Source organism: Agrobacterium tumefaciens str. B6 (assembly GCF_001541315.1).
Classification (GTDB): Bacteria; Pseudomonadota; Alphaproteobacteria; order Rhizobiales; family Rhizobiaceae; genus Agrobacterium; species Agrobacterium radiobacter.
Genome location: NZ_LMVK01000012.1, coordinates 1 through 55,031, shown reverse-complemented (window position 1 = coordinate 55,031; position 55,031 = coordinate 1). Strand labels below are relative to the sequence as shown.

The 55,031-nt window shown below is 60.6% G+C and carries 57 protein-coding genes and 1 tRNA gene (1 of these 58 running past the window's edge); 24 read left to right on the top strand and 34 right to left on the bottom strand.

Annotated features, from left to right (window positions below; genetic code table 11):
• Window positions 1-97 carry the 5' end (the start) of a branched-chain amino acid aminotransferase gene (locus ASB65_RS10380; RefSeq protein ID WP_003509326.1) on the bottom strand. It extends 785 nt beyond the left edge of the window, so only the first 97 of its 882 coding nucleotides appear in the window; it begins with the start codon at window positions 95-97; its stop codon lies off the left edge, out of view.
• A gap of 337 nt (window positions 98-434) precedes the next feature.
• On the opposite strand from ASB65_RS10380, the gene tam reads away from it, so the two are divergent.
• Complete coding sequence (tam, locus tag ASB65_RS10375; protein WP_003509327.1) at window positions 435-1,205, top strand: trans-aconitate 2-methyltransferase; 771 nt, start codon at window positions 435-437, stop codon at window positions 1,203-1,205.
• Window positions 1,206-1,343: 138 nt separating this feature from the next.
• Here tam and ASB65_RS10370 read toward each other — a convergent pair whose 3' ends face one another.
• Complete coding sequence (locus ASB65_RS10370; protein ID WP_060723923.1) at window positions 1,344-1,712, bottom strand: VOC family protein; 369 nt, start codon at window positions 1,710-1,712, stop codon at window positions 1,344-1,346.
• Window positions 1,713-1,760: 48 nt separating this feature from the next.
• Window positions 1,761-2,468: a helix-turn-helix transcriptional regulator gene (locus ASB65_RS10365; RefSeq protein WP_003509329.1), complete on the bottom strand. Its 708-nt coding sequence runs from the start codon at window positions 2,466-2,468 to the stop codon at window positions 1,761-1,763.
• 187 nt (window positions 2,469-2,655) lie between these two features.
• Here ASB65_RS10365 and ASB65_RS10360 point away from each other — a divergent pair, with 187 nt between their 5' ends.
• Together ASB65_RS10360 and ASB65_RS10355 are read left to right on the top strand one after the other, a co-directional pair.
• Complete coding sequence (locus ASB65_RS10360; protein WP_003509330.1) at window positions 2,656-3,582, top strand: bestrophin family protein; 927 nt, start codon at window positions 2,656-2,658, stop codon at window positions 3,580-3,582.
• A 110-nt stretch (window positions 3,583-3,692) separates the two neighbouring features.
• Complete coding sequence (locus tag ASB65_RS10355; protein WP_060723922.1) at window positions 3,693-4,520, top strand: aldo/keto reductase; 828 nt, start codon at window positions 3,693-3,695, stop codon at window positions 4,518-4,520.
• A gap of 25 nt (window positions 4,521-4,545) precedes the next feature.
• On the opposite strand, the gene ASB65_RS10350 is transcribed toward ASB65_RS10355, so the two are convergent.
• The 3 genes from ASB65_RS10350 to ASB65_RS10340 form a co-directional block, all read right to left on the bottom strand.
• Entirely contained in the window at window positions 4,546-5,157 is a 612-nt protein-coding gene (locus tag ASB65_RS10350; protein WP_060723921.1) for a LysE family translocator, read from the bottom strand.
• 180 nt (window positions 5,158-5,337) lie between these two features.
• A complete protein-coding gene (locus ASB65_RS10345; RefSeq protein ID WP_060723920.1) occupies window positions 5,338-6,144 on the bottom strand; it encodes a helix-turn-helix transcriptional regulator in 807 nt (268 codons plus the stop codon).
• 70 nt (window positions 6,145-6,214) lie between these two features.
• Entirely contained in the window at window positions 6,215-6,973 is a 759-nt protein-coding gene (locus tag ASB65_RS10340) for an SDR family oxidoreductase (protein ID WP_060723919.1), read from the bottom strand.
• 103 nt (window positions 6,974-7,076) lie between these two features.
• On the opposite strand from ASB65_RS10340, the gene ASB65_RS10335 reads away from it, so the two are divergent.
• Window positions 7,077-7,508 (top strand): winged helix-turn-helix transcriptional regulator, encoded by a 432-nt coding sequence (locus ASB65_RS10335; protein ID WP_003509337.1) that lies wholly within the window; start codon window positions 7,077-7,079, stop codon window positions 7,506-7,508.
• Between the two features lie 7 nt (window positions 7,509-7,515).
• Here ASB65_RS10335 and ASB65_RS10330 read toward each other — a convergent pair whose 3' ends face one another.
• Window positions 7,516-7,911, bottom strand: coding sequence for a hypothetical protein (locus ASB65_RS10330; protein ID WP_003509338.1), 396 nt, complete (start codon window positions 7,909-7,911; stop codon window positions 7,516-7,518).
• 314 nt (window positions 7,912-8,225) lie between these two features.
• Between ASB65_RS10330 and ASB65_RS10325 the strand changes: the two genes are divergently transcribed.
• Window positions 8,226-9,797 carry a helicase HerA-like C-terminal domain-containing protein gene (locus ASB65_RS10325; protein WP_060723918.1) on the top strand — a complete coding sequence of 524 codons (1,572 nt, stop codon included), beginning with the start codon at window positions 8,226-8,228 and terminating at the stop codon, window positions 9,795-9,797.
• A 56-nt stretch (window positions 9,798-9,853) separates the two neighbouring features.
• On the opposite strand, the gene ASB65_RS10320 is transcribed toward ASB65_RS10325, so the two are convergent.
• From ASB65_RS10320 to ASB65_RS10310, 3 genes are read right to left on the bottom strand one after another with little or no spacing between them, the layout of a single operon-like run.
• Entirely contained in the window at window positions 9,854-10,204 is a 351-nt protein-coding gene (locus ASB65_RS10320) for an Atu4866 domain-containing protein (RefSeq protein WP_003509341.1), read from the bottom strand.
• Window positions 10,201-10,677, bottom strand: a complete 477-nt coding sequence (locus ASB65_RS10315) for a carboxymuconolactone decarboxylase family protein (RefSeq protein WP_003509356.1) — start codon at window positions 10,675-10,677, stop codon at window positions 10,201-10,203. Before ASB65_RS10315 ends, ASB65_RS10320 begins: the two co-directional genes overlap by 4 nt.
• Window positions 10,678-10,687: 10 nt before the next feature.
• Window positions 10,688-11,410, bottom strand: a complete 723-nt coding sequence (locus tag ASB65_RS10310) for an SDR family oxidoreductase (protein WP_003509357.1) — start codon at window positions 11,408-11,410, stop codon at window positions 10,688-10,690.
• A 122-nt stretch (window positions 11,411-11,532) separates the two neighbouring features.
• Between ASB65_RS10310 and ASB65_RS10305 the strand changes: the two genes are divergently transcribed.
• Entirely contained in the window at window positions 11,533-12,429 is an 897-nt protein-coding gene (locus ASB65_RS10305) for a LysR family transcriptional regulator (RefSeq protein ID WP_060723917.1), read from the top strand.
• 40 nt (window positions 12,430-12,469) lie between these two features.
• Here ASB65_RS10305 and ASB65_RS10300 read toward each other — a convergent pair whose 3' ends face one another.
• The 3 genes from ASB65_RS10300 to ASB65_RS10290 all read right to left on the bottom strand — a co-directional run bounded on the left by ASB65_RS10300 (window position 12,470) and on the right by ASB65_RS10290 (window position 14,596).
• Complete coding sequence (locus ASB65_RS10300) at window positions 12,470-13,249, bottom strand: VOC family protein (RefSeq protein WP_003509361.1); 780 nt, start codon at window positions 13,247-13,249, stop codon at window positions 12,470-12,472.
• 96 nt (window positions 13,250-13,345) lie between these two features.
• On the bottom strand, window positions 13,346-13,840 hold the full coding sequence (locus ASB65_RS10295) for a DUF1579 domain-containing protein (RefSeq protein ID WP_020813088.1): 495 nt from the start codon (window positions 13,838-13,840) through the stop codon (window positions 13,346-13,348).
• Between the two features lie 27 nt (window positions 13,841-13,867).
• Window positions 13,868-14,596, bottom strand: a complete 729-nt coding sequence (locus ASB65_RS10290) for a DUF899 domain-containing protein (RefSeq protein ID WP_060723916.1) — start codon at window positions 14,594-14,596, stop codon at window positions 13,868-13,870.
• A gap of 149 nt (window positions 14,597-14,745) precedes the next feature.
• Here ASB65_RS10290 and ASB65_RS10285 point away from each other — a divergent pair, with 149 nt between their 5' ends.
• The 3 genes from ASB65_RS10285 (at window position 14,746) to ASB65_RS10275 (ending at window position 17,614) form a co-directional block, all read left to right on the top strand.
• Window positions 14,746-15,192: a MarR family winged helix-turn-helix transcriptional regulator gene (locus tag ASB65_RS10285; protein ID WP_060723915.1), complete on the top strand. Its 447-nt coding sequence runs from the start codon at window positions 14,746-14,748 to the stop codon at window positions 15,190-15,192.
• 99 nt (window positions 15,193-15,291) lie between these two features.
• Window positions 15,292-15,714 (top strand): YciI family protein, encoded by a 423-nt coding sequence (locus ASB65_RS10280; RefSeq protein WP_060723914.1) that lies wholly within the window; start codon window positions 15,292-15,294, stop codon window positions 15,712-15,714.
• A gap of 385 nt (window positions 15,715-16,099) precedes the next feature.
• The gene (locus ASB65_RS10275; protein ID WP_060723913.1) at window positions 16,100-17,614 is read left to right on the top strand and encodes an ABC-F family ATP-binding cassette domain-containing protein; all 1,515 of its coding nucleotides are present in this window, start codon (window positions 16,100-16,102) and stop codon (window positions 17,612-17,614) included.
• Window positions 17,615-17,652: 38 nt separating this feature from the next.
• On the opposite strand, the gene ASB65_RS10270 is transcribed toward ASB65_RS10275, so the two are convergent.
• The 3 genes from ASB65_RS10270 to ASB65_RS10260 all read right to left on the bottom strand — a co-directional run bounded on the left by ASB65_RS10270 (window position 17,653) and on the right by ASB65_RS10260 (window position 19,289).
• Window positions 17,653-18,414: an RES family NAD+ phosphorylase gene (locus tag ASB65_RS10270; protein WP_060723912.1), complete on the bottom strand. Its 762-nt coding sequence runs from the start codon at window positions 18,412-18,414 to the stop codon at window positions 17,653-17,655.
• On the bottom strand, window positions 18,374-18,757 hold the full coding sequence (locus ASB65_RS10265; protein ID WP_003509376.1) for an MbcA/ParS/Xre antitoxin family protein: 384 nt from the start codon (window positions 18,755-18,757) through the stop codon (window positions 18,374-18,376). Before ASB65_RS10265 ends, ASB65_RS10270 begins: the two co-directional genes overlap by 41 nt.
• Window positions 18,758-18,866: 109 nt before the next feature.
• Complete coding sequence (locus ASB65_RS10260) at window positions 18,867-19,289, bottom strand: organic hydroperoxide resistance protein (protein ID WP_003509379.1); 423 nt, start codon at window positions 19,287-19,289, stop codon at window positions 18,867-18,869.
• Window positions 19,290-19,480: 191 nt separating this feature from the next.
• Here ASB65_RS10260 and ASB65_RS10255 point away from each other — a divergent pair, with 191 nt between their 5' ends.
• A complete protein-coding gene (locus ASB65_RS10255) occupies window positions 19,481-19,939 on the top strand; it encodes a MarR family winged helix-turn-helix transcriptional regulator (RefSeq protein WP_060723911.1) in 459 nt (152 codons plus the stop codon).
• A 55-nt stretch (window positions 19,940-19,994) separates the two neighbouring features.
• Here ASB65_RS10255 and ASB65_RS10250 read toward each other — a convergent pair whose 3' ends face one another.
• The gene (locus tag ASB65_RS10250; protein WP_003509381.1) at window positions 19,995-20,720 is read right to left on the bottom strand and encodes a L,D-transpeptidase; all 726 of its coding nucleotides are present in this window, start codon (window positions 20,718-20,720) and stop codon (window positions 19,995-19,997) included.
• A gap of 155 nt (window positions 20,721-20,875) precedes the next feature.
• Window positions 20,876-21,784 carry a L,D-transpeptidase gene (locus ASB65_RS10245; RefSeq protein ID WP_060723910.1) on the bottom strand — a complete coding sequence of 303 codons (909 nt, stop codon included), beginning with the start codon at window positions 21,782-21,784 and terminating at the stop codon, window positions 20,876-20,878.
• Window positions 21,785-21,950: 166 nt separating this feature from the next.
• Here ASB65_RS10245 and ASB65_RS10240 point away from each other — a divergent pair, with 166 nt between their 5' ends.
• Together ASB65_RS10240 and ASB65_RS10235 are read left to right on the top strand one after the other, a co-directional pair.
• Window positions 21,951-24,680, top strand: a complete 2,730-nt coding sequence (locus ASB65_RS10240) for a heavy metal translocating P-type ATPase (protein WP_060723909.1) — start codon at window positions 21,951-21,953, stop codon at window positions 24,678-24,680.
• Between the two features lie 154 nt (window positions 24,681-24,834).
• On the top strand, window positions 24,835-25,617 hold the full coding sequence (locus ASB65_RS10235; RefSeq protein WP_060723908.1) for a glycosyltransferase family 32 protein: 783 nt from the start codon (window positions 24,835-24,837) through the stop codon (window positions 25,615-25,617).
• A 38-nt stretch (window positions 25,618-25,655) separates the two neighbouring features.
• On the opposite strand, the gene ASB65_RS10230 is transcribed toward ASB65_RS10235, so the two are convergent.
• From ASB65_RS10230 to ASB65_RS10215, 4 genes are all read right to left on the bottom strand, one after another.
• Window positions 25,656-26,621: an alpha/beta hydrolase family protein gene (locus tag ASB65_RS10230; protein ID WP_060723907.1), complete on the bottom strand. Its 966-nt coding sequence runs from the start codon at window positions 26,619-26,621 to the stop codon at window positions 25,656-25,658.
• A gap of 174 nt (window positions 26,622-26,795) precedes the next feature.
• The gene (locus ASB65_RS10225) at window positions 26,796-28,421 is read right to left on the bottom strand and encodes a cisplatin damage response ATP-dependent DNA ligase (RefSeq protein ID WP_060723906.1); all 1,626 of its coding nucleotides are present in this window, start codon (window positions 28,419-28,421) and stop codon (window positions 26,796-26,798) included.
• Window position 28,422: 1 nt separating this feature from the next.
• The gene (locus ASB65_RS10220) at window positions 28,423-29,439 is read right to left on the bottom strand and encodes a ligase-associated DNA damage response exonuclease (RefSeq protein WP_060723905.1); all 1,017 of its coding nucleotides are present in this window, start codon (window positions 29,437-29,439) and stop codon (window positions 28,423-28,425) included.
• 257 nt (window positions 29,440-29,696) lie between these two features.
• Window positions 29,697-31,226 (bottom strand): MDR family MFS transporter, encoded by a 1,530-nt coding sequence (locus ASB65_RS10215; RefSeq protein ID WP_060723904.1) that lies wholly within the window; start codon window positions 31,224-31,226, stop codon window positions 29,697-29,699.
• Between the two features lie 141 nt (window positions 31,227-31,367).
• On the opposite strand from ASB65_RS10215, the gene ASB65_RS10210 reads away from it, so the two are divergent.
• Both ASB65_RS10210 and ASB65_RS10205 read left to right on the top strand, forming a co-directional pair.
• Window positions 31,368-31,883 carry a MarR family winged helix-turn-helix transcriptional regulator gene (locus ASB65_RS10210; protein WP_003508977.1) on the top strand — a complete coding sequence of 172 codons (516 nt, stop codon included), beginning with the start codon at window positions 31,368-31,370 and terminating at the stop codon, window positions 31,881-31,883.
• 82 nt (window positions 31,884-31,965) lie between these two features.
• Window positions 31,966-32,625, top strand: coding sequence for a glutathione S-transferase family protein (locus tag ASB65_RS10205; protein ID WP_003508979.1), 660 nt, complete (start codon window positions 31,966-31,968; stop codon window positions 32,623-32,625).
• Between the two features lie 93 nt (window positions 32,626-32,718).
• Here the strand turns inward: ASB65_RS10205 and ASB65_RS10200 are convergent, their stop codons facing one another.
• Together ASB65_RS10200 and ASB65_RS10195 are read right to left on the bottom strand one after the other, a co-directional pair.
• Window positions 32,719-33,339, bottom strand: a complete 621-nt coding sequence (locus tag ASB65_RS10200) for a glutathione S-transferase family protein (protein ID WP_060723903.1) — start codon at window positions 33,337-33,339, stop codon at window positions 32,719-32,721.
• A gap of 134 nt (window positions 33,340-33,473) precedes the next feature.
• Entirely contained in the window at window positions 33,474-34,472 is a 999-nt protein-coding gene (locus tag ASB65_RS10195) for an asparaginase (protein ID WP_060723902.1), read from the bottom strand.
• Window positions 34,473-34,545: 73 nt separating this feature from the next.
• On the opposite strand from ASB65_RS10195, the gene ASB65_RS10190 reads away from it, so the two are divergent.
• Complete coding sequence (locus tag ASB65_RS10190) at window positions 34,546-35,298, top strand: DUF3750 domain-containing protein (protein ID WP_060723901.1); 753 nt, start codon at window positions 34,546-34,548, stop codon at window positions 35,296-35,298.
• A gap of 4 nt (window positions 35,299-35,302) precedes the next feature.
• On the opposite strand, the gene ASB65_RS10185 is transcribed toward ASB65_RS10190, so the two are convergent.
• Complete coding sequence (locus ASB65_RS10185) at window positions 35,303-36,646, bottom strand: chloride channel protein (protein WP_060723900.1); 1,344 nt, start codon at window positions 36,644-36,646, stop codon at window positions 35,303-35,305.
• 151 nt (window positions 36,647-36,797) lie between these two features.
• On the opposite strand from ASB65_RS10185, the gene ASB65_RS10180 reads away from it, so the two are divergent.
• Window positions 36,798-37,070, top strand: coding sequence for a YlcI/YnfO family protein (locus ASB65_RS10180; protein ID WP_060723899.1), 273 nt, complete (start codon window positions 36,798-36,800; stop codon window positions 37,068-37,070).
• Complete coding sequence (locus tag ASB65_RS10175) at window positions 37,067-37,366, top strand: type II toxin-antitoxin system RelE/ParE family toxin (RefSeq protein ID WP_060723898.1); 300 nt, start codon at window positions 37,067-37,069, stop codon at window positions 37,364-37,366. The genes ASB65_RS10180 and ASB65_RS10175 overlap by 4 nt, the downstream gene beginning before the upstream one ends.
• A gap of 3 nt (window positions 37,367-37,369) precedes the next feature.
• Here the strand turns inward: ASB65_RS10175 and betA are convergent, their stop codons facing one another.
• The 3 genes from betA to betI form a co-directional block, all read right to left on the bottom strand.
• Window positions 37,370-39,019 (bottom strand): choline dehydrogenase, encoded by a 1,650-nt coding sequence (betA, locus tag ASB65_RS10170; RefSeq protein WP_020813208.1) that lies wholly within the window; start codon window positions 39,017-39,019, stop codon window positions 37,370-37,372.
• A 219-nt stretch (window positions 39,020-39,238) separates the two neighbouring features.
• Window positions 39,239-40,720 carry a betaine-aldehyde dehydrogenase gene (betB, locus tag ASB65_RS10165; protein WP_060723897.1) on the bottom strand — a complete coding sequence of 494 codons (1,482 nt, stop codon included), beginning with the start codon at window positions 40,718-40,720 and terminating at the stop codon, window positions 39,239-39,241.
• The gene (gene betI / locus ASB65_RS10160; RefSeq protein ID WP_003508993.1) at window positions 40,717-41,352 is read right to left on the bottom strand and encodes a transcriptional regulator BetI; all 636 of its coding nucleotides are present in this window, start codon (window positions 41,350-41,352) and stop codon (window positions 40,717-40,719) included. The genes betB and betI overlap by 4 nt, the downstream gene beginning before the upstream one ends.
• A gap of 369 nt (window positions 41,353-41,721) precedes the next feature.
• Here betI and ASB65_RS10155 point away from each other — a divergent pair, with 369 nt between their 5' ends.
• The 3 genes from ASB65_RS10155 (at window position 41,722) to ASB65_RS10145 (ending at window position 45,046) form a co-directional block, all read left to right on the top strand.
• Complete coding sequence (locus tag ASB65_RS10155) at window positions 41,722-41,958, top strand: ribbon-helix-helix domain-containing protein (RefSeq protein WP_060723896.1); 237 nt, start codon at window positions 41,722-41,724, stop codon at window positions 41,956-41,958.
• Between the two features lie 183 nt (window positions 41,959-42,141).
• Window positions 42,142-43,944, top strand: a complete 1,803-nt coding sequence (locus ASB65_RS10150) for a GGDEF domain-containing protein (RefSeq protein WP_060723895.1) — start codon at window positions 42,142-42,144, stop codon at window positions 43,942-43,944.
• A gap of 88 nt (window positions 43,945-44,032) precedes the next feature.
• Window positions 44,033-45,046, top strand: coding sequence for an NAD(P)H-quinone oxidoreductase (locus ASB65_RS10145; protein WP_060723894.1), 1,014 nt, complete (start codon window positions 44,033-44,035; stop codon window positions 45,044-45,046).
• Between the two features lie 517 nt (window positions 45,047-45,563).
• Here ASB65_RS10145 and ASB65_RS10140 read toward each other — a convergent pair.
• The 5 genes from ASB65_RS10140 to ASB65_RS10120 all read right to left on the bottom strand — a co-directional run bounded on the left by ASB65_RS10140 (window position 45,564) and on the right by ASB65_RS10120 (window position 50,500).
• Complete coding sequence (locus ASB65_RS10140) at window positions 45,564-46,604, bottom strand: sulfate/molybdate ABC transporter ATP-binding protein (RefSeq protein WP_003508997.1); 1,041 nt, start codon at window positions 46,602-46,604, stop codon at window positions 45,564-45,566.
• An 11-nt stretch (window positions 46,605-46,615) separates the two neighbouring features.
• Window positions 46,616-47,488 carry a sulfate ABC transporter permease subunit CysW gene (cysW, locus tag ASB65_RS10135; RefSeq protein ID WP_020811680.1) on the bottom strand — a complete coding sequence of 291 codons (873 nt, stop codon included), beginning with the start codon at window positions 47,486-47,488 and terminating at the stop codon, window positions 46,616-46,618.
• A complete protein-coding gene (gene cysT / locus ASB65_RS10130) occupies window positions 47,481-48,338 on the bottom strand; it encodes a sulfate ABC transporter permease subunit CysT (protein WP_003509001.1) in 858 nt (285 codons plus the stop codon). The genes cysW and cysT overlap by 8 nt, the downstream gene beginning before the upstream one ends.
• A gap of 198 nt (window positions 48,339-48,536) precedes the next feature.
• Complete coding sequence (locus ASB65_RS10125; RefSeq protein WP_003509002.1) at window positions 48,537-49,562, bottom strand: sulfate ABC transporter substrate-binding protein; 1,026 nt, start codon at window positions 49,560-49,562, stop codon at window positions 48,537-48,539.
• A gap of 497 nt (window positions 49,563-50,059) precedes the next feature.
• On the bottom strand, window positions 50,060-50,500 hold the full coding sequence (locus ASB65_RS10120) for an RrF2 family transcriptional regulator (protein WP_060723893.1): 441 nt from the start codon (window positions 50,498-50,500) through the stop codon (window positions 50,060-50,062).
• A gap of 204 nt (window positions 50,501-50,704) precedes the next feature.
• Between ASB65_RS10120 and ASB65_RS10115 the strand changes: the two genes are divergently transcribed.
• Genes ASB65_RS10115 through cysN form a run of 3 tightly spaced genes read left to right on the top strand, consistent with a single transcriptional unit; the run spans window position 50,705 to window position 53,953 of the window.
• Complete coding sequence (locus ASB65_RS10115; protein ID WP_162266773.1) at window positions 50,705-51,487, top strand: phosphoadenylyl-sulfate reductase; 783 nt, start codon at window positions 50,705-50,707, stop codon at window positions 51,485-51,487.
• 28 nt (window positions 51,488-51,515) lie between these two features.
• Window positions 51,516-52,469: a sulfate adenylyltransferase subunit CysD gene (gene cysD, locus ASB65_RS10110; RefSeq protein WP_020812870.1), complete on the top strand. Its 954-nt coding sequence runs from the start codon at window positions 51,516-51,518 to the stop codon at window positions 52,467-52,469.
• Entirely contained in the window at window positions 52,469-53,953 is a 1,485-nt protein-coding gene (gene cysN / locus ASB65_RS10105; protein ID WP_020812869.1) for a sulfate adenylyltransferase subunit CysN, read from the top strand. Before cysD ends, cysN begins: the two co-directional genes overlap by 1 nt.
• Window positions 53,954-54,774: 821 nt before the next feature.
• On the opposite strand, the gene ASB65_RS10095 is transcribed toward cysN, so the two are convergent.
• Window positions 54,775-54,851: transfer RNA gene (locus tag ASB65_RS10095), tRNA-Pro, on the bottom strand.
• Here ASB65_RS10095 and ASB65_RS28820 point away from each other — a divergent pair.
• A partial coding sequence (locus ASB65_RS28820) for a hypothetical protein (RefSeq protein ID WP_210179229.1) occupies window positions 54,851-55,031 on the top strand: 181 nt, incomplete at its 3' end. The two genes, ASB65_RS10095 and ASB65_RS28820, sit on opposite strands and share 1 nt — an antisense overlap.

Genomic DNA, 55,031 nt, shown 5'->3' with positions numbered 1-55,031 from the left:
CGTGCGAGGTCGGGCCGATGAGCGGCGGATTGCCGGGCAGCCATTGACCGTCAACATAGGTCCAGGTGGTTGATCGGGGTGCGGTATCGACGCTCATGATGGTCTCCTGTCTCAAGCGTTTCCGTCAACTGAAAACGCTCCGTCTTTTTGTTCTGATGCATTACCGGATGAGGAACGCTACGCGCGCTCAACCTGGGATGTGCTGGAAATCGGCCGGAGTGAATGCCTCTCCCCTGACGAGGTCAAGTTTTAATTGCCGCGATTTCTGATTTTGATGGAAAATAACAAAGCGACGGCCCGACAAAGATGTTTTATGAGGTGAAACAAAAGGTTGATGAATAGATTCATCACAATAATTCATCGATCCGATGATGGCGGGGCGATTTCACCCATGCGATGCTGACGATCTGACGGCAGTCCGCAGGAGGAAAACCATGGCATGGTCCGCCCACCAATATCTGAAATTCGAAGACGAACGGACACGCCCCGCCCGGGATCTCCTGGCCCATGTGCCGCTGGAGCGGGTGCTGAATGGCTATGACCTTGGCTGTGGCCCCGGCAATTCCACCGAGCTTCTGACTGACCGTTACGGCGTCAACGTCATTACCGGCATCGACAGCGACGACGACATGCTGGAAAAGGCGGCGGACCGGCTGCCGACCACCCGCTTCGGCAAGGCCGACCTTGCAAAATGGAAGCCGGCGCAGAAGGCAGACCTGCTTTACGCCAATGCCGTTTTTCAGTGGGTGCCGGATCATCTCGTCGTTCTTTCGCAACTGATGGACCAGCTGGAAAGCGGCGGCGTTCTGGCCGTGCAGATGCCTGACAATCTGCAGGAGCCGACGCATCGCGCCATGGAGGAGACCGGAGCGAACGGCGCCTGGAAGGACAGCTTTGCGGACGGCAGCCTGCGCCGCAAACCCCTGCCTCCCCCTTCGGACTATTTCGATGCGCTGACGCCGAAATCCGCGCGGGTGGATGTGTGGCACACCGTCTATAACCATCCGATGAAGGATGCGGAAAGCATCGTCGAATGGGTCAAGGGCACGGGCCTGCGCCCCTATCTCGCCGCCGCCGGCGAGGAAAACCGCGAAGCCTTCCTCGCCGACTACACGCGGCGCATCAAGGAGGCCTATCCGCCGATGGCGGACGGCCGGTTGCTGCTGCGTTTTCCCCGGCTTTTTGTGGTGGCGGTGAAGAAGTAAGGACGTGAGATTGTCGCAGGTGGACGCATCCCCCACCGCCCTCATTCCTGTGTTTGTCACAGGGATGAGGAGAGCGCGGAATGCAGAAAGCGTGGACGGCCGCAGGCTTATCTAGCCAACCGGCCTAAACGCCAATGTTTAACCTGCAAAGGCATAGACCCGGAGACGGTGGTTGTCGGGGTCGGCAGCGGTAAAGGTGTAGCCGAACTCCATTTTGGCGGGCTGCTGCAGCATGGCGAAGCCTCTTGCCTTCCAGCTGGCGAAAGTCTCATCCACCTCTGCGTCGTTTTCGACACGGAAGGCGAGCTCGCCGCCGCCGCCCGCGATCGATGCCTTCGGCTCCACGGTATGCTGCGACCACAGGCCGAGCTTCATGCCGTTGGCAAGGACAAAGAGGGAAAATGTCGGTGAGGATTCCACCGGCTCCGCACCCAGCAGAGCCTTGTAAAATTCGGTGCTGGCCGGCGGGTTGTCGACGTAGAGAATGGTGAAATCGGGGTGGATCATGGCTGTTCTCCTGTGTTGCGGATGAACGGTTTCTAGACCCCGCTACTGTCAGTTTTTGTCAGCATGATGCCGCCGCCGCTGTTTTTCCCTTTCGCGCCATTCTTTCAGCAGGGCCTGGCGGCGGCGCGGATAACGGCTGTCGAGAGGACGGAAATCTTCGATGCGGTCGGCCCGGAAACTGCGGTAGTCCTGCCGCGTCTCGCACCAGCCCAGCACCACCCGCACCAGATCGAAAAAAGCGAGTGCGAAGGGCCAGATCACCCGCTCCGTCACGTCTCCCTTTTCATCGCGATAGGTGATGACGACCTTGCTTTCCTTGCGGATCGTATCGCGAATGGCCGCCAGATCGACATGGATGGCGGCGAGGCCCTGCCCCGGCCCGACGAGCAGGGTGGAATTATCGAGTTCCTCGCGCAGGGCATCGGGAAGCACGGCGCCGATCTTGACGAGTGCGGCGCGGGCGGCCTCGGCCAGCCCGGCATCGGCGCGGCCCGCCACCCAGCGCGAGCCGAGCACCAGCGCCTCGATCTCCTGCTGCGAAAACATCAGCGGCGGCAACAGGAAACCGGGTCGCAGCACATAACCCACCCCCGCTTCGCCCTCGATGTCAGCACCCTGCGCCTGAAGCGTTGCTATATCGCGGTAAAGCGTGCGCAGGCTGACGCCGGTCTGCGCGGCAAGGGCCGTACCGCTGACCGGCATGCGGTGGGAGCGCAGGATCTGCAAGAGATCAAGAAGCCGTTGTGAGCGCGACACGCGACATTTCCTTCCACCCGCATAGTCGGATCGTACTGTTGACGATCCCGGCGATAGACGCGTAACGCCGCCAGCCGCCCGGTGCAACCACGCAAAAAAGGGTGGACAAGGCCGCGCCGCCATCATGTAGATATGGTCAGGGATATTCACGCCCCCTCACCCACCACAGGCATTTCGAGTTTCCGCCATGATCGTTCGTCCAAAACCGAACCTGCTGCAGCTTTTCCTCATCGTGCGCGGTTCCATCATCGTCCGCATCTTTCCGCAGGTGCTTGCGGTGTTCCTGCTGTCGACGCTGGTTGTCTGGGCGCACAAGGACCGGCCGGATCTGGTGCAGGCGTTGAACGGCGCGCCCTTTTCGCTGCTCGGCATCGCGCTTTCGGTGTTCCTCGGCTTTCGCGCCAATGCCTGTTACGACCGCTGGTGGGAAGCCCGCAAGCAATGGGGCGCGCTGATCACCGTCGCCCGCACGCTTTCGCGACAGACCGCCATGCTGGAAGGCCGGCAGGATGTAGCCGATCCCGTAACCCGCCGGCGGATCACCGATCTTGTAATCGCCTTCTGCCACGCGCTGGTCTCGCACCTGCGCCCCGGGGATGCGACCGCCACTGCCGCCAACCTCATTCCGGATGACCTTTCGGAGATCTATGCCCGCAGCCGCAACAAACCGGACATGCTGCTGCGCGAAATATCCGGCGCTGTCGTCTCCGCTCATGGCAAGGGGCAGATCAGCGATATCCAGCTGCAGATGCTGGACGCCACCGTGCAGCAGATGGGGGCCTCGCAGGCTTCGTGCGAGCGCATCCGCCAGACGCCGGTTCCCTTCGGTTATTCGCTGCTGCTTCACCGCACCGCGCATCTCTTCTGCCTGTTGCTGCCGTTCGGTTTCACGGATCTGCTCGGCTGGGCCACGCCTTTTACCAGCACGCTGATCGCCTATACGTTTTTCGGTCTCGACGCGTTGTCCGACGAGCTGGAAGACCCATTCGGCACCGGCCTCAATGCCCTGCCGATCAATGCGCTTGCCACCACCATCGAGATCAATCTGCGCGAGGCGATGGGCGAGACCGATCTGCCGGCCGACCCGCGCCCGGTGGATTATGTACTGATGTGATATCGTCCCGCCGGGTTGAAACCGATCGCGCGGACACCAGTTAATGAAAGACGGCTTCCCCGCCCGGCATCTGCCGCCGACCATGTTTTCAGCAAACAGGAGAGACATCCATGTATCACGTCAACGCCAATGGCGCGAATATTCCCGCCCTCGGTTTCGGCACCTTCCGCATTCCGGAAGACGATGTCAGGCGCATTCTGCCGGAGGCGCTGAAACTCGGTTTCCGCCATGTCGATACCGCGCAGATCTACAAGAACGAGGGTGCCGTCGGCGAGGTCCTCGCTCAGTCAGGCATTTCCCGCCACGATATATTTCTCACCACCAAGGTCTGGGTGGATCGCTTTCGTCACGACGATTTTCTCGCCTCCGTCGATGAAAGCCTTGCAAAACTGAAGACTGACTATGTTGATCTCCTGCTGCTGCACTGGCCGAAGAGCGATGTGCCGCTTGCCGAGCGCATGGGCGCGCTGAACGCGGTGCGCAAGGCCGGAAAGGTGCGCAATATCGGCATTTCCAACTTCAACGTGGCGCTGACCGAAGAAGCAGTGAAACTTTCCGACACGCCGCTTGCCACCAACCAGATCGAATATCACCCCTATCTCGACCAGACGAAGGTGATTTCGGCCGCGCGCAAACACGGGATGTCGGTGACGGCCTATTATCTGATGGCCGATGGCAGGGTGCCGAACGATCCCCTGCTGCAGGACATCGGCGCAAAGCATGGCAAGACCGCCGCGCAGGTGACCCTGCGCTGGGCCGTGCAGCAGCCGGATATCGTGGCGCTTTCCAAGACGGCGACTGAAAGCCGCCTCAAGGAGAATTTCGACATTTTCGATTTCGCGCTGACGGAAGAGGAAATGCAGGCCATCCACGCGCTGGCCAAACCGAACGGCCGCATCGTCAGCCCCGGCCACCTCGCACCCGATTGGGACGACTAAGCCGGCGGGGCAGTCCGGTTCGGTTTCATCGCTCGGTCAGGGCCAGCTTCGCACCCAGCACCACAAAGGCGGCGGCGAAGCTGCGCCGCAGCCAGGCGAGAACCGCCGGGCGTGACATCACCTGCCGCCGGACCGAGGCGGCAAAACAGCCGTAAAGCGCAAAGACCAGAAACGTCATGGCCATGAAGATCAGCCCGAGATCGATCATGCGCCATGTCGGCAAAGCCTCATCCGGCGCGATGAACTGCGGCAGGAAGGCGAAAAAGAAGATCGACAGTTTCGGGTTCAGGAGATTGATGAGGATCGCCTCGCCGATGACGCGGGCGGCCTTCTGCGGCTCCCCGGCATCATCGATCTTCAGCGCACCGTCTTCCCGCAGCGTATTCCACGCCATGTAGATGAGGTAGGCGACCCCCAGATATTTGACGATGCCGAAGGCCAGCGCGCTGGTGTGCAGAATGGCGGCAAGGCCGGTGATGGCGGCGAGCAGATGCGGCACGATGCCGAGCGTGCAGCCGAAGGCCGCAATCACGCTCGCCCTCGCCCCCTGCGAGAGACCGGCGGCCAGCGTGTAGACCACGCCGGTTCCCGGAGAAGCGGCGACGATGAAGGATGTGATGAGGAATTCGGGTGTCATGGTGCGGGTATGTCCTGTGGGTGGAGGACAGGAGCATGATGGCGCGTGGGGTGGGTGTCTTGGACGAAATTGCAGAGCTGATGCTCGGAGGCTCGCGCGGTAATAGCAGGCTGAGGGGCTGGGCCAACCCACTCTCCCTCATTCCTGTGCTTGTCACAGGAATGAGGGTGGAGAAAGCATCTACGAAAACGCCGCCCGATAAACCGCCGGCGTCACGCCGAATTGCCGCACGAAAAACCGGTTCAGATGGCTCTGGTCGGTAAAACCGGCGGCAAAGGCCGCCTCGGCAGGCCGCGTACCGCTGGCCAGCGCATGCCGGGCCAGATGCATGCGCCGCTGGAGAAGATAGCTGTGCGGCGTCAGCCCCGTCGCCTTGGCGAAAGCACGCAGGAAGCGGAACTGGCTCATGCCGGCCTCGCTCGCCAGATCGGCGAGGCGGAACGGCCGGGCGGGATCATCGTCGATGCTGCTTTTCGCCCGTCTTATGCTGTCGAGTGCGGTAGTTTCGCGCGGTTTGGCAGCCACCTCCATCGCACCCGCCAGAAGCATCAGCAGGGCCTCGTCGCCATGCAGGGTTTCGCCCGGCCGCTGCCTTGCGGTCATCGCAGAAAAGACAGCGCAGAACCGGGCTGCTAGCGGCCTTGCATCGACGGGATAGGCAAATTCGAAAGAACCTCGATCCTTCTCGCAGACATCGGCAATGGCGTCGCGGACGATATCGATGTCGAGATAAAGCATCCGCCAGGCGCGGCCGCCCGCCCCGAGCGGAATGCCGTCATGCACCTCGCCCGGATTGACGGTGATGACATGGCCGGCGCCGGCCTCCACCATGCCACGACCGGAAAGCGATTTCTGCGCGCCGCGTTCGATGAGGCCGATGCCAAACTGATCATGCATGTGGCGCGGGAAAGAACGATCGCTGTCCGCCACCACGGCGACGACGCCGGGCATGCTGGTTTTCGGCATCAGGAACTGGCCTTGGCCCATGAAAGCGCGCGCTCCGCAGAAAAGAGCGCGACGCTATCACAGGATGCCCCCATGCGACAGACGTTGCCGCTTACGGATGCATATGGTTGATCATGGCAAAGACCTGATCGAAATTGCCGTTCTGCGCGGCAAAACGCAGCGGCTTGCAGCGTTCCACCACCACTTCATTCTCATCCGGACGATTTTCAAGAATATCCATCACCTCGGAAATGAAGGCGTCGAGCGGCATCGCCCTTTCGTCGCTCGCCTGCCCCTCGCCCATCAGCGTCGTCTGCACATAGGGCGGTACGATTTCGATGACTTCCACCGGCGTCTCCTTCAGCTGCTCACGCAGCGCAACCGAATAGGCATGGATGGCGGATTTGGTGGCGCTGTAGGTGGGGGTCAGCACCATGGGCACGAAGGCGAGGCCCGACGAGACAGTCAGCACCGTGGCGGCGGGCTGCTTTAGGAAATGCGGCAGAAGCGCAGCCGTCAGGCGGATGGGCGCGAGGAGATTGGGGGCGATGGTTTCTTCGGCCGTATCGAGATAATCCGGTGCGGCGGCAATGTCTTCCGGCCGCATGATGCCGGCATTGTTGATGACGGCGTTGAGGGTCGGATGGGCCTTCACCAGCGCGTCGGCAAATGCGCGAATGCCCACGGCGTCCGCCGCATCCATCACCATCGAGGCCATGCCCGGGTTGGCGGCCGTCACCTCGTCGAGCACAGCCTGGCGGCGGCCGGAAATGATGACCCTGTTGCCTGCCTGATGAAACGCTTCCGCCAGCGCCCGGCCGATGCCCGAACCACCGCCGGTGATGAGAATGGTATTGCCCGTGATTTTCATTGGAACATCCTTTGCTTGTTGGCTGAAAGGAAGTTAGCTATGATACTCTCCAATCGAAAGTAGGCACCCAAAAGATTTATACTTACCCAATGGAGAGTGTAAGATGAAACGGCACGCGGCCGACCCGGCCATCGAGAACCGGCGCAAGGTTCCGCCGCCCACGGATACCGATCCGGCGATAGAGGCGCTGGTTCAGGACATCATTGCGAAAGTTGCCGACAAATGGACGATGCTCATTCTGGAAGTGCTGGAAGAGCACGGCACGCTGCGCTTCACGCAGATCGGCAGGCTGGTGGGCAATATCAGCCAGAAGATGTTGACGAAAACACTGCGGCAGATGGAAAGCGACGGGCTGGTGCGCCGCACCGTGCACCCCGTCATTCCGCCGCATGTGGATTACGCTCTGACGAACCTCGGCCGCACGCTGGGCAGCGCCTTTTGCGGCGTTTGGATATGGGCGGAAACGCACCATGCCGAAATAGAAGAGGCGCGCCGCCTGTTCAATGAACAGCCGCCGCGCCCCGCGATGGAGTAGCTTCGCCTCAGGCGAACTGGCTGAGACCCGGAACCGAGGCGATCACCTGATCGACAACCTCATCGCCCGCATGCTGGCGGGCAACGGAGATGGTTTCCTTGGCGAGCGTGGAAATCTCGCTCATGCCGAGGCCCTGGCTCATCAGCTGCTGACCGAGACCCATGATGCCGCCGCCGCCGATGGCGCTCATCAGGCCGCCGAGCAGACCGCCGCCGCCGCCGGCACCCTCGCCATTATACTGCGCCACCAGATCGCTGGCGCCGGGAATGGCTTCGATCATCCGCGCGATCGGGCCGTCTGCGGCCTCGCGCTGGAGAAAACCGAGAATCATGCCAACGGCCTTTTCAGCCAGTTCAGGGTCGATCCCCGCCTTTACGGCGATCTGATCCACGACTTCGTTCATTCTTGCCTCCTGTTGAAAAACGACGCCAACATCGAATAACTGACGTTAACGTCAACGTAAAACAATCTCATGCTGCATTCAAGCGGCCACGAACAGGTGCGGCAACTTTCATCAAGCGGTTTTTCCTCATCGGCATCAAGCAGTTGTTGCGCCTTGAAACTGTCCTTATAAGATCATCACAACCAAACTATGAAAAGGCCGCTTTCGCGAGGAACGGTCACCGCATGCCAGCTACGCTTTTAATTCGGACATGACTTTTACAAAATCCGGCGCGATTTAAAGGGTCATGCATCAGCCGCAGGAGAAAATGGTCGATGTTGCAGGACGGACAGCTCTATATCGGGACCAGCCGCAATCCGGACGACAGCCTGAACAAGGGCGAATATCTGGAACTGAAATTCGGCAACCGCCACGGCCTGATCACCGGCGCGACGGGAACGGGCAAGACCGTAACGTTGCAGGTTCTTGCCGAAGGTTTCTCCAAGGCCGGCGTGCCGGTTTTCTGCGCCGATATCAAGGGCGACCTTTCCGGCATCGCGGCGGAAGGCGAAGCCAAGGACTGGGTGCAGAAACGCGTCGAACAGATCGGCTTCACCGATTTTTCCTACGGTAAATCCTCCGTCATCTTCTGGGATCTCTACGGCGAAAAAGGCCATCGCGTGCGCGCCACCATCGCCGAAATGGGGCCGCTGCTGCTTGCCCGGCTGATGGATGCCTCGGAAGCGCAGGAAGGCGTGCTCAACATCGCCTTCAAGATCGCCGACCAGGGCGGGCTGCCGCTGCTCGATCTCAAAGACCTGCAATCGCTCCTGAACTATATGGGCGAAAACGCATCGGAGCTTTCCAATCAGTTCGGCCTGATTTCCAAGTCCTCGGTCGGTTCGCTGCAGCGCGGGCTGCTGGTTCTCGAACAGCAGGGCGCGGCCAATTTCTTTGGCGAACCGGCGCTGAAGATCGCCGACATCATGCGCGTGGGCACGGACGGGCGCGGCACCATTTCGGTTCTCGCCGCCGACCGGCTGATGATGAACCCGCGCCTTTACGCCACCTTCCTGCTCTGGATGCTCTCGGAACTCTTCGAAGAACTGCCTGAGGTGGGCGACCCGGAAAAGCCGCGCCTGGTGTTCTTCTTCGATGAGGCGCATCTGCTCTTCAACGATGCGCCACGGGTGCTGGTGGAACGCGTGGAACAGGTCGTGCGCCTTATCCGCTCCAAGGGCGTCGGCGTCTATTTCGTGACGCAGAACCCGCTCGACGTGCCGGAAACCGTTCTTGCCCAGCTCGGCAACCGCGTGCAGCATGCGCTTCGCGCCTATACGCCGCGCGAGCAGAAAGCGGTGCGCACGGCGGCCGACACCTTCCGCCAGAACCCGGCCTTCAACACCGCCGACACCATCACCACGCTCGGCACCGGTGAGGCGCTGATCTCGACCCTGCATGACAAGGGCGCGCCCTCCATCGTCGAGCGCACCCTCGTGCGCCCGCCTTCCGGCCGTGTCGGACCGCTGACGGATGCGGAGCGCAGGTCGCTGATCGATGTCAGCCCCGTCGCCGGCCAATATGACAAGGATATCGACCGGGAATCGGCCTTCGAAATTCTCGCTGCCCGTGCCCAGAAGGCAGCGGACGCGGAAGCCGCCAGGCGCGCGGAGGAGGAAAACGCCTCCAGCCAGTCCGAAAGCGCTTCCGGCCGCTGGCGTCTGCCCGGCTTCGGCGATGAAGAACCCGCACCGGCATCCACCGGCTCGCGCAATGGCGGCGCCCGCCGCACGGGTTACCAGCGCGAAACGGTAATCGAGGCGGCGATGAAAAGTGCCGCCCGTTCGGTCGCCACATCCGTCGGCCGCGCCATCGTGCGCGGGATTTTGGGTAGTTTGAAGCGATAGAAACAAGCACGCCGCCCGCTCCCGATGGGGCGGGCGGCGCTTGATTGGCACAGCGGTTACTTCTGGCGATAGAAGATCATGCCGCCGTGATAGAGAATGTCGTCGACGAATTCGCCGTCGGCCGTAAAACCGGTATCGTCCCAATAGTCGATATGGTTTCCCCTTACCTCATATCGCCCCTGATAGGCGCTTTTGCGGTTGCCGCGCGCCTCGTCATAACGACCATCGGGCAAAAGCTCCTGACGAACATGGCCATCACCGGTGACCCACATGCCGATATAAGGGTGGTTCTGGATTTGAGCCGTTTCGGTCATGTTCACGTCCATGGCGTTATTCGCTTTGCGGGAACCCGTATCGGCGGACGCCGTTGCGAGCAGAAGCGCAACCGATGTCGAAACAATGTTCATTGCCTTTGCCCTCCCGATGCGGCGTTATCGCGACGCTCCTCGAACAGCTCAGCCAGCGTCCGGGATGCGGCGATGGCTTTGGGAAAACCTGCGGGAACGGTGATCAGATAGATCATTTCCTTCAGTTCCTCGTCGGTTGCGCCCACATTGAGTGCATAACCGGCGTGGACCTTCATCAGATCCCGCTCGCCAAGGGCCGCCATGACCGCAACGGCGGCCAGCTGGCGGGTCCGGTTATCCAGTCCCGGCCGCGACCACACCTCCCCCAGGGCGTAACCTTCGGTCGCTTCAGCGAGGAAAGGAAACTCCTGCCGCAAACGTTCCAGATTGGCCTGGGGCCGACCATTGTTGAGGCTGCGGATGACGTCGTCACCACGCCGCAGCCTGTCATCCAGACGCTGCGGATTGGCGATGGCGGCGGCACTTCCCGCAAGCATGGTAATCGCAAGCACGGTTGGAAAAATCGCTTTCATGTCGGCCTCCTCAGGCAGCGATGGGTCGGATGACGATTTCATTGACGTCGACATCATCAGGCTGCTCGATGGCGTAGCGCACCGCGCGGCCGATGGCGTCGGGTTTCAAGGCGATGGCCCGATAGGTCTGCATCAGCTCCGCAGCAGCCGGATCGGTGATGGTGTGGGCAAGTTCGCTTTCCACCACGCCGGGGTGAATGCAGGTGACGCGCAGGTCGCGGTTTTCCTGCCGCAGCCCGTCCGAAATCGCCCGCACCGCAAATTTCGTCGCGCAATAAACGGCCGCCGTGGGTGAAACGGCGAGCGCACCGATGGAAGCGATGTTGATGATATGGCCGGATGCGCGGGCGGTCATCTCGGGCAGAACGGCGGCGACGCCATAAAGCACGCCCTTGATGTTGACGTCGATCATCCGGTCCCATTCATCGACCTTGAGCGACGACATCAGCGATAGCGGCATGATACCGGCATTGTTGACGATGACGTCGACCTGCCCGAAAGCCTTGCGTCCGGCCTCCGCAAAAGCCTCGACGCTCTGTCTGTCCGTAACATCAAGCGGATGGGCGACGACCTCGGCACCCTTCCCGCGCAATTCTTCGGCCAGCACCTGCAAGCGGTCCATGCGGCGCGCGCCCAGCACCAGCCTCGCCCCGGCGGCCGCCAGTTCCCTTGCGATACCCTCACCGATCCCGCTCGATGCACCTGTGATGAGAACGACTTTGTTCAATGTCATGGCTTTCTCCTTGGTGTTACGGCCCGCTTTTTCTGAAAGCGACCGTTGCGGACAAGATAAAGCTTGGGCATTGTCGTGATAACCGCCTCAATCATAACCTCAATGGATAGAATTTCTAACCAATGAACATCGATCTCAACGCGCTTTCCACATTCTGCATGGTTGCCGACGAGCGCAACTTCCGGGCTGTCGCGGACAGGCTCGGCATAACCCGGTCCGCCGTGAGCCAGACCATCCGCAAGCTTGAAGAGACAATGGGAATAGCGCTGGTACAGCGCACGACGCGCAGCGTCAGCCTGACGGAAGCGGGGCAGCAGCTTTATGCGGATGTGTCGCCATCCATCGGCAATCTCGTCCAGGCAGCCAATGCTGCGTCGTCCCTGAGCGGCGCCGTGCGCGGGCAGTTGCGCCTTGCCGTTTCCTCGATTGCCGAGCGTTTTTTATCCGGGCCATTGCTTGCAAGCTTTGCGGACATGCACCCCGAGGTGCAGCTTGATATCGTCGTGACGGACGAGGAATTCGATATCGTCGCCGAACATTACGATGCCGGCGTGCGTCTTGGAGAACTGATCGCGCAGGACATGATTGCCGTTCCGGTTTCCGCTCCGCAGCGGCAGCTCGCCGTCTGCTCCCCTGGCTATCGGGACCGCTTCGGCCTGCCAGTGCAGCCCCGCGAGTTGATCCAGCACAGGTGTATCGGCTGGCGCCCCCGTCCGGGTGTGGCGCCATACAGGTGGGAATTTGCCAAAAACGGCCGCGAATTTGCGGTGGCGGTGGAGCCTGATTTCACCACCAACGACATGCAGCTGATGATCAAGCTGGCCTGCGCCGGCGCGGGCATCACCTTCGGCATGGAAGAAACGTTCCGCCCCTATCTGGAGAGCGGGCAACTCGTTTCCATGCTGGAAGACCATTCCCCGACCTTTGCGGGATTTTATCTCTATTACCCCAGCCGCCGTAACCTTGCGCCGAAGCTGCGCGCCTTCATCGATCCCGCCCGCCTGTCGAGAGAGCGGTAATCTGCCGGAGAAAGCCCCGGCAGATCATCAGAAAACAGGACTATTTCTTCTGTGAAACCAGCGAGAAATAGGCACCCTGCGGATCGACGCAATTGACGATCCAGCTTCCGCCGGGAACCTCCATCGGGCCGTTGACGACCTTGCCGCCGCCGGTGCTGACGCGGGTGATGGCTTCATCGATGCCATCCACATTGAAGTAATAACCCCAATGACAGACAGGGACCTGCGGCATGCGTTTCATTATGCCGCCGACGGCTTTGCCCTTGTAGGCGAAGATGCGGTACGGGCCCATGTCGCCCATGTCGAAATCATGGTCCTTGGTCCAGCCGAACACGTCGCCGTAAAAGGCCATGGCCTCATCAACATTATCGGTGAAGAGTTCATGCCAGCCGACATGGCCCTGCTTTTCCTGCATATCCTCGGGAAAACCGCCGGTTTCCATCGGCAGCGGCGTCATGATACAGAGCACCGCACCAAAGGGATCGGCGACCACGGCAAAGCGGCCGATTTCGGGAATATCCTGCGGGGGGCGTCTGATCGCACCGCCCTTTTCGGCGAATTGTTTCGCCGTGGCGTCCACATCGTCAACATCGACATAAGCGGTCCAGTTCGGGGGAATGCCCTGGCCCTTGTGCTCGTCGGTCAGCTCCATGACGCCGCCCATGCCTTTGCCATCGGCCTCCAGCACCAGATAGGGCATTTCCGGCGAGCCGAAATCCTTGGTCTGCCAGCCGACGACATGACCATAAAAGCGGGCTGCCGCTTCCATGTCGGGCGTCATCAGCTCGACCCAGATGAATTTTCCATGTGTATCGGACATTGTCGTCTCCTATGGAGGTTTTGGCGGGTGAGTGTCGGCCATTGCCCACCGCAGGACGCGGCGGCGCTGGTGCTCAGGTGAAATTCCGGCGGGGCTTCAGGCCTTGCGGCGGAATTCCGATGTCATGAAGGTCTTGAATGTGCCGTCCGGCTGCTTGACGCTGCCGGAAAAGCTGCGGTGATTATCATCATGCAGCACCAGCACGTCATGATAGGTAGCGGTGCTGCCGGAGCCGTCGAAGGCGGGGCCTTCCGCTTCCAACGTCAGGGTCTTGCCGTCCTCTTCCAGCCAGCCCTTGTAGACCCAGAGATTGGTCATCATCGACCCCACCCAGGTGCCGACGAAATTGCCCTTGGCCGGATCGAAACCGACCGTGATCACGGCTGTCATATCCGTGCCGTCAGGCATCTTGCCGGTGCCGTTGCCGATGATCCACAAACCGCCGACGGAGCGGACGGTCTCGGTGAATTGCTGCGACGGGTCGTCGGCATTGTAGTCCTCATGACCGGAACTGGAGGTCATGACCCAGTCTCCGACGATCCTCTTCAGGAATTCATGTTCCTTCTGCGGCTTGGCGATTTCCATTTCCATTTTCGTTTCCTCCTCGTCCGTCAGTTTTCAGTGGCAGCAGGAAGCGGCCTTCGGTGCGTCCTCATACTGGTCGTGACGGCGCACCCAATCCATTACCTCCTCTTCATTACGGCCTTTTGGCACCAGATCGAGCAGCATCAGCGTACCGAGCGTCTGCTCCGCGCCGCGGGCGTAAGTGGAGTAGGTGTGGTAGATCTTGCCGTCATCGCCCTTGGCGAAAACGCTGATGCCGTGCAGGTCCTTCAGGTCGCCATAGGGCGCCATGTCACGGTAATTATAGGTGATTTCGCCTTTGGTCATATCCTCGTCGCGGAACGAGGCCTGATAATCATAGTTGAAATCGCTGCCTTCGGCTGAAACCCACGGGAATTTCCAGCCCATGCGGTTTCTGTAGCTTTCGATCTTTTCAAGCGGCGCGCGCGACACCGCGACGAAACCCGCATCGCCATGTTTGAGGTGGATCAGCGCGCCATCGACGTGATCGGCAAAGAAAGAGCAGCCGACACAGCCCTCCTCCCAGTCCGGCGCCAGCATGAAGTGGTAGACGATCAGCTGGCTGCAGGTGCCGAACAGTTCCTGTAGCGATTTGGGGCCGGAAGGCGCGTCGAAGATATAGTCCTTCGTCACCTCTTCCCAGGGCAGCGAGCGCCGGGCCTCGTTCAGCCTGTCACGGGCTCGGGTCAGTTCCTTTTCCTTCACCAGCAGATCGCGGCGGGCCGCAAGCCACTCCTCCTTCGAAACGACGGGATGAGACATGATCTTTCCTCCTTGGATCCGTCTTTCACCACGGCACCGCTCCGCTTTTACGGAGGGCACCGCCTATTTCTGTGCTGAAAGGCAATTAACAGTCTGCGGGGCATCAAGTTCCGCTTGACTAATTAGGTTGATATCAACATATTTATCCCATGTCAAACGCCAGCGTGATTCCTTTTTCGACAACTCTTTTCGTGCGGGACGCCTGTCTCTGCCTGCATGCGCAGCGTGCGGCGCGGGCTTTGGCGCGGCTTTTCGACAATGCGCTGAAGCCGGTCGGCATCACCAATGGGCAATTTTCGCTGCTGATGTCGCTCAACCGGCCGGAGCCGCCGCCGATGGGGCCGGTCGCCAATCTTCTGGCCATGGACCGCACGACGCTGACGGCGGCGCTGAAGCCTTTGGAACGGCGCGGGCTGGTCAGCATCGAACAGGACCCGAAGGACAAGCGCGGCAAGCGGCTGCGGCTGACGGCCGCAGGCATGGCCGGGCTCACCGCCGCCTTCCCCAGCTGGCAACAGACCCATGCCGAAATCGAGGCCCGCATCGGCAGCGGCGACCCCGACCGCCTGCGCCGCGATCTTATCGATCTCGGCTGACGGGAAGCCGGCATAGCGCCACTTTTGTCGACAAGAATGTCATCTGGCCGTCGTGCCGGGGAGCGAAACTACGGAAAACGCGATCAAGGAGGAAAGATCATGCGTGTTATCGTTTTTGTAAAAGCCACCAAGAGCAGCGAAGATGGCGTCATGCCCACGACTGAGCTGATGGAGGCAATGGGGAAATTCAACGAGGAACTGGTCAATGCCGGCATCATGCAATCCGGCGACGGCCTGCACCCCTCGTCCAAGGGCAAGAGAGTCATTTTTGACGGCGACAGCCGCACCGTCGTCAATGGCCCCTTCCCGCACACCAACGAGCTGGTCGCCGGTTTCTGGATCTGGAATGTGAAGGATATGGACGAAGCCGTGGAATGGGTGAAACGCTGCCCGAACCCGATGCTGGAGCGCAGCGAGATCGAAATCCGCCCGATGTTCGAAATGGAGGATTTCGGCGATGTGGTGACGCCTGAAATCGCCGCCCATGTCGAAGAGCTGCGCGCGCGTGTCGCGAAGCAATAAAAGCCGCTCAAGGTCGAGAGCTGATTGAAACGGGAGAGTGCGGGCCTGCCGCATTCTCCCGCACGGCGTCCTACTCCAAAAACCATTGCCTCGAACAACCACCGCTGTTAATGGTGGAGCGGTTCAACCCGTTTCAAGAAAGGAGGCTTCGCATGGATATTTCCTGCTTCTGGCGCAATCGTCAGCTCTGCCACCTTTTTGCCCTGCAGACGCGTTTGCAGGGCTGACCGGAACACCAAAACTCTGGTTTGCCCAAAAGGCCGCGCAGAATGCAGCTTGTCTGCCGTTGCGCATGTTTTCACGACGGATCATCCCGAACCGAAACCCCGTACTGCATTGCCGCAGACCACGGTTCGTCGCGGGTCCGTTTCGCCAGAGACAAATTATGACCATCATCACGCTTCGAAACCTCGGAATCATTCTGGGCAAGCCGCTTTTTTCCAATCTCAGCCTCACCGTGAATGCAGGGGATCGCATCGGCATCGTCGCCGCCAATGGCTGCGGCAAATCCACCCTGCTCAATTGCCTTGCCGGTGAGCTGGACGCCACCAGCGGCGATATCACCCGGCTGCGCGGGCTGACGCAGTCCATCGTCCACCAGCACCTGCCCTCCCGGCTTATGGAACAGACGATGCGGGATGCCGTGCTTTCCGCCCTGCCGGCGGATACGATCGACAGTGAAAGCTGGCGCGCCGACATTATTTTCGACGCGATGCTGGTGCCGGAGCCGTTCCGCGAGCGCCGCCTGAAAGAGCTGAGCGGCGGCTGGCAGAGGCTGGCCATGCTGGCGCGGGCATGGATCACCGAGCCTGACGTCCTCCTGCTCGATGAACCGACCAACCATCTCGACCTTGAAAAAATCAACGTGCTGGAAAACTGGCTCGCTGAATTGCCGCGCGATACCGCAGTTATCATCGTCAGCCATGATCGCGCCTTTCTCGACAATGTCACGAAGACCACGCTGTTCCTGCGGCCGGAAAATTCGGCGCTGTTCCGGTTGCCCTACGGCCATGCGCGGCTAGCACTGGAAGAGGAGGATGCCGCCGATGAGCGGCGTTTCCAGCGCGACATGAAAACCGCGCAGCAATTGCGCCGGCAGGCCGCCAAGCTCAACAACATCGGCATCAATTCCGGCAGCGATCTTCTGACCGTCAAGACCAAGCAATTGCGCCAGCGCGCCGAAAAGCTGGAGGAGAAGGCGCGGCCCGCCTATGCCGAGCGTTCCGCCGGCAAGATCCAGCTCGCCAATCGCGGCACCCATGCCAAGGTTCTGGTGACGCTGGAAGATGTCCCCGTTTCGACGCCGGACGGAACATTGCTGTTTCGCACCGGCCGGCAATTTGTCCGCCAGGGTGACCGCATCGTCATTCTCGGCCGCAACGGCGTCGGCAAGACGCGGCTGATGTCGCTTCTGCAGGCGGCGGTATCGGACGCGGGCCAGATACTGGAGGGCGTCAAGGCCACGCCCTCGCTGGTGGCCGGATATGTCGATCAGTCGCTTGCCGAAATCGACGACGACAGCACGCCGGCGGCGTTCATGACCCGCCGCTTCGATATTGGCGATCAGCGCATTCATGGCCTGCTTGCCGGCGCCGGCATCGACATGGAAATGCAGAAACGCCGTATCGCAACGCTTTCCGGCGGGCAGAAGGCGCGGCTTGCCATGCTGGCGCTGCGGCTGGCGGAGCCGAATTTCTACCTGCTGGACGAGCCCACCAACCATCTGGATATAGACGGGCAGGAAGCGCTGGAGGCGGAAATCATCAGCCGTGAGGCCAGCTGCGTGTTCGTCTCGCATGACAGGAGTTTCGTGCGGGCGGTCGGAACCCGTTTCTGGCTGATCGACAAGCGCAAACTTGTGGAAGTCGACGATCCCGAAGCGTTTTTCGCTTCGGCCTGATGGTCCTTAAGGGCCGAGGTAAAACAAGCAAACGCCCGTCAGCCCAAAAGGCTGGCGAGGCGTGGATCGCCAGCGAAATCCGAGACCGCAAACCCCGTTCTGCGCATCGGGAATTCACACAGTGCCTGCACGCCCGTCTTCGACAGGCGGATGCGCCAGCTCATGCGTTCCACCGGCGCTTTTTCGGCAAAGGCCTTTGGCGACAGGATCGCGATATTGAGGCCGCCAGCGGGATCGCGCACCGAGCGGTAAAGGATCGCCTCGATCTTGGCCACACGTGCCTGCTCGGCCAGCGCCTGGCATGGCTCGTAATTTTGCAGATCGGTCCACTGCGCTTCGTCGCGGTTCAGTTCCGGTTTCGTCAAATCCAGCGCCGCATCGGTAGCGATACGGGCGGCGAAGGCGGAATAATCGGCGGGATTGGCGGGCAGCGGCGTGCCGGGGGATTCCGCATAAAACAGCAGCCGGTAGAAGGCCATTTCGGCAAGCGCCGTTTCCACCTTCACGGCGGCGTAATAAACGCCTTCGGTAAAGCCCGCCCGGCGGAACCGCGAGCCGTGCGGATAGGCGGCGCCATAACGGAAGGGCGTCGCAAGAAGATAGTCGAAACCGGCACATTCCGGCGGAAACGGCCGTTTACTCGCCTCCAGAATATCTTCCAGCAGCGATTGCTCCTCCACCGTATCCACCAGTTTCATGGTGGATACCTGATGCTGCGCTTCCACCAGCCGCCAGTATTTTCCCGATGCGGCGCGTTTTTCAGACAGGAGCGCGTCGGGCATCCAGATAGGAGAGGACATCGATCAATCCGGTAATGGTGGTGAGCCTCTCGGCAGGCACGGCATCAAGCGCCGTATTGTGATTGCGCAGCCAGTTTTTAGCCACCGCCTCATCGCCGCCGGTAATCGCATCCAGCGAGCGGAAAACCCGGATCAGCAGCACCGCAAGCTCGAAGGACTTGGCGCCCGGCTCCAGCAGGAAATCCAGCCGTTTCATGCGCGACACCGTCGGCGCGGAAACACCGAGAATATCCGCGGTGCGGGCAGCATTCAGGCCCAGCCGCTCGGCAGCCGTCATAACGGCCTTGGTGACGACCCTGCCCTGCGAAGCAGGTTCCATGGCGGTCTTGGCGTGAATATTCATGGCGCACATCCTTTCCTTGGAAAGAATATAGCATATTTATTTCCACAAACAAGAAGGCCGGGATAAACCCGGCCTCATTGCTCACATGGAATTGCTCACGCGGATTGGATCAGGCCACCGAGACCGGCACTTCCGTGGAGGTGCGCATGGCGTGGCTGTAAGGGCAAACGATGTGAGCGGCAGCAACCAGCTTTTCGGCGACTTCGCGCTCGACGCCCGGAATATTTGCCTTCAGCGACACTTCGATGCCGAAACCGCCGCCATCTTCGCGCGGGCCGATACCGACGGTTGCCGTCACAGTGGTGTCTTCAGGAATCTTTACCTTTTCCTTGCCGGCGACAAATTTCAGCGCGCCCAGGAAGCAGGCGGAATAACCGGCTGCGAAAAGCTGTTCTGGATTGGTGCCACGGGCGCCATCGCCGCCCAGTTCCTTCGGAACGGTCAGCGTAACGTCGAGAACGCCGTCTTCCGACTTGGCGTTGCCGGCGCGGCCACCGGTGGCGGATGCTTTGGTCGTGTAGAGAATGGGCATGACATTTACTCCTTCGGGTTGGTGTTGAGTTCTTATATCGAACAATTGAATTGTGCGCAATATAATTTTGCACGTTGAATACGAAATCGTTTTTTGCGATAATTTTCACGAAATTTCGCCGCGCATCCATGCGGCAGGAACCGAAAGCGGGGGCTGATTGTTCCCTCCCCGGTTGATTTTGGAGCACGAAAATGGACGCAGAGGGCGACGAGAAGAAGATGGAAAGCCTGTTGAGGCTGGACCAGCAGATATGTTTTGCCCTTTATGGCGCGGCACACGCCTTCACACGCGCCTATAAGCCGCTGCTCGATCCTATCGGGCTGACCTATCCGCAATATCTGGTCATGATGGCGCTGTGGGAAAAGGAGACATCCACCGTCAAGGCGCTTGGCGAAATGCTGGGCCTTGATTCCGGCACGCTGTCGCCATTGCTGAAAAGGCTGGAACATGCCGGGCTGATCACCCGCAAGCGCGGCACCGTGGATGAGCGGCAGGTGCTGGTGGCCCTGACGCACAAGGGCGCGAACCTCAAAAAAGAGGGCGTGAAGATCATGGCGGCGATCGGCAGCGCCACCGGCTGCGGGCTGGAGGAACTGGTGCAGATTCGCGACCGGGTGAATGCGCTGAAGGACAGCCTCACCCGGCCCTAACCCAAAAAAGAAAAAGGCGGCACAGGGCCGCCTTTTTATTCGAAGCGTTTTCGGCTTATTGCCACACCACCACACGCGCCTTCTGCGGTACGCGGTCGTAGAGGTCAATGACGTCCTGGTTCATCAGGCGCACGCAACCGGAGGAGACGGCCTTGCCGATGGAGTTCCATTCCGGCGAGCCGTGCAGACGGTAAAGCGTGTCCTTGCCGTTCTGGAAGATGTAGAGCGCGCGGGCACCGAGCGGGTTCTTCAGGCCCGGTGGCATGCCGCCATTCTTGGAAGAATATTTGACCAGTTCCGGCTGGCGGGCGACCATCTCATCCGGCGGGGTCCATTTCGGCCATTTCTGACGCCACTGGATGACGCCCTCGCCCGACCAGGCGAAACCATCGCGGCCGATGCCAACGCCGTAACGCATGGCGCTGCCGCCCTGCTCCACGACATAAAGGAAGCGCGAGCGTGTATCGACGACAACGGTACCGGGGCGCTCGCCGGTCGGATCGACAACCCGCTGGCGGTAATAACGCCGGTCGATTTTCTGATAGGGTACGGCGGGAATGACGTAACCGCCATCTTCAACCGAGCCGTACATGACGGCCAGTTCCGCATCGCTGACGCCCGGCGAAAACATCTGCCGGAAATCGCTGCCGATGGCGCTCGCCTGCTGGCGGATGGCGTCTCCCGTGCCCGATGAGGCGCAGCCTGCGAGAAGCGAAGCGGAGGAAAGGCCGAGAAGGGAAAGGAAGGTGCGTCTGGAAAGATCTGTGTCGGTGCTTGTCATAAGGCCGGTTTGTCCCACATTTCGAACGGCTATATCGCCGTTGTACGTCATTTGTTCCGTGTCATGCGTATTGCGAAAATAGTTAACCGACCGCTAAAAGCCAGTCACAAGGTGCTGGCGGAATGGGTCCCATATCTCTTTCTTTTAGAACGTGTTCAGATAACCACAATCTGCGCCCCTTGGGGCACGCGCTCGTAAAGATCGATCACATCCTGATTGAGCATGCGCACGCAGCCGGAGGACGTTGCCTTGCCGACGGACTGCCAGTCCGGCGTGCCATGCACGCGGTAAAGCGTGTCCTTGCCGTCCTTGAAAATATAAAGCGCGCGCGCACCGAGCGGGTTGTTGAGACCGGGCGTCATGCCGCCATTGGCGGCGGAGATGGAGGCGAGTTCCGGCTGGCGCTTGACCATTTCATCGGGCGGCGTCCAGCGCGGCCATTTCGCCTTCCACTGGATCTTGCCGCGGCCCGACCAGGCATAACCGTCACGCCCCAGCCCAACACCGTAACGGATCGCCTTGCCGCCGGACTGCACGAGGTAAAGGAAATGCTGCCTGGTATCGACGACTATGGTGCCCGGCGCTTCCGCCGTCTGGTAACTGACTTCCTGCCGGAGATAACGCGAATCGATGCGACCATAGGGAATGGCGGGCAGCGAGCGGTCTTCGTCGCGGATAGGGCCATACATGACCCGATGCAGCGGATTGGAGACAGGCAGGCCATAGGCCATCGTCTGGCCCTGCGGCTGCTGCGCGTTAAAACCCTGCACCTGCGGCGCATTGAGCCCCTGCCCGCGCACCGGCGGGCCGTATTCCTGATGGAAGCGGGTTCTGAACAGATCCGGCGGGCGCGTCGAAAGCTGGCCCGGCTGCGGCGGCAGTTCCGGCTGGCGATTGGAACTGACGGAATTGAAGTTGAACACCGGCGCCGTTTCCCTGACGAAGACGTCAGGGTCCATCCGGGTCGTATCCGTCACGAAAAGGCAGCCGCTCATCAGAGGCAGCAGCGCAAGCCCGACCAGAGAGGCCGCCCGGCGACCATTTTTCAAAAGGAGTGCTATCATCTGAACCGCTTCATGGAATCCAATCTACCGTCATGATGAACCGTGCGGCTGGCGCGAAGCTGGCGTCGGCTTTTCAAAAAAAATCGAAAAACTGCATTTTTCCTCTTGAAGCTCTAGTTGCTAGAGGTGCCAGATTGACTGTCGACTGGAATTCAGGAGCGAAACCATGAATATTTCGACACGCGGCAGTTTGAACGGGGAATCGGAGGAACTGACCTTCACGGTCGGCGGCATGGATTGCGGCAGCTGCGCGGCGAAGATTGAAACCGCACTTTCCCGCCTGCCCGGCGTTGGCGACGTCAAGGTGTCGGTTGCCCGCGAAAGGCTGAACCTCTCGGTGGCCGAACAGAAAACCTCGGTCGAAAAAATCGAGGATACGCTGCGCAAGCTTGGCTTCAAACCCGCTTTGCTGCCGCGCGAAAAGGCTCCCCAGGCAAAGGTCGAGGCCGATCATCACGACCATTCCTCCTGCGGCGGTCACCACCATGACGAGGCCGAAACGGCCGCTGAAAAGAACAATGCGCTGACTTTTTCGGTCGGCGGCATGGATTGCGGCAGCTGCGCCGCGAAGATTGAAACCGCGCTTTCCCGCCTGCCCGGCGTTGGCGACGTCAAGGTCTCGGTTGCCCGCGAACGGCTGAACCTTTCGCTGGCCGAGAACAAAACCCCGGTCGAAAAAATCGAGGACACGCTGCGCAAGCTCGGATTTGAACCGGCCCTGCTGCCGCAGGAAAAGACCGCGCGTGAAAAAGTGGCGGATCACGACCATGACCACGGGTCGTGCGGCGGGCATCACCACGACCACGACCATTCAGATCATGAACATTCAGATCATGACCATTCAGATCATGACCATTCCGGGCACGATCACGCGTCCTGCAGCGGGCATGATCATGACCACTCCAAACATGACCATTCTGGTCACGATCATTCCGGCCACGACCATGCAGGCCATTCGCATGGTTCCGCTCCGGCGGCTTCAGCGCAGGGCGCGGAAGTGGGCCATGCCCATGGCGCGGATGAAAAAGGTGTCTGGTGGCGCACAGCAAAGGCGCGCAACACCTTCACCGGCACCATTCTGGTCGCCATTGCCTATGCTGCGGAACTGACCTTCCCCGCATGGGGCGGTTATGCCTTCATCATCGCCACGCTGGTCACGCTTTTCCCGATCGCGAAGAACGCCTTCAATGCCGCCCGTTTCGGCGCGGTCTTCACCATCGAGATGCTGATGACCATTGCCGCCATTGGCGCGATCATCATCGGCGAGGCGGAAGAGGCGGCTATTGTCGTGCTGCTCTTCTCCGTCGGTGAATTGCTGGAAGGCTTTGCCGCCGCCCGCGCACGTTCCGGCATCAAGGCGCTCGGTTCGCTCTTGCCGAAGACGGCGCTGGTGGAAGAAAACGGTGCGCTTCAGCAGGTTGCCGCCGATCAGGTGCGCATCGGTCAGGTGGTCGTGGCGCGTCCTGGCGACCGTATCGCCGCCGATGGCGTTGTCATGGAAGGCCAGTCCAGCGTCGACGAATCGCCGATGACCGGAGAGAGCATTCCCGTCGCCAAGGAAAAGGGCGCACGCGTCTTTGCCGGCTCGATCAACCATGACGGCTCGCTGCGCATCCGCGTCGACCGCGCGCCGGAAGACAATACCATTGCCCGCATCATCACGCTTGTCGAAGAAGCGCAGGATGCGCGTGCCCCGACCGAGCGCTTCATCCAGAGCTTCTCGCGTTATTACATGCCGCTGATCGTGGCGATCTCCGTGCTCACCATCATCGTGCCGCCGCTCGCCGGCCTCGGCGACTGGGATACGTGGATCTATCGCGGTCTCGCCCTGCTGCTGATCGGTTGCCCCTGCGCGCTGGTCATTTCGGTTCCCGCAGCGATAGCCTCCAGCCTTTCGGCTGCGGCACGTCACGGCATGCTGGTGAAGGGCGGCGCGGTCATCGAAATGCTGGCGCGCGCCGAAACCGTCGCCTTCGACAAGACCGGCACGCTGACGCTCGGCGAACCCGTCGTGACCGACGTGGTGGCGCTCGACGGCAACGAGGCCAGCCTGATTGCGCAAGCCGCAACCATCGAGCATGAATCGAGCCATCCGCTCGCCCGCGCCATCGTCAATCACGCCGAAAAGCTGGGCGTGAAGCCCCTGCCCGGTTCCAACATCAAGGCGATTTCCGGTCGCGGCATGCAGGGCAATGTCGGTGGAAAAGACCTGTTCATCGGCGCACCGCGCTTTGCAACGGAGGTCGGCACCCTTTCGAAGGATCTCGCCGATCGCATCTCCGCACTGGAAAGCGAAGGCAAGACGGTGGCCGTCGTGATAGTCGGCGGGGCGGCAAGCGGCCTCTTCGCCATGCGCGACGAACCGCGCAAGGATGCTGCCGAAGGCGTGAAAGCGCTGAAGGAGATGGGCATTTCCTCGCTGATGCTGTCGGGTGACAATGCCCGCACGGCAAAGGCCATCGGCAACAAGCTGGGCCTTGAGGCACGCGGCGAACTCCTGCCGCAGAACAAGGTCGAGGAAATCCGCAAGCTTGCCGAAAAGAAGACCGTGGTGATGGTGGGTGACGGCATCAACGATGCGCCTGCCCTTGCGGCGGCCAGCGTCGGTGTCGCCATCGGCTCGGGCACCGATGTGGCAATGGAAGCGGCGGATGCGGCGCTGATGCGCAACAATGTCGGCGATGCCGCCCGCCTCATCGGCCTGTCACGCGCCACCATGAGCAATATCCGTCAGAACGTGACGATCGCGCTCGGCCTGAAGGCGGTATTTCTGGTCACGACCGTCACCGGCCTTTCCGGCCTGTGGCTCGCCGTTTTCGCCGATACAGGTGCTACGGTTCTGGTCACCGCCAACGCCATGCGGCTGCTTGGATATTTCAACCGCAACAAAGCCTGATCGCAGCCCTCTCCCAAACCGGCCGAGCCTCGTTAATCCGGGCTCGGCCGGTCTCATTTTCAGCGTATTGACAAACTAATTGCGTCCAATAAATACCGCGTACCGCCGTTTCCCACGCGCGTGACAAACGATTCCACGCGCAGGAGCGCTGAACTTGGCTAAGACTGGCTATAACCGCATTGCGTACCGCGCGATCAAGATCGGCGGCAACATCGTCAAGGTTATTTTCTCCATCGATCTCTTCATCCGCCCCGGCAGAAGAAAGACGCTTCCGGAGTATCAGCCTGCCAGACGCAGCCCGAAATCGGAAAAAGCCATTCCGCGCATCATCTGGCAGACGAATTACTCCAACCGGGTAACGACGCCGATCTATGCGAATTTCCTGTTCAACCGCTGGCTGACACCGGAATTCGAATATCGCTACCATGATGACGAGGCGTGCCAGGCCTATATCGACCAGCATTTTCCCGGACGTTATGCCGATGCCTTCCGGCGATTGCAGGTTGGCGCCGCCAAGGCGGATTTCTGGCGTATTCTGGTTCTTCTGCAGGAAGGCGGCATCTATCTGGATATCGATTCCAATTTTGCGGCGCGCCCGGAAGATGTGATCGGCACGGATGAAGAAGCCGTTTTCATTGCCATGAAAAGCGGCGAAATCACAAATTACTTCATGGCATCAAAACCCGGCCACCCGGCGCTCAGGCTGATAGCCGATCGTATTGCCCAGAATATTGAAGAGGGAACGCTCGTCAGCGTCTATGACATGACCGGCCCGACGGTGGTGCATGCCGTCGTCAAGGAACTCGGGCTGCCGGTTCGCAATTACCGCGAAATGTGCACCCAGGGGCAATTTACCAACAAGCGCGCGCAATATGCCGACAAAAAAGACGGCGCATGGTGGGCCGAGCAGGCCAAGACGTCCATCGTCAAGAACTAGGACGCCATGCGCCTGCGAGCAGCGGCGCAATATCGCGTTTAGACGAAACCGTTGAAAAAGCGGATGCTTTCTTCCACCGCGCCCGGAACCACGCCATTATGGTTGCCGGGCAGCAGTTTTTTATCGACCTTGAAGCCGGATGTCAGGGCGCGATCCACGAAAAGCTGGTGGTCGCCGTCGAAGGGCCGCTCCTCCGTGCCACGCAAAAGCAGGGCCGGGCATTTGAGGCTGGGGCCGAAACAGACGGAAGAGCGCATGATGAATTCGCGTTCGTCGGTTTCGTCGAAACAGATCTCGTCGGTATAGCGGTTGAAATAACGCCATGAATTGACACCGGCGGATATGGGCGCGGCGGCGCGGAATTTACGGCTCATGGCGGCCAGAAGCGTCAGCGTGCCGCCATTGGAATGGCCGGCGATGAAGAACCGCTTTCTGTCGATGCCGGGAAGATTTTCCAGATAGGCCGCCGCCGCCAGCGCATCCGCCGTTTCGTCGTAGAAGCCGGAATAATTGCCATTCTGGCCGTTTTCGCCGCGAAAGGACGGAAGCAGCACAACGAAGCCCGCTTCCCAATAGGGCTTCATCAGCGCCCAGTGGCCGTCACCGGTGGCGTTGCCGCCGTGGAGGAAAAGCACAGCGGGTTTCAGCGTTTTTGACGGCTGATAATGGGAGAGCCAGGCGACCAGTTCGATGGAACCATCCGGCCCGCCGGGATAGGTGACACGCTCCGCCCCGGGCGGCGTGCCAAGCACCGAGGATTTTTCCGGCGCGGCCATCTTGCGCAGCAGATGCGTGTGGACCCGTCGGCGGGCCTCCGCACAATCCTGCCTTTCCAGCGGCAGAACTTCGGGTGTGGGAATGCCCGCTTTCACGGCGGGCGGCGGGAAACCCGCCGCTGACAGCCCCCCGGCGCCGGCCAGCACTCTGCGCCGCGTCATGCCCGGCGAGATCGGGCCGCTCTCTTCCTGTCCGAAGGGTGAGGAAAGAAAGCGTTTGTCTGCCATATGTTCACCTGACGAGGATGGTTGTAACAGCAGTTCAACACTGCGGCGGGAGGCTGTCCAATCACGGATTCGCGAATGACAACAATGTATTCGCAGCCATCATGGCAATTTCTGGACAAAACACCTCCCTCATTCCTGTGCTTGTCACAGGAACGAGTGAGGTGGCGCAGCCCCCTACCCCTCCACACCATCGATCATCGCCACCAGCGTCGAAAGCCTGTCTGCTTCCGCGGGCAGCTTGTCGGCGCGCAGCCGGGCAATGCGGGGGAAACGCATGGCGACGCCGGATTTGTGGCGGGGGGGGCGGTTGATCCCTTCGAAGGCCACTTCAAGCACGAAACCGAAATCCGGCGTGGCGCGCACCGCCCGCACCGGGCCGAAACGCTCGACGGTATTGTCGCGAACGAACTTGTCCAGCACCTCCAGCTCCGCATCGGTGAAGCCGAAATAGGCCTTGCCCACGGGCACGAGCTGTTCGCCATCCTCGCCTTCCGCCCAGACACCGAAGGTGAAATCGGAATAATAGCTCGACCTTTTGCCGTGGCCGCGCTGGGCATACATCATGACAGCGTCGATATTATAGGGATCTCGTTTCCACTTGAACCACGGCCCTTTGGCGCGGCCGGCCTGATAGGTGCTGTCGCGGCGCTTGATCATCACACCCTCGATGACAGGATCGGGCGGCGCGGCACGCAGTGTGTCGAGCTCCGTCCAGCTGGAAAAGCCGATCAGCGGCGACAGGTCGAAACGGTCATGCGGCGCATGTTCGATGATGTCAGACAGCCTGCCACGGCGCTCCAGATAGGTCTGCGCGCGGATATCGCTCTCGCCATCAAACAGCAGATCATAGGCGCGGATGAAGGCGGGATAGTCGTCCAGCATCTTTGCCGTCACCGTCTTGCGGTTCAGCCGCTGCTGCAGGTCGGAAAAGGTGCGGGTGAGATTGCTGGACCGCGCTGTCCCGCCGATCAGCAACTCGCCATCCATCACGCCTTCGAAATCGATCGCCTCGAGAACATCGGGAAAGGCGCCGGAAATATCGTCGCCGGAACGGGAATAGAGTTTTCGTGTCCCACCGGCGCGGGACAGCTGCACGCGAATGCCGTCCCATTTCCATTCCGCGGCATAGTCGGCCGGGTCCAGCCCATCGAGATCACCATCGGCCACCGGCGTCGCCAGCATCACCGAGTGGAAGATGGCTGGTGTCGCCAGCACCGGCCGGTCCGACTTGCCCTCAAGCCATGCGAAAAGCGACGTATAGGGCGGCGTCAGACCGTGCCAGAGGGTCTCGATCTCGGTGATGTCCTTATCCGCAAAATCCGCCAGCGCCTGACGCGCCAGCCGCGCCGAAACGCCGATGCGCAGGCTGCCGGTTGCAAGTTTGAGGAAAGCGAAACGCGAGGACGTATCGAGCCGGTCGAGCAGATCGCGCACCGCGCCGCGCACCTCCGTGCGGCCGAGTGAATTCATCAGTGTGACGACTTCGCCGAGACGCGGGTCCTGAGCCTCGGCGTCATCAGCGCCGCCGATATTGCCCCAGACCAGCGATATGGTCTCGGCAAGATCGCCCACATAATCATAGGAATAGCGGAACAGCACTTCATCCATCCGCTCCAGCACCAGCTCACGCAGCAGGGCCGGTTTGACGCTTTTGAGGTCGAGCGTGCCGGCAATGGCCGCCAGGCCGTAACCCCGGTCGGGATCGGGCGTATCGCGGAAATAATCGGTCAACAGCTTCAGCTTGCCGTTGCGTGAGGGGGTGAGAACGAGGCGGTCAAGGAGCGTGGCGAAAGCTTTCATTTCAATCCCCCTCATCCTCGTAACCGACAAGATGCAGCGGCTTGGCGGCAATGCCCTGCAATTCGCACCAGCGCACCAGCGCCTCCTCACGGCCATGGGTGACCCAGACGGCTTGCGGCGAAATTTCCTTGATCGTCTCTAGAAGTTCCGGCCAGTCGCAATGGTCTGATATGACCAGCGGCAGCTCCACGCCGCCCTGCTTTGCCCTCTGCCGCACCATCATCCAGCCGGACGCAAAGGCAATCAGCGGCTCGTTGAAACGGCGCGCCCAGCGCTCCTGAAACGCCGAGGGCGGACCGACGACAATCGCGCCCTTGAAGGCGCAAGGATCGCTTTTTTCGAGCGTCGCGGGGCGCAGATCGCCGAGATCGATACCCTCAGAGACATAATAATCGCAAAGTCTGGCCAGCGCGCCGTGAATATAGATGGGATCGGAATAACCGTTGTCGCGGAGCAGCCGAATGACGCGCTGCGCCTTGCCCAGCGAATAAGCCCCGACCAGATGGGTGCGTTCGGGAAACTGTTTGATGGAGGTGAGCAGCTTGCCGATTTCCACCCGCGGCAGCGGATGATGGAACACCGGCAGGCCGAAGGTGGCCTCTGTGATGAAGACATCGCATGGCACCGTCTCGAAGGGCGCGCAGGTAGGGTCGACGCCGCGCTTGTAATCGCCCGAGGCGACGATGCGCAGGCCGTTCATTTCCACGGAGATCTGTGCGGAGCCGAGAACATGGCCCGCCGGATGGAAACCCACCGTCACGCCATTGACATCCACCGTTTCACCGAAAGCGACCGCCTGCTCTTTGCCGCAGAAGTCCTCGCCGTAGCGGATGCGCATGATATCGAGCGTCTGGCGCGTGGCCAGCACCGCGCCATGGCCGGCGCGGGCGTGATCGGAATGGCCATGGGTGATGAGCGCCCGCGCCACCGGGCGGACGGGATCGACATAAAAATCGCCCGCCGGGCAATAAAGACCCTTGGGCGTGGAGTTCAACAGCTGTTCCGGCTTCATATTCATTGAGATAGGGCCGCCCGCGCGAATGTAAAGTGCTGCGAGAATAACGCGGAACGGGCGTTAAATTTCCAGTGGCGGTGTTTTTGTTTAGCAAGCATCTCCCGTCATTCCGGCCTTGAGCCGGAATCTAGCAGCCGCGCGTCTGCGCGGCGGGAAGAGCTCTCAGCCCAAGGACTTGGGCTGACTGGATACCGGCACAAGGCCGGTATGACGGAGGAGAGGTTTCAGCACAAAACCAGCGTTCACAACTGCCTACCTGCCTACTCCGCCGCCTCTTCCGCCGGCTTTGCCTGCACCGCTGCTGGCAACCGCACCGGCTTCAGCATCAGCGCCGCCGCAAGGCCGATGGCGGCGGTCGCGGCCGCTGCGAAAAAGAGTGGAGTGAAGGCATCCGAATAAAGCGAGGCGACTGCGGCCTGTGAGGCGGCGGGAAGTTCGGAGAGGATTTTCGGCGTCAGCTCCTCGATCTTGCCGACACCGGGAATATCGACGGCCACGCCCCTGAGGCTCGATGATACGATGGCGCCATAGACCGAGATGGCGATGGCCGCGCCGCCCATGCGGGTCAGCGTCACCGCGCCGCTCGCCGCACCTATATCCGCCTTGGGCGCGGAATTCTGCACGCCGATGATCGGCGCCTGCTGGCCGAGGCCAACGGCGAAACCCTGCACCAGCATCAACGCGGCGATCAGGGGAAGCGGCGTTCCTGCATGCATCTGCGTGAAGAGCAGCATGGCGATGAGGTTGATGGTGAGACCCGCCACCGAGAAGGGCTTGTAGACGCCGGTGATCGAAATCAGCCGCCCGGCTGAAAGCGAACCCATGACGATGCCGCCGGTGACGGCGATGAAGAACAGGCCGGCATGGGAAGGCGAAAGGCCGGTCGTGGTCTGCAGGAACAGGGCGTAATAATTGACCATGCCGATACCGATGCCGCCGCTGGTCAGCGAAACGATCATCAAGAGCGGAAAGGTGCTGTCCTTGAAGAGCCTGAGCGGCACGACGGGTTCCGGCGCGCGGCGTTCCACCTGCACCCAGAGGAAAGCGGCGATGACGGCGAAAGCGATGATGCCGAGACTGGGGCCTGCGATCAGCGAGCCGAACAATTCGCTGCTGTCTGCCCAGAAGACCACGCTGGCAATGGTGGCCGCCAAGAGGACCGCGCCGAGATAATCGATCTTCGGCTGGCGGGCCGGACGGCGATAGGGCAGCATCAGCGCCAGACCTGCAATGACGATAATGCCGAGCGGCAGGTTGATGAGGAAGATCGACCGCCAGCCGAACAGGTCGCTCATCGTGCCGCCGAGGATCGGGCCGACACTGCCAGACGCCATGATGGTGAGGCTGGAATAGCTCTGGTAACGGGCGCGCTCGCGCGGTTCGAACAGATCCGCATTGACGGAAAAGATCGATACCATGATGCCGCCGCCGCCAAGCCCCTGCAGCACGCGGGCCGCAATCAGCGAATCCATCGACCAGGCCAGCCCGCAGGCCAGCGAGCCGAGCGTGAAGATGACAACCGCTGCGATCATCACATATTTGCGGCCGAACAGATCACCGAGCTTGCCATAAACCGGCATGACCGCGCTGGTCGCCAGAAGATAGGCCGAGCCGATCCAGCCGAAACGCTCCAGCGCGCCGAATTCACCGACGATGGTGGGCAGTGCTGTGGATACGATCTGGTTGTCGAGGGTCGCCATGAACATGGCCAGCATCAGAAACAGAAAGACGATGAGCCTGCGCCGATGATCCGACACAAGCGACGCCACGGGGGCGGTGGACATATCCATGAAAAATCTCGTTGGCTTACGGCGGTTTTACTGCGGCAATTTGTGTGCTATCAGCATATATATGTCAATGGCAAGTTTTTGACATCTATGCTAATGCCGCTAAATGTGATCGGGAAATTGCATCGAAAGGGACGATGAAGCGTGGCGACTGAGGAAAACTGGAACGAGGATCTGCCTGAGGACATCAAGCGGATCGGCAATACGATGACGCGCATGCGCATCATGATCGGCCGCCGCATCATCGGCCGCATGGCGCTTGCCAAGCTCGCTCCGGGTCTGGAACTTTCCCATATCGACGTGCTCGACATTCTGCGCCGGGCGGAAGGCGACGTTACCGTGGGTGCGATTGCCGAGGGCATGCGCATCGATCCCTCGCGGGGCAGCCGTGTGGTGGCGGATATGGTCGGGCGCGGCCTGCTGAAACGCGGCGTTTCCCAGGAAGACGGCCGCCGCAGCATTGTCGAGATCACGCCGCTCGGCACCAGTCTTTTGCAGGAAATGCGCCGGACCAAGATGAGCGTCATCGAGGATGTAATGGATGGCTGGCCGGCGGAGGATGTGGAGACTTTCGCCCGCCTGTTCGAGCGGTTCATCGACCGCTTCGAATGCCGGCTGTCGCCGGACACGGACCTCCTGACGGATCAGAAAAAATCATAGTTGACCCTGCGATCCGCAGCTTCACTTTAAAAGGGCTAGACCGTAACGTGCCGCCATCTGACAGGTTGAAGGGGTAATTTCGATGTTGACGATTTACGGTGTCTACCGTTCCCGCGCCACGCGCACGTTGTGGCTGGCAGGGGAACTCGGCATAGAATTCAAACATGTGCCGGTCATACAGGCCCGCCGTCTTGCCGATCCGCTGGCTGCGGATGCGCCGCTCAACACGCTGTCCCCGGATTTTCTGGCCGTCAACCCGATGGGCACCATTCCCTGCATCGAGGATGACGGCATGGTGCTTTACGAATCCATGGCCATCAACCTCTATCTCGCCCGCAAATATGGCGGACCGCTTGCGCCGGTCGATTTGAAGGAAGATGCGGCGATGCTGCAATGGTCCTTCTTTGCCGCGACCGAAATCGAAACCAATTCGCTAAAGATTTCCTCTGCGATCGCCGAGGGCCTGTCGGAAAGCGATAGCGGCAAGGCGGTGATCGATGTCGCCGCCCGCCTGCTGAAGCGCCCCTTCCGGGTGCTGGAGCAGCACCTTTCCAGCCACGAATACCTGGTGGGCGACCGTTTCACCGTGGCCGATCTCAACGCCGCGGAAATCGTTCGTTACGCACAGGGCCACAAGCCGCTGTTCGATGCCCATCCGGCGCTGAAAGCCTGGCTGGACCGCTGCCAGACCCGCACGGCGTTCAAGACGATGTGGGATACCCGCGCGGCCGAGGCGGCCTGAGCGGGAGAACACTCCGCCAGCGTGTCTCTCTGCCCTCATTCCTGTGCTTGTCACAGAAATGAGGGAGCAACCACAAGACCGAGCTGGGGCCTCTCAGCCCCTCTCCCCCGCAAGCGCCCGCTGCACCGCCGGGCGGTCGCTCATGCGGCGGAAGTGGTCATGCACCTTCGGGAAACGGGCAATATCCACGCCATCGCTTTCCAGCCAGCCGGACATGACGAAAAGATAGGGATCGGCAACCGAATAGGCCGTACCAAGAACCCATGGGCCGTGCAGCATGCCGTGCTCGATCAGTTCGAAGCACTCGCCCATGGTCTGCGGCACTTTCGCCTTCATATCGGCCAGCGAGCTATCCTCATTCGCCCAGCGGCTGCCGCGCCGGCCATGCGCATGGGCGACATGCACGGTCGAAGAAATGAAGGCGTTGAAGGACTGCATCAACGCGAATTCGAAGGGATCATCGAGCGGCGCGAGCTTCTTTTCAGGCGCCATCTGGGCGATAAAGGCGAGAATGGCGGGCGTCTCCGTCAGCACGCCGCTTGCGGTGGCCAGCGCCGGCACGCGGCCCTTGGGATTGATCTTTAAAAATGCCTCGGAGCGTTGCTCGCCCTCCGCGAAATTGACGCGATGGGCCTTGTAAGGCAGGCCGGATTCCTCAAGCACGATATGGCTGGCGCGAGAACAGGAACCGGGGGAGAAGAACAGTGTGAACATGGATATGCGACCTCCAAAGCAATGAAGCGCCCGTTTCTTCCTCATGCGGACGCCGGCCCGCGGCGGCCGTGGGATGGCCGTCACATACAGGGCACGTCATCATCGTGCCGGCAACCGGCCGCGTCAAAGGTTATTTAGAGCCCGACGACTCTGACATCGCCGACGTGGATGCCGTTCCAGTTGCGCATCTGCCGGTTCGCCATGCTGCTCAGCGCCTGCTGCTCGGCGCTGCCTTCATCGAAATAGCGGGCGAGCAGTGCGGATACCACGGCTTCGGCCGCGCGTGTCGTACCGTCTTCGCATTTCACCGCCATGGCGATACCCTTTTCCGGCAGGGCGGCGACGAAAACGCCCTCCGCGCCGGTCTTTGCGAAGATTTTTCCCGGCGCGATCTGCATCAGCCTCGTGCAGGCGCGGCCGGTGCCCGCCACATAAAAGGGTTCTGCCATGCAGGCCTCGATGAGACGGCGCGACGCTGTCGCACGACCCGCTTCCAGCCCCCTGCCCGTCGCCATCTTCGCGAAACCATGCGCCAGCCCTTTGAGCGGTACGGCATAGGTGGGGATGGAGCAGCCATCCACGCCGCAATTGTCCTGGCCGAGAGCAGCACCCGTCAGGCTTTCCATCGTGGCGCGGATTTCCCGCTGCAGCGGGTGATCGTAACCGACATAGCCCCTGGGATCGGTGCCGGTGTGGCAACAGGCGCAGATGAAACCGGAATGTTTGCCGGAGCAATTATTATGCAGCGCTGTCGGCTTTTCCAGTGTACGAGCCTGATGGATGATGGTTTTCTGGTCCGAAGACCAGTGTGCGCCACATTCCAGCGTATCCACATCCCTGCCCGCCTTCGCAAGCATCGAAGCGGCGAGTTCCACATGCGCGTCCTCGCCGGAATGGGACGAACAGGCGAATGCGAGTTCGCGGTTACCGAAACCATAGGCATCCGCAGCACCACTTTCCACCAGCGGCAGCGCCTGCATGGCCTTGCAGGCGGAACGCGGGAAGATGCCGCGCTCGATATCACCAGACGAAAACAGCACGCCGCCATCACCATCCACCACCACGACAAGACCCTGATGGCGGCTTTCGACGAGATTGCCCCTGGTGACTTCGACGGTAACGGAATTGTTCATTCTCTCAGCCTCAAAAAATTCTGATTTTATGTCGTTGATACCGCAATTGATTTTTCGATGCACGGGGCTGTCAGTGAAATTTGCAAAACGTCTGCTGCTGGCGATTGCCATTATCTATCTGCTGCCGGCACTGGCATCGGCGGGGCTATGGGCCATGAAGGACCATCCGCGCGGCTGGAACGCCGCAAGATGGTCGTCCTCCGGCATGCTGCCGGTGGCGTCGAGCGACAGAGAAGCCGCGGTCTACGTCTTTTCCGCCATGACCGGTGGCTTCAAGGGGTCCGTCGCCAGCCATGCCTGGGTCGTGCTGAAAAAGCCCGGTGCTGCGACCTATGACCGTTACGACAAGGTGGGCTGGGGCACGCCGATCCGCCATAATGGTTATGCAGCGGACGCCTACTGGTATTCCAACATGCCGCGCCAGGTGGTGGCCATTCACGGCGCGGAAGCGGAAAAGCTGATCCCGAAAATCGAAAAGGCGATTGCCGATTACCCCTATGGTCGGCCGGGCGGCTATCGCATCTATCCCGGCCCCAACTCCAACACCTTCGTCGCCCATGTGCTGCGCAGCGTGCCGGAACTGGGCGTCGTGCTGCCGCCGGACGCGGTGGGGCGCGACTACCTGCCGGACGGTGCGTTTTACCACATCGCCGACGACTGGAAGGATGCGAGCGTTTCGCTGGGCGGGTTGTTCGGTATTTCGGCAGGTGCCCGCAGCGGTTTTGAGGTCAACTTTCTCGGCCTGGTCGCCGGCATCGATTTTGGCCGGCCCGGTGTGAAGATACCGGGGCTCGGTTATTTCGGCGTGGCGGGCATCCGCGCCTAAGCCGTTACATTTCGCTGGCCTGAGCGGCGCGTCTGGCGCGGATGCTCTGGGCGATGAAGACCCGCGACAGGCCATGATAAAGCGGCTCGCGGGAGAAAAGCCGCGATGTCAGATATCCCAGCATCGATGCAGCCATGATGGGCATGACGCCTTCATGATTACCGGTCATTTCAAGGATGATGACAAAGGCCGTCATCGGCGCCTGCACCACGCCGGCAAGATAACCCGCCATGCCGACGATCGCGCCAAGGCCGATGCTGGTGCCGAGCAAGGTGGCCATGGTGCTGCCGAAACCCGCGCCCACCGACAGCGAGGGCGCAAAGATGCCGCCCGGGATGCCTGACATCATTGCCAGAAAGGTCGCCGCCAGTTTTTCGATGAAGAAGAATGCCGGTGCGGCCTCACCCTCGATTGTGGCGCGTGCCTGTTCATAGCCGGTTCCGAATGTCGCGCCTCCAGACGCTATTCCGATTGCCGCAGAGGCAAGGCCGCAGGCTGCCGCCACGGCCAGCATCCGCTTCAGCGGCATGGTCTGGGCAAAACGCCTGATACGGGCGGACAGTCGCAGGGCCGCGGCGCTGAACAGCGCACCAAATGCGCCGCCGCCGACACCGCAGATCAACACCAGCAGCCAGTCCATCGTCGTTTTCGCCATGACGGAGCTGGTGCCGAAATAGGTATAGCTGCCGACCAGCGCCAGCGAGGCGAGGCCCGACAGGATGACGGCGGTCAGCACAAGGCCGTTGGCGCGGGATTCATAGGTCTTGCTCATCTCCTCGATGGCAAAGACGATGCCGGCCAGCGGCGTGTTGAACGCCGCCGCGATGCCCGCCGCCGATCCCGCGAGGATGAGACCCTTTGCCTGCGCCATGCCGCCCCAGCGCGCCGCCTGTAGCATGATCGAAGCCCCGACCTGCACCGTCGGCCCCTCTCGGCCGATGGAGGCGCCGGAGAGTAGGCCGGCAACCGTCAGTACCACCTTACCGAAAGCGAGTTTCAGCGACAGAAGCCGCGAACGGTCCGCATCATCCCGCAGGTGCCGGGCGGCGATGGCCTGGGGAATGCCGCTACCGCCGGCATTGGGAAAGACCGTGATCGCAAGCCATGCGCACAGGGTGAAGCCGAGCGGCGTGATTATGAGCGGCAGCAGAAACGCCCATTCACCCGATGATGTCGCCGCGAAGAAAAGGTGCTGGGCCCGATCCGCAAGCCATGCAAAGCCGACGCTGATAAGGCCGACAGCGATCGCGCCAATCCAGAAAACCGCCCTCGGCCTCCACACCCGCCATGAACCCCACACGACACGGGAACGGCGGAGCATCTTCAGCTTTTTGTAGTCGACGGGCATGGCGGTCCAGATCTGTGATTTCGGTATTGTTTCTCGGGCGGGATGCCCGTTTATCTGCCTCCCCGGACGTGATTGCAAGGTTTTGCATTTGACAGGTCGCCCCCATCGGCGCATTCTTTGCGTCGCAATTGCAACGCACGGAGACGTAGATATGAAAACGGCAACGATCCCTTCGCTGCGGGTGACGGCGGATTTTCGCGAGGCTGCTGAAAGCGTGCTGAAGGAAGGCGAGACGCTTTCTTCCTTCGTTGAAGAGTCCGTGCGCAGGCAGGTGCAAATCCGTAAATCGCAGGCGGAATTCATTGCGCGCGGGCTGGCGTCACTCGAAGAAGCGGAGCGCACCGGCATTTATTATAGCACCGACGATGTTCTTTCGATGATGCAAAAGAAACTTGATGCTGCGAAAGCCGCGAAGCGGAAATGACGTATGAGCTTCGCTATACCAAAGAAGCCTTGGCCGATTTTGATCGCATCTATGATTTTCTGATCGCCTACGACATCGATGTGGCTGAGAAAGCAATCCGCGCCATAAGAGCAGGACTGGAGATTCTCGGCGATTTTCCTTTCAGTTGCCGCAAGGCATCTGCCGAAAACAGCCTCATACGCGAGCTCCTCCTGCCCTTCGGTTCATCAGGCTATATCGTGCTGTTCCGCATTGATGGCCCGGAAACCGTCACCATTGCCGCCGTCCGCCACCAGCGCGAGGACGACTACCATTGATCCTCACCGGTCGCTGACGGCCGCGCGCGGGTTCACCCATGGTTCCTGATTGGAACGCGGCAGCGGGGTCTTGCCGAGAATGTGGTCCGCCGCCTTTTCGCCGGTCATGATCGACGGGCCGTTCAGGTTGCCATAGGTCACATGCGGGAAGATCGAGCTGTCGGCAACCCTCAGGCCCTCCACTCCGATGACCCGGCATTCGGGATCGACGACGGCCATCGGGTCGTCCTTGTCGCCCATCCGGCAGGTGCCGCAGGGGTGATAGGCGCTTTCCAGATGCTCCCGCAAAAAGGCGTCAATTTCCTCATCCGTCCCGACATTTTCGCCCGGCTGGATTTCCGGCCCGCGAAAATCGTCAAAGGCTTTCTGGCTGAAGATTTCGCGCGTCAGGCGCACGCAATGGCGGAATTTTTCCCAGTCTTCCTGATGGCTCATATAGTTGAAGCGGATGACCGGGTCGTCATGCGGATCGGCAGAGCGCAGGGTGACGTTGCCGCGCGATTTCGACAGGTTGTAGCCGACATGCACCTGAAAACCATGGCTTTTTGCGGCGGCCTTGCCGTCATAGGAAATGGCCACGGGCAGGAAATGATACTGGATATCGGGCTGTTTCAGACCGGGCGCGGAGCGCAGGAAGGCGCAGGCCTCGAACTGGTTGGAGGCGCCAAGCCCGCCTTTTGACAGCAGCCATTGCGCGCCCGCCACGCCCTGCCAGAACCATGGAAGCCAGGAATAAAGCGAGACCGGCTTGGTGGAGACCTGCTGGAAATAAAACTCCATATGGTCCTGAAGATTTGCGCCGACGCCCGGACGATCCGCCTTCACTTCGATGCCCATGTCTTTCAGATGGGCAGCAGGACCGACGCCCGAAAGCATCAGCAGTTTCGGCGAGTTGAACGAGGAGGCCGAAAGGATGACCTCGCGATTGGCCGTGACGGTTTCCACCACGCCCTTGCGTTCGATCTCGACACCCACGGCGCGGCCGTTCTCGATGACGATCTTGCGGGCGAAACCATTGACCAGCGTGACGTTGCCGCGCTTCAGCGCCGGCTTCAGATAGGCATTGGCGGCGGACCAGCGGCGGCCATTGTGGATGGTCTGCTCCATCAGGCCGAAACCCTCCTGCTTGGAGCCGTTATAATCGTCCGTCAGTTCAAAGCCCGCCTGCGCGCCCGCCTGAATGAAGGCGTGGAACAGCGGATTGCTGACGGGGCCACGCTGCACATGCAGCGGCCCATCCGTGCCGCGCCAGCCTTCCTCGCCGCCATGGCTGTGCTCCATGCGCTTGAAGTAAGGCAGCACATCCGCATAGGCCCAGCCATGCGCGCCAAGCTCTTCCCAGCGGTTGAAATCCTCCGCGTGGCCGCGCACGTAAACGAGGCCGTTGATGGAGGACGAGCCGCCGATGACCTTGCCGCGCGGGGCGGTGATGCGGCGGTTGTCGAGATTGGGTTCGGGCTCGGAGAGATAACCCCAATTGTAGCGCTTCATGCTCATCGGCCACGCGAGTGCGGCGGGCATCTGGATAAAGGGGCCGAAATCGGAACCGCCTGCCTCGATGACGATGACAGAATAACGACCGTCTTCCGACAGGCGATAGGCGATGGCGGAGCCTGCGGAGCCCGAACCGACGATGACGTAATCTGCCTGCATGATTTGTGCTCTCTCTCAATGGCTCATGTGCGGGTGGGGTTACCCCCCTCTGTCCTGCCGGACATCTCCCCCTCAACGGGGGAGATCGATCTGAGGCCAGGTTTCGCCCTTCTCAAATTTCGAGGGTGAAGTGATACGGCTCGTCTTGCCGATCTCCCCCCTTGAGGGGGAGATGTCCGGCAGGACAGAGGGGGGTAAGCCCCAATCCGCAACGCTGCCTTAATAAGGCGCTTCCACCTTCCCCGTGCTCACATAAACCGTCTTCAGCTCGCTATAATGCTCCAGCGCCGCCGCCGAATTCTCCCGCCCGAAGCCGGACTGCTTGGAGCCGCCGAAGGGCATTTCCACCGGGCAGAGATTATAGGTATTGATCCACAGCGTGCCCGCCTCCAGCTGATCCACCACACGGTGGGCGCGGGCGAGATCGGCGGTGAAGACGCCGCCGGCCAGCCCGAATTCGGTTGCGTTGGCGCGGGCGATAACCTCGTCCTCATCGTCGAAATCCAGCACGCACATGACCGGCCCGAAGATTTCCTCGCGGGCGATGGTCATATCGTCGGTCACATCGGCGAACACGGTCGGTTGCACATAAGCGCCCTCGCCCGAGACATTGTTGGGAATGCCGCCGCCGGTGATGAGCGTCGCTCCTTCCGCCTTACCCTTTTCGATATAGGAAAGAACCTTCTCCTGCTGGGCCTTGGAGACCAGCGGGCCGAGATGGGTGTCGTAATCGAGGGGATCGCCGAGGATCATCGCCTCGGTGCGGCTTTTCAGGTTGTCGAGGAAACGCTCCTTCGCCTTTTTCTGCACGAAGACGCGCGTGCCGTTCGAGCAGACCTGGCCGGAGGAATAGAAGTTGCCGAGCATCGCGCCGCCGACGGCGCTTTCGATATCGGCATCGTCGAAGACAATCATCGGCGACTTGCCGCCGAGTTCCATGGTCACATGCTTCAGATGCCCGGCGGCGGCGGCGGCCACCTTGCGGCCGGTCGGCACGGAGCCGGTGAGCGAGACCTTGGCCACTTCGGGGTGGTTGACCAGAAGCGGGCCGGTGTCGCGGTCGCCCTGGATGACGTTGAACAGGCCCTTTGGCAAGCCGGCTTCGATGAGGATTTCGGCAATCTTCAACGCGCCGAGCGGCGTGTTTTCCGAGGGCTTGAAGACCATGGCATTGCCGGCGACCAGCGCGGGCGCGGCCTTCCAGCAGGCGATCTGCTGCGGATAGTTCCAGGCGCCGATGCCGACGCAGACGCCGAGCGGCACACGCTTGGTATAGGCGAAATCACCGCCGAGCGGGATATAATCGCCATTCAGGGCGGACGGCGCGATGCCGCCGAAGAATTCGAAAGCATCGGCGCCGGAGGTTGGGTCGGCGACGATGGTTTCCTGAATGGGCTTGCCCGTATCCAGCGTTTCCAGCGTGGAAAGCGCATCGTTGCGTTCGCGCATGATATCGGCGGCGCGTTTGAGGATGCGGCCGCGCGCCATCGGGCTCATCGCCGCCCATTCCTTCTGCGCGCGTTTGGCCGAGGCGATGGCGCGCTCGACGATGGCAGGTGTCGCCGCATGCAGCCTTGCGATCACTTCGCCGGTGGCCGGGAAGATGCTCTCGAACGGTGTGCCGGTATTATCCTCGACATAGTCCCCGTCGATGAAATGCGAGGCTTTCGGCTGCGCCTTGAGCGGCGTGGCGATGGTCATGTCGAAGTCTCCTTGAGAACGCGGATGGACGGCTTCGGGCGCTGTCCATCGGGAAAAGATTTAAGCTGCATGTCGAAATAATCCTCGACCAGCGCCGGCGCGGAGGCGAGGCCAAGCGGGGCGGAACGCAGGCTGTGCCTGATATAAAGCCCGTCGATCAGAGCCGCCGCCCCTTCCGCGATGCGCGCGGCATCGTCCGGCGGGCAAAGCCGGTTGAGGCTCGCCATGAGGTTTGAGCGCAGGCGGCGGGAATAAAGCACCAGCAGGCGGCGGGTTTCTTCCGAACGCTGCGCCTCGACATAAAAGGCGAGCCATGCCGCCACCGTTTCGGGCGTGAACTGGTCGCTCTGGAAGGAGACATGCACGATGGCGCTCAGCCTTTCACGCGGGCCGGAAGCGCGGGTCAGCGCCGCCACGGCATCGCGCCTCAAGTCACGCAGCAGACTGCGGATGGTTTCCAGAAGAAGCTGCTGCTTGCTGCCGAAATAATGATGCGCGAGCGCGGCCGACACGCCCGCTTCCCGGGCGATATCAGACATTGTCACATTCAGCGAACCATGGTGGCCTATGGTGCGAAGCGCCGCATCCACAAGCGCCTTGCGGCGCAAAGGCTCCATTCCGATCTTGGGCATAGGGGTCTCCTTGACGGATGGCAAATTATTCTTGATTGATCAATCAATCAATAAAAAACGCGCCATTTTATGTCGCTGATTTGCGATGGATCATATTTTCCGCCGCCGGACAGTGATAGTTTCGCAGGCATCGGCCGGTGTGGCGAACCCCATGCTGCCGCCCGGTTCACGGGGGAAAAACTAAACCGTGATATACTGCGAATTGGGAATGGAACGCGTTTCGTGCTAATATCGCTGATGATACAAATTTCGCTGGAAGCGGCGCCAGACGAAAGACGATAAAAACGCCCGCCTAGACCACGACGGCGCCCGATCCGCAAACCGGACATCGAAGGACCGATCGCAGCGTTTAAAGAAGGGAGTGATATCATGCCAATGGTAACAGTATCGATTTCCCCGGAACAGGCAGCAAGAATGCGCGAGGCCGTGAATTGCGGCGCTTACGCATCCGGCAGCGAGGTCGTCAGGGCAGCGCTGAGACTATGGGCGGCCTCCGCTGAACATGGCGTCGGCACCGAGTCCGCAGAGTCTGTCGAGGCAGACCGGGAGCGCATGAACGTCGCGGATCTCTACGCCGCTCACACCGGGCACGTCCGCAGCGCATGAGGCCCGGCGCAACAACCCCACATGCTCATAGGCCTACATGCTTATGGGGTTGTAACAAAACGTTCATCAAAGCTTCACAGTCGTGAAAGCTTTTGTTGACCTGTAATCTGCGATTGTTCGCCGCAAAAGAGACAGGCTCCCCTTACGTTAGCCACATGGGGACCGGCAACAGCGGAGAATAAAATGCAGGCCGTCACGCTGGAGAACGATGTCATCAGGCGTTTTGCCTCCGGGCACATGTTTCCCATGGCCAAGCTGGTGCTCGAAACGGCGTTCCAGCCGATTGTCGAGGCGACGACGGGCACGATCTTCGGTTATGAATCGCTGATGCGCGGCCATGATCGGCTCGGTTTTTCCAATCCGCTGGCGCTTCTCGACCAGGCTGCTGCAGATGGCGAGCTGAAGGCCTTCGAGCAGATGCTGGCAAGCCGGGCGCTCGCAAAATTCTCCACCCTGCCCGATTTTTCCTCCGCCACCCTGTTCCTCAATCTCGATGTACGGCTGATCCCGCATGGCGACGCCATTCTGGACAAGCTCGTCGGCCATCTGGCGCGGGCGGGCATTCCGGCCTCCTCCATCTGCTTTGAACTTTCCGAACGCTTCGATAATACCAGCGTGCCGGAGTTCACGGCGCTGATCGCCCGTATGCGCAAGGAAGGCTTCAAGCTGGCAATCGACGATTTCGGCGCCGGTCACGGCGAGATGAAGCTGCTCTGCGACTTCCCGCTGGATTACCTGAAGATCGACCGGCATTTCATCACCGGCGTCGACCAATTGCCGCGCAAGCAGCACCTTGTGCGCAACATCGTCAACATCGCCCATGTTCTCGGCGTCAGGGTCATTGCGGAAGGCATCGAAACCGAAGCGGAATTTCTGACCTGCCGCGAATTCGGCGTCGATCTGGTGCAGGGCTGGCTGATCGCCAGGCCAACGGTCTTCACCAGCGAATTGCCTGAAAGTTTTCCCCACATCAACCGCATCGGCGTGGCGCGACGCAGCAGCCAGACGCTGGATGAAATTCTCATCCGCCGGGAAATAGAGCGCCTTCCCACCGTCTTCGAGCATGACAGCGTCGACAGCGTCTTCGAACTGTTCCGCAGAAATCCGCAGCAGGCCTTCTTCCCGGTTCTCAACGCCAATGGCGAACCGCGCGGCGTCATCAACGAATATCACCTCAAGGAATATATCTACCGGCCCTTCGGCCGCGACCTGCTCAAGAACAAGATCTATGAGCGCACCATTTCCCATTTCGTCGATCCCGCGCCGATCGTCGGCCTCGATGCGGATGCCGACCAACTGATGAACATGTTCGCCAGCATGGGCGGCAGCGCCTGCATCATCCTCACCGAAAACATGCGTTACGCCGGCATTGTTTCCGCGGCCTCGCTCATCAAGGTCATCAACGAAAAACAGCTGAAGATGGCGCAGGACCAGAACCCGCTGACGGCGCTGCCCGGCAACCGCGCGATTGGCGGCTTCATTGCCGACCGCTGCAGCGACGGCGACGAGTCGCGTTTCTTCTGCTATTGCGACTTCGATAATTTCAAACCCTTCAACGACAAATACGGCTTCAACGCCGGTGACCACGCCATCACCCTGTTTTCGGCTCTGATGCGCCGCTACTTTTTTGCCGGTGATTGTTTCCTCGGCCATATCGGCGGCGACGACTTCTTCATCGGCGTGCGTGACTGGTCGGTAGGAGAACTGACGGAAATCCTAGAGCGGCTGCTCAGCGATTTTCACGACGATGTCGCCGAACTCTATTCGGACGAAGACCGCGCCGCCGGCTGCATGAAAGGCCAGGACCGCCACGGCAACGAGCGTGACTTCGCGCTGCTGCGCTGCTCGATCGGCGTCCTAACCTTGCCGAAGGGGCTGATCATCGCCAATCCCGAGCGTATCGGCAGCGAGATCGCGGGTGTGAAGGCCGCTGCGAAGGAAAATGAAAGCGGCTTCGTCGTCCGGCTGTTCGGCGAGACAAATTGACATCAGCGGCAAAGGGCCACCTTCCCTCGACGGCGCATCTGACCTACATCTTCAGGTGACGCCGACAAGTGAGGAGTTGCCCCTGGCCATGCCCGACACTATGACCCTGCCCGAAAAAATGCGCTTCATCGACCTTCCCTCCCATGGCGGCCCGGAGGTGATGCGCCTTTCGCAAGCGCCTTGGCCGAATCCCGCAAAAGGCGAAATTCTGGTGAAGGTCGAGGCGGCGGGCGTCAACCGCCCCGATGTCGCGCAGCGCCAGGGCACCTATCCGCCGCCGAAGGATGCAAGCCCGATCCTCGGCCTCGAAATCGCCGGCGAGGTGGTCGCTCTCGGTGAAGGCGTCGATGAATTCGCGCTGGGCGACAAGGTCTGCGCGCTCGCCAATGGCGGCGCTTATGCCGAATATTGCACCGTGCCCGCCGGGCAGGCCCTGCCCTTCCCCAAAGGTTACGACGCCGTCAAAGCGGCCGCATTGCCGGAAACTTTCTTCACTGTCTGGGCCAATCTCTTCCAGATGGCAGGCCTTACCGAAGGGGAAAGCGTGCTCATCCACGGCGGCACCAGCGGTATCGGCACGACGGCCATCCAGCTTGCGAAAGCCTTTGGCGCCGAAGTCTATGCCACGGCGGGCTCGGCGGAAAAATGCGAGGCCTGCGTGAAGCTCGGCGCCAAGCGCGCGATCAATTACCGCGAGGAGGATTTCGCCGAGATCGTTAAATCCGAAACCGGCGGCAAGGGCGTCGATGTCGTTCTCGACATGATCGGCGCAGCCTATTTCGAAAAGAACCTTGCGGCACTCGCCAAGGATGGCTGCCTGTCGATCATCGCCTTTCTGGGTGGTGCCATGGCCGAGAAGGTCAATCTAACCCCGATCATGGTCAAACGCCTCACCGTCACCGGCTCCACCATGCGTCCCCGCACGGCGGACGAAAAACGCGCCATCCGCGACGACCTCATCGGAGAGGTCTGGCCGCTCATCGAAAGCGGTCAGGTCGCGCCTGTTATCAACCGGGTCTTCACGCTGGACGAGGTTGTGGAAGCGCACCGGCTGATGGAGAGCAGCAATCATATCGGCAAGATCGTGATGCGGGTGTCGTAATGCCCGGGCGCCCGTTATAAGTAACCCCTCTTGCATTACTGACGAATCGTACTACCTTCTAGTTATGTTCAACGTATCGGAAGGAGGTGATCCAATGTCTAATGAGATTTCGGTCTCTGGTGCAGGCAATGGAAAGGGTGTGTTTTCGACGGGGCAGCCCTCGGCGTAAGACATCTTGCCTTCGGAACGTTGAGAAACAGTCCCGGGTCTGTAAACAGGACCAAGCTCATGGAAGGGTCGCTTCGGCGGCCCTTTTCCGTTTCTGGATTGAGACGGGTCAGCGTGGAAATCCGGGCGTGAACTAACGCGGCAAAAGCGGCATTTGATGGCGTTCGCGGTAGCCTCACTCTCCCCGTCATACCGGCCTTGAGCCGGAATCCAGTCGACGCGCGTCTGCGCGGCGGGGAAGAGTCATTTCAGCCCAAGGACTTGGGCTGGCTGGATACCGGCTCAAGGCCGGTATGACGGAGGAACTGCAGGTCGCAACAAACCGTCAACTGCCTCCGCGATACCTCCCCTACTTCTTCCCGAACACCTTCCACCGCGTCGGACGGAAGCGCAGTTCCGCGCCCACGGCCACGGCGGCGTTGAGCGGCACCTCGATTTCGAGGTGATAGGGCTCGTGGCCGTTATTGGCGATGTCGATTTCGGCGATGCGGGTGCCGGCGAGGCGGCGACAAGTGGTGACCTTGCCGTAAAGCGCGTCCTTCTCCTGCGTCAGCACCACATCTTCCGGACGGAAGAAAAGCTCACCCTCGCCCGTGCCGCTCTCATCGATGCCGATGCTCTCTCCCTGAAACAGTACATGGCCGTCGCGGATCGTTATCGGCAGGCTGGAGGATTCGCCGATGAAGGAGAAGACGAAGGGGGAATTGGGCGTGTCATAAACATCGTCCGCCGTGCCCACCTGTTCGATCTTGCCCTGGCTCATGACGACGACGCGGTCGGCCAGTTCCAGCGCCTCTTCCTGATCGTGGGTCACGAAAACGGTGGTGTGGCCGGTGCGGTCGTGGAATTCACGCAGCCAGCGGCGCAGCTCCTTGCGGACCTTGGCATCGAGCGCGCCGAAAGGTTCATCGAGAAGCAGGACCTTCGGCTCGATGGCGACGGCGCGGGCAAGCGCCACGCGCTGGCGCTGACCGCCGGAAAGCTGTGTGGGGTAACGTTTTTCGAGACCGGAGAGATGCACCATATCGAGAAGCTCGGACACGCGCCTGCGGATTTCCGCTTTCGGCGGGCGCTTGGCGGAAGGACGCACCTTCAGGCCGAAGGCGATGTTCTCCGCCACCGTCATATGGCGGAACAGCGCGTAATGCTGAAAGACGAAACCGACATTACGCTCCTGCACCGTGCGGTGCGAGGCGTCCTCATCCCCGAAGAAGATGTGGCCTTTGGTCGGCTGCTCCAAGCCGGCGATGAGACGCAGCAGCGTCGTCTTGCCGGAACCGGAGGGACCGAGCAGAGCGATCAGCTCGCCGGAACGAATATCGAGCGACACGTCGTTCAGTGCGGGAAAGCGATCGAACTGCTTGGTGATGCCGGAAACTTTCACTTCCATGAATATGCCTTTCAATGCTTGCCGGCTGCGTTGCCCGCGCCAAAGCGTATTTCGAGAATGGTTTTGAGAACGAGCGTCACGAGCGCCAGACCAGCCAGCAGCGTCGCCACCGCAAAGGCCGCACCCATATTGTACTCATTATAGAGTATCTCGACATGCAGCGGCATGGTGTTGGTCTCGCCGCGAATATGGCCCGATACCACCGAGACGGCGCCGAACTCGCCCATGGCGCGGGCGTTGCAGAGCAGCACCCCGTAGAGCAGGCCCCATTTCATGTTCGGCAGCGTGACATACCAGAAGGTCTGCCAGCCGGTTGCGCCGAGCGAAATCGCCGCCTCCTCGTCGCCATTGCCCTGCTCCTGCATCAGCGGGATCAATTCGCGCGCGACGAAAGGAAAGGTGACGAAGATGGTGGCCAGCACGATGCCCGGCACCGCAAAGAGGATTTCGATGCCGTAACTCTTCAGCCATGGCCCCAGCACGCTGTGCGAGGAAAACAGGATGACATAGACAAGGCCCGATATGACCGGCGAGATCGAAAACGGCAGGTCGATGAGCGTGATCAGGAACGCCTTGCCCTTGAATTCGAATTTCGCAATCGCCCAGGCGGCGGCAACCCCGAAGATCAGGTTGAGCGGCACCGAAATGGCGGCGACGAGCAGTGTCAGGCGGATGGCGGAGAGCGCATCCGGTTCGACGATCGCCTCCCAGAAGCTTTCCGCGCCCTTGCGGAAGGCTTCGAAGAATACCGATATCAGCGGCAGGACCAGAAATGCAGCGAGGAACACAAAGGCTATCGCAATCAATGCCAGCCGGGCGGGAAAACTCTCGCTGGCGGGGTCGCGGAACGGCCGGGGGGACGTGCGGGGAGCGGTCTCAGACATAACCGTACCTCTTGCGGCTCCAGGCCTGAATGAGATTGATGAGGAACAGCATGGCAAACGAGATGATCAGCATGATGGTGGCGATGCCGGTCGCGGCCGCATAATTGAACTCCTCCAGCCGGATGACGATGAGGAGCGGCGCGATTTCCGACACGTAAGGAATATTGCCGGCGATGAAGATGACCGAACCATATTCCCCGACACCGCGCGCGAAGGCGAGCGCAAAACCCGTAAGGATCGCCGGCGTGAGGCTCGGCAGCAGAACGCGGGTAATGGTCTGGAAACGGTTGGCGCCAAGCGTGGCCGCCACTTCCTCCACCTGACGGTCGATCTCTTCCATGACCGGCTGCACGGTGCGGACCACAAAAGGCAGGCCGATGAAGATCAGCGCAATGACGATGCCGGTCGGCGTAAAGGCGATCTTGATGCCGAAGGGTTCGAACAGCGAACCGACCCAGCCGCGATTGGCATAAAGCGTGGTGAGCGCGATACCGGCCACTGCCGTCGGCAGGGCAAAGGGCAGATCGACGATGGCATCGACAAATCGGCGGCCGGGAAAACGGTAACGGGTCAGAACCCAGGCGACGATGACGCCGAAAACCGCGTTGACCAGTGCCGCCAGAAACGCCGTACCGAAGCTGACGCGCAGTGCATTCAGCGTGCGGCTATCGGTGGCAATCGCAATGAAATCTGAAAAACCCAGTTTCGCCGTGGACCAGATAAGGCCGCCGAGCGGAATAAGAATGATGAGAAACAGATAGGTCACTGTGTAACCAAGCGTCAGGCCGAAGCCCGGTATGACGCTCGACTGCCGCCATTTCCACCTGTTTCCGGATGTATTATTGCTCATCAAGGCTCCGGATAATCTTTGTTTTGGCGCATTTCCGGAGAGAAAACCGGGGTCCACTTTTCCTGGAAATGCTCTCTGGGAGCCGGTGTTCCCCGGCGTTTATTATAAAGGATCGACCGGCACGGTGTCCGGTCGATCCAGCTGCTGTTTTTCAACGTCCCTTGCGGGCGGGCTGTTTCTCGTCAGCCCATCATCCGCTTACTTTGCGGGCTTGTAAATCTGGTCGAAGATGCCGCCGTCACCGAAATGTTCCGGCTGCGCCTTGGCCCAACCGCCAAACTGCGGGTCGTCAATGGTGACGAGCTTGATGTCGGGCAGCTGCTTCAGCAGATCCTTGGAGACCACGGCGGGGTTGGACGGACGGTAGAAGTGTTTCGCCGCAATATTCTGGCCCTCGTCGGAATAGAGATATTGCAGATAGGCTTCCGCTGCCTTGCGTGTTCCCTTGGCGTCGACATTGGCGTCAACCACGGCGACCGGCGGTTCGGCAAGGATCGAGATCGGCGGCACGACGATATCGAAGGCGTCAGCACCGAATTCCTGGCCGGCGAGATAGGCTTCGTTTTCCCAGGCCAGCAGCACGTCACCGATCTGGCGCTGTGCGAAGGTCACCGTGGAGCCGCGGGCGCCGGTATCGAGAACGGGAGCGCGCTTGTAGAGCTCGCCGACATAGGCCTTTATCTTGTCCTTGTCGCCCTTGAATTCCTCATTGGCCCAGGCCCAGGCTGCGAGATAGTTCCAGCGGGCGCCGCCCGAGGTCTTCGGGTTCGGCGTGACGATCTGGATGTCGCCCTTTACCAGATCGCCCCAGTTATGGATGCCTTTGGGGTTTCCCTTGCGCACCAGGAACACGATGGTCGAGGTATAAGGCGAAGAATTATGCGGCAGGCGGGTGCGCCAGTCCTTGTTGATCTTGCCGGAGTTCTGGACGATGGCGTCGATATCGCTCTGCAGCGCCAACGTCACCACGTCGGCCTCAAGGCCGTCGATAACCGAGCGCGCCTGCTTGCCGGAACCACCATGCGACTGCTGGATGGTGACGTCCTCACCCGTATCCGCTTTCCACTTCTTGGCGAAGGCTTCGTTGAAATCCTTGTAGAGTTCACGGGTCGGGTCGTAGGACACGTTGAGCAGCTTGGTCTGCGCGGCGGCCGAGCCAGCGCCGCCAAGTGCCAGTGAAAGGCTAAGCGCAACAACGCTCAAACCGGACAGAAGCTTGGACATCGGTATTCCCTCCTGATTGCGATGGCTTAACTCTACCGGTTGAGTAGAGTTGGTCAATGAGGCCGAATACGATCGAAAAAGTGTTTCCCGAGAGCGTTTCCCCGGGCAACAAATACAGCGCAGCATAAGCGAAAGGCGCAACAAGCGTCGTGTAAAACTTTTCTGAATGCAAAAGCATTTCACATTTTTGACGATTTTTTGCCGCGATAGCGAAAAATATTATGGGGTTTTAGACGATTTTTTCGTCTGAGCGGTATGAGGGGATGGGGGGGGCATGCAGCGTCCACCAGTCCATCGGCATGGCAGACTCAAGCTCCCGGCGGTCGCGACGCACCCCTCCCACCCTCATTCCTGTGCTTGTCACAGGAATCCAGCCAGCCCAAGTCCTTGGGCTGAGAAGAGTCTTTTCGCCGCGCAGACGCGCATCGACTGGTTTCCTGTGACAAGCACAGGAATGAGGGTGGAGGGACCGTACTGCACACCTATTGCGCCGATGGCTAAGCCGTCAAAAGCTCGGGCACTTCAACACCGGCCACGGCATCGGCAACAGTGGTGTTGAAAAGGATGTTGCGGGTGGCATCGGCCACACGGGCAAAGACGTGGCGGATTTCGCACTGCTTCTCGCCATCGCAATCCTCGCAGCGGCGATAGGCGGTCTGCGACAGGCAGGGCAAGGGGGCGAGCGGCCCGTCGATCAGGCGCAGCACCTCGCCGAAGGTGATATCAGAGGCCGGGCGCGCAAGGAGATAACCGCCCTGCTTGCCACGCCTGCTTTCGACGATGCGTTTCTTCTTCATTTCGAGAAGGATCTGTTCCAGAAACTTTTTCGGAATGGCCTGTTCACGGGCAATATCGGAAATCTGCACAGGACAGCCGCCGTCGGCCTTGGCCAGCGAAAGGAGCGCCCTCAGCGCATATTTTGCCTTCTGCGAAATCATCGTAAAACCAGTAGACCACAAGCCCGGGAACCCGGCAATTCCGGCTTAGCGCAGAAGTTGTCACAATTCAAATCCAAGCTGCAAAGAAGGTGAACGGGCATCTTTTGCTCATACTCTGTGCGCGTGAGGCATTTTTGCTCTCAAGTGCAGCGCACAAAGACTGTCATTTCTGTTCCGGAGGCCGGATTTCAACAATAATCGGCCATGGAAATCCCGGACGTGACAATGACGATCAATTCAGCAAATGCCTCTGCCGATACCGCATCCCTAGACGCCACGCTTGCCGGGCTCGATCTTGCGGGACGACTTTCCTTCATCGCCGGTCTCGGCGGCCGTGCGGTCTTTACCACCAGCCTCGGCATCGAAGATCAGGTCATCACCGCCGCCATCGGTACGCACCGGTTGCCGATCGACGTCGTGACGCTGGAAACCGGCCGTCTGTTCAAGGAAACCGTCGATCTCATCGATGAAACCGAGGAACGTTTCGGCATTGAAATCCGTCGCTTCCGGCCCGAGCAGGACGATATCGACGCCTATGCCGCGAAATACGGCCTCAACGGCTTTTACGAAAGCATCGAGGCGCGTCACGCCTGCTGTCATGTCAGAAAGCTGATCCCGCTTGGCAAGGCGCTTGATGGCGCTGCCTTCTGGATCACCGGTCTCAGGCGCGGCCAGTCGGGCAACCGTGCGACGACGCCTTTCGCCGAGTTCGACGCCGAGCGCAATCTCATCAAGATCAATGCTCTGGCGGACTGGGACATCGACCAGATCCAGGCCTATGTCGCGTCTGAAAACATTCCCGTCAATCCGTTGCATGCGCGTGGTTACCCCTCCATCGGCTGCGAGCCGTGTACACGCGCCATCAAGCCCGGCGAGCCTGAGCGCGCCGGTCGATGGTGGTGGGAAAACGACGAGAAGCGCGAATGCGGTCTTCACGTCGCCGGTGCGGAGCAGACATCCGCCGTTTCCGCCATCCCGCAACGATAATCATTCAGTACATTTTCCGGAGTTCACAATGTCCAACGCAGTCCACGAGACGGACAGCAAGAATACTGTCGCATCCAAGCCGCCGCTCGATCCCCATCTGAAGGCGCTTGAAAACGAAGCCATTCACATCTTCCGCGAAGTTGCCGCCGAATTCGACAATCCCGTGATGCTGTATTCCATCGGCAAGGATAGTTCCGTGCTGCTGCACCTGGCGCGCAAGGCCTTCTTCCCCGGCCGCGTGCCCTTCCCGCTGCTGCACGTCAATACGGGCTGGAAGTTCAAGGAAATGATCGAATTCCGCGACAAGATCGTCAAGGAATATGATCTCGACCTGATCTCCTACACCAACCCGCGCGGCGAGACGGAAAATGTGACGCCCTTCTCCCACGGATCGGCGCTCTACACCGACATCATGAAGACTGAAGCGCTGCGTCAGGCGCTCGATGCCGGCCAGTTCGATGCCGCCTTCGGCGGCGCACGCCGCGATGAGGAAGCAAGCCGCGCCAAGGAGCGCATCTATTCCTTCCGCACACCCGACCACAAATGGGACCCGCGCAACCAGCGCCCGGAACTGTGGAACATCTATAACGGTATGGTCCGCAAGGGCGAAAGCGTGCGCGCCTTCCCGCTCTCCAACTGGACCGAGGTCGATATCTGGCGTTACATCGAAGCGGAAAACATTCCGCTGGTGCCGCTCTATTACGCTGCCCAGCGTCCTTACATCGAGCGCGACGGCATGATGATCCTGGCCGAGGATGAGCGCCTTGAACTGCTGCCCGGCGAAGAGGTCCAGCACGGCTCGATCCGCTTCCGCACGCTCGGCTGCTTCCCGCTGACCGGCGCGATCCGTTCCGAAGCCGCAACGCTTCAGGAGGTTATCGCCGAGCTGGAAATCGCCACGGTTTCCGAACGGCAGGGCCGCGCGATCGACCGCGACCAGTCCGGTTCCATGGAGAAAAAGAAGCGCGAGGGGTATTTCTGATGAGCGCCGCAGCCGCCAACACCCCCTCCTCTTCCGCTACCATCCTGCCCTTTGCAGAACATTCGAAGGCGGCGCGCGATACGCGCCCGCTGCGGCTCATCACCTGCGGCAGCGTTGATGACGGCAAGTCGACCCTGATCGGCCGTCTTCTCTGGGACACCAAGGCCGTCAAGGAAGATCAGGCCGCCACCCTGCACCGCGACAGCGGCAAGCAGAACGATCTCGGCCTGCCCGATTTCGCGCTGCTGCTGGACGGTCTTCAGGCGGAGCGCGAACAGGGCATCACCATCGATGTCGCCTATCGTTATTTCGCCACCGACCGGCGCGCCTTCATCGTGGCAGATACGCCCGGCCACGAGCAATATACCCGCAACATGGCAACCGGCGCTTCCACGGCCGATCTCGCCGTGCTGCTGGTCGATGCGCGCACCGGCATTCTGGAACAGACACGCCGCCACGCCACCATTGCGGCGCTGATGGGCATCCGGCAGTTCGTGCTGGCCGTCAACAAGATCGACCTGACACATTACGACAAGGCCGGTTTCGAGCTGATCGCCCACGAATTCCGCGAGTTCGCTTCCAACCTCGGCATCAAGCAGATCACGGCAATACCGATGTCAGCGCTGAAGGGCGAAAATGTCGTTCTGTCAGGCAAGGCCGCCATGCCCTGGTATGAAGGCCCGACGCTGGTGGAAACGCTGGAACTTGCAACCGTTCGCTCCGCGCAGTCGGGCGGCTTCCGTCTGCCCGTACAGCGCGTGTCGCGCCCCGGCGAGAGCTTCCGCGGTTATCAGGGCACGGTTGCCGGCGGCTCGGTGAAGCCGGGCGACAGCGTCGTCATCCTGCCGTCAGGCATGGTCGCGAACGTCAAGCAGATCGTGACTTTCGATCTGGTGCGCAATGCGGCCGTCGCCGGTGACGCCGTCACGCTCGTGCTCGACCGTCAGGTGGACGTGTCGCGCGGCGACATGATCGTCTCCATCGAGGCGCAGCCGCAGACGGGCCTTGCCTTCGACGCGCAGATCGTGGCGTTGCAGCCGGGCGGCATCGAAGCGGGCAAGCGCTACTGGCTGAAAAGCGGCAGCCGCCGCCAGCGTGTCAGCGTCCAGCCCGTCAGCCAGCTCAACCTCAAGGAAGGCGAATGGCAGGCGCATGAGACCTCGCTGCCGATGAACGCCATCGGCAAGGTGCGGCTTTCCTTCGACGAGACGGCGATCTTCGATGCCTACGAACAGAACCGCTCAACCGGCTCGTTCATCCTGATCGACCCCGACACCAACAACACGGTGGCGGGCGGCATGATTGCCGGCAAGCGGAGCGTCGGCGCGACGGAAGAACAGGGTGACCGCGTGATTCTCTCGCTGCCCGCCGATCTCGCGGAAAAGCTGCTGGCGAGCGAACTCCTGGCAAGACACCGCGACGAAATCGACATCCGCCGCACGGACGCTGCCACAGCCTCGCGGCTGATCGGCGACCTCAGCTGACAGGCACGGGCATGGACAAACAAAAAGGCGACCGTCAGAACGGTCGCCTTTTTAGTTTGAGAGGTTCTTCCGTGTAAAAGACTTGGGATCAGCTTAAAACACGAACATATAAAGCAGAATAATCACCACGACCGGAACGCCCATAGCCCACAGTGCAATACCCTTCAGCATGTTATCCTCCATTGTTGTATGGTTAGATAACGGCTGAGGCGGCTTTCCGATCCATGTTGCTATCCTGATTTTTACGGGTTGTTTCTCGGCCACGCAGAAAGCCGTTTGTTCATTCGACGTTCATGCGCAAAAAGCGAATTTGCGTGCGGTCGCTCCGCCAAGCGGCCCAACAGAGGCTCGTTGTTTGAAAAAACAGCGGGCCTCTTTTTTGATCGCGATAAGTTGATCATGTCGATGGCCCCGAAATTCAGGGCTTGTGACCTTCATGGATAACTTCTTGGATTGTGGACGAGAATTGACGCTTCTAAGACGGTCCGTGTCGCGCGTCCCCTGAAACAAGGCCGCGACATTGAGGCCTGGCGCTTGGCGGAGCGACGGGCCTCTTTTGTTCGGGCGCGCGGCTGAGGCGACGGTGAGGTTTCACATCTGCGAGCAGGAAACGCTCTCCGCCCCTAAGCAGACACCAATTGAAGAACGGGAGTTTGAAGGCGCCTATCCGCATCTGTGCCCTGATTTTCAGGCAAGAGCGACGGATGCATTCCAACCGGTTCTGATTTAACAGCGACGGTTTCGGTGCGAGGCTTTGATCTGGAGATTTTCAGGAAGTATCGGGATGAGTTGCAAGCCGCTGTATCTATTGGGCTTCAAGCTGGTCGGAGTGAGAGGATTCGAACCTCCGACCCCGTCGTCCCGAACGACGTGCGCTACCAGACTGCGCTACACTCCGTGACCAGCGGCGCTTCTATAGACCAGCCTCCGGCATTCGACAAGCGGCTTATTGCATTTTTTATGACAAGTTTTTCCCATCCGTTGAAACAGCCCTGCCAAGCGCCTGCGGCACCGGCTGGAAGGCCTCAAAACGTTACAAAAAAGCAATTGTGGCAGGGAATCTTCGGCAAGTCGGCCC

Excerpts from the sequence above, each read along its gene's own strand:
- ASB65_RS10320 (WP_003509341.1), bottom strand. The coding sequence starts at position 10,204 with ATGAACATTGTTTCGACATCGGTTGCGCTTCTGCTCGCAACGGCGTCC.
- ASB65_RS10265 (WP_003509376.1), bottom strand. The coding sequence starts at position 18,757 with ATGAATATTCACGCCAAGACCGCCATGGAACCTGCTTCGCAGGGCAGG.
- ASB65_RS10195 (WP_060723902.1), bottom strand. The coding sequence starts at position 34,472 with ATGAACAATTCCGTTACCGTCGAAGTCACCAGGGGCAATCTCGTCGAA.
- ASB65_RS10150 (WP_060723895.1), top strand. The coding sequence starts at position 42,142 with ATGCAGGCCGTCACGCTGGAGAACGATGTCATCAGGCGTTTTGCCTCC.
- ASB65_RS10120 (WP_060723893.1), bottom strand. The coding sequence starts at position 50,500 with ATGATTTCGCAGAAGGCAAAATATGCGCTGAGGGCGCTCCTTTCGCTG.
- ASB65_RS10285 (WP_060723915.1), top strand. The coding sequence starts at position 14,746 with ATGTCAAACGCCAGCGTGATTCCTTTTTCGACAACTCTTTTCGTGCGG.
- betB (WP_060723897.1), bottom strand. The coding sequence starts at position 40,720 with ATGACCATCGCCACGCCGCTCAAGGCGCAGCCGAAAGCCTCGCATTTC.
- cysN (WP_020812869.1), top strand. The coding sequence starts at position 52,469 with ATGAGCGCCGCAGCCGCCAACACCCCCTCCTCTTCCGCTACCATCCTG.
- ASB65_RS10270 (WP_060723912.1), bottom strand. The coding sequence starts at position 18,414 with ATGTCCTCTCCTATCTGGATGCCCGACGCGCTCCTGTCTGAAAAACGC.
- ASB65_RS10255 (WP_060723911.1), top strand. The coding sequence starts at position 19,481 with ATGGACGCAGAGGGCGACGAGAAGAAGATGGAAAGCCTGTTGAGGCTG.
- ASB65_RS10215 (WP_060723904.1), bottom strand. The coding sequence starts at position 31,226 with ATGGATATGTCCACCGCCCCCGTGGCGTCGCTTGTGTCGGATCATCGG.
- ASB65_RS10300 (WP_003509361.1), bottom strand. The coding sequence starts at position 13,249 with ATGTCCGATACACATGGAAAATTCATCTGGGTCGAGCTGATGACGCCC.
- ASB65_RS10315 (WP_003509356.1), bottom strand. The coding sequence starts at position 10,677 with ATGAAAGCGATTTTTCCAACCGTGCTTGCGATTACCATGCTTGCGGGA.
- ASB65_RS10140 (WP_003508997.1), bottom strand. The coding sequence starts at position 46,604 with ATGGAAGTGAAAGTTTCCGGCATCACCAAGCAGTTCGATCGCTTTCCC.
- ASB65_RS10180 (WP_060723899.1), top strand. The coding sequence starts at position 36,798 with ATGAAAACGGCAACGATCCCTTCGCTGCGGGTGACGGCGGATTTTCGC.
- ASB65_RS10305 (WP_060723917.1), top strand. The coding sequence starts at position 11,533 with ATGAACATCGATCTCAACGCGCTTTCCACATTCTGCATGGTTGCCGAC.
- ASB65_RS10370 (WP_060723923.1), bottom strand. The coding sequence starts at position 1,712 with ATGATCCACCCCGATTTCACCATTCTCTACGTCGACAACCCGCCGGCC.
- ASB65_RS10250 (WP_003509381.1), bottom strand. The coding sequence starts at position 20,720 with ATGACAAGCACCGACACAGATCTTTCCAGACGCACCTTCCTTTCCCTT.
- ASB65_RS10290 (WP_060723916.1), bottom strand. The coding sequence starts at position 14,596 with ATGTCTCATCCCGTCGTTTCGAAGGAGGAGTGGCTTGCGGCCCGCCGC.
- ASB65_RS10295 (WP_020813088.1), bottom strand. The coding sequence starts at position 13,840 with ATGGAAATGGAAATCGCCAAGCCGCAGAAGGAACATGAATTCCTGAAG.
- ASB65_RS10335 (WP_003509337.1), top strand. The coding sequence starts at position 7,077 with ATGAAACGGCACGCGGCCGACCCGGCCATCGAGAACCGGCGCAAGGTT.
- ASB65_RS10205 (WP_003508979.1), top strand. The coding sequence starts at position 31,966 with ATGTTGACGATTTACGGTGTCTACCGTTCCCGCGCCACGCGCACGTTG.
- cysD (WP_020812870.1), top strand. The coding sequence starts at position 51,516 with ATGTCCAACGCAGTCCACGAGACGGACAGCAAGAATACTGTCGCATCC.
- ASB65_RS10345 (WP_060723920.1), bottom strand. The coding sequence starts at position 6,144 with ATGGGCCAAGGCCAGTTCCTGATGCCGAAAACCAGCATGCCCGGCGTC.
- ASB65_RS10350 (WP_060723921.1), bottom strand. The coding sequence starts at position 5,157 with ATGACACCCGAATTCCTCATCACATCCTTCATCGTCGCCGCTTCTCCG.
- tam (WP_003509327.1), top strand. The coding sequence starts at position 435 with ATGGCATGGTCCGCCCACCAATATCTGAAATTCGAAGACGAACGGACA.
- ASB65_RS10200 (WP_060723903.1), bottom strand. The coding sequence starts at position 33,339 with ATGTTCACACTGTTCTTCTCCCCCGGTTCCTGTTCTCGCGCCAGCCAT.
- ASB65_RS10275 (WP_060723913.1), top strand. The coding sequence starts at position 16,100 with ATGACCATCATCACGCTTCGAAACCTCGGAATCATTCTGGGCAAGCCG.
- betA (WP_020813208.1), bottom strand. The coding sequence starts at position 39,019 with ATGCAGGCAGATTACGTCATCGTCGGTTCGGGCTCCGCAGGCTCCGCC.
- cysT (WP_003509001.1), bottom strand. The coding sequence starts at position 48,338 with ATGAGCAATAATACATCCGGAAACAGGTGGAAATGGCGGCAGTCGAGC.
- ASB65_RS10115 (WP_162266773.1), top strand. The coding sequence starts at position 50,705 with ATGGAAATCCCGGACGTGACAATGACGATCAATTCAGCAAATGCCTCT.
- ASB65_RS10185 (WP_060723900.1), bottom strand. The coding sequence starts at position 36,646 with ATGCCCGTCGACTACAAAAAGCTGAAGATGCTCCGCCGTTCCCGTGTC.
- ASB65_RS10280 (WP_060723914.1), top strand. The coding sequence starts at position 15,292 with ATGCGTGTTATCGTTTTTGTAAAAGCCACCAAGAGCAGCGAAGATGGC.
- ASB65_RS10355 (WP_060723922.1), top strand. The coding sequence starts at position 3,693 with ATGTATCACGTCAACGCCAATGGCGCGAATATTCCCGCCCTCGGTTTC.
- ASB65_RS10240 (WP_060723909.1), top strand. The coding sequence starts at position 21,951 with ATGAATATTTCGACACGCGGCAGTTTGAACGGGGAATCGGAGGAACTG.
- ASB65_RS10360 (WP_003509330.1), top strand. The coding sequence starts at position 2,656 with ATGATCGTTCGTCCAAAACCGAACCTGCTGCAGCTTTTCCTCATCGTG.
- ASB65_RS10220 (WP_060723905.1), bottom strand. The coding sequence starts at position 29,439 with ATGAATATGAAGCCGGAACAGCTGTTGAACTCCACGCCCAAGGGTCTT.
- ASB65_RS10330 (WP_003509338.1), bottom strand. The coding sequence starts at position 7,911 with ATGAACGAAGTCGTGGATCAGATCGCCGTAAAGGCGGGGATCGACCCT.
- ASB65_RS10340 (WP_060723919.1), bottom strand. The coding sequence starts at position 6,973 with ATGAAAATCACGGGCAATACCATTCTCATCACCGGCGGTGGTTCGGGC.
- ASB65_RS10125 (WP_003509002.1), bottom strand. The coding sequence starts at position 49,562 with ATGTCCAAGCTTCTGTCCGGTTTGAGCGTTGTTGCGCTTAGCCTTTCA.
- ASB65_RS10145 (WP_060723894.1), top strand. The coding sequence starts at position 44,033 with ATGCCCGACACTATGACCCTGCCCGAAAAAATGCGCTTCATCGACCTT.
- ASB65_RS10325 (WP_060723918.1), top strand. The coding sequence starts at position 8,226 with ATGTTGCAGGACGGACAGCTCTATATCGGGACCAGCCGCAATCCGGAC.
- ASB65_RS10245 (WP_060723910.1), bottom strand. The coding sequence starts at position 21,784 with ATGATAGCACTCCTTTTGAAAAATGGTCGCCGGGCGGCCTCTCTGGTC.
- ASB65_RS10155 (WP_060723896.1), top strand. The coding sequence starts at position 41,722 with ATGCCAATGGTAACAGTATCGATTTCCCCGGAACAGGCAGCAAGAATG.
- betI (WP_003508993.1), bottom strand. The coding sequence starts at position 41,352 with ATGCCCAAGATCGGAATGGAGCCTTTGCGCCGCAAGGCGCTTGTGGAT.
- ASB65_RS10230 (WP_060723907.1), bottom strand. The coding sequence starts at position 26,621 with ATGGCAGACAAACGCTTTCTTTCCTCACCCTTCGGACAGGAAGAGAGC.
- ASB65_RS10225 (WP_060723906.1), bottom strand. The coding sequence starts at position 28,421 with ATGAAAGCTTTCGCCACGCTCCTTGACCGCCTCGTTCTCACCCCCTCA.
- ASB65_RS10260 (WP_003509379.1), bottom strand. The coding sequence starts at position 19,289 with ATGCCCATTCTCTACACGACCAAAGCATCCGCCACCGGTGGCCGCGCC.
- ASB65_RS10175 (WP_060723898.1), top strand. The coding sequence starts at position 37,067 with ATGACGTATGAGCTTCGCTATACCAAAGAAGCCTTGGCCGATTTTGAT.
- cysW (WP_020811680.1), bottom strand. The coding sequence starts at position 47,488 with ATGTCTGAGACCGCTCCCCGCACGTCCCCCCGGCCGTTCCGCGACCCC.
- ASB65_RS10310 (WP_003509357.1), bottom strand. The coding sequence starts at position 11,410 with ATGACATTGAACAAAGTCGTTCTCATCACAGGTGCATCGAGCGGGATC.